Below are 56503 nucleotides of genomic sequence, written 5' to 3'. Positions count from 1 at the left end.
ACCTCAGCCACGAGCGTCGCCGTAGACCGCCGCCAGAATCTCGCCGGCACCCTGGGAGAGCAGGTCTTCGGCAACGGCGACGCCCAGCGCCTCCGGAGCGTCGGACGGGCCACGCGCTTCGGCGCGCAGGATGACCGTCCCGTCGGGGTTGCCGACCAGCGCACGCAGCCACAGCTGGCTGCCGCCTTCGCCGAGCGCGCCCTGGCCACAGGCTGGCAGGCAGGTCTCGGCGTCCATCTCGGCGGTGATGCGCGCATCCAGCTCGAGGCGCTGCAGACCGGAGGTGGCCAGGATGATGGCGTCGAACTCGCCGGCATCCAGCTTTCCGAGACGCGTCTGGACATTGCCGCGCAGGCTCAGCACTTCCAGGTCCGGGCGTGCCGCCTTGGCCTGCAGACCACGGCGCAGGCTGGAGGTGCCCAGGCGCGCGCCCTGCGGCAGGGCATCGAAGTTGGCACAGGTGTTGGACACGAAGGCGTCGGTCGGGGCGTGACGCTCGAGAATCACCGCCAGTCCCAGCGACTCCGGGAAGTGCATCGGCACGTCCTTCATGGAGTGCACGGCGATATCGGCGCGACCATCGAGCATCGCCTCTTCCAGCTCCTTCACGAACAGCCCCTTGCCGCCGATCTTGGCCAGCGGGGTATCGAGAATCTTGTCACCACGCGTCGACATCGGCACCAGCTCGACGCTCAAGCCAGGATGCAGGGCCTCGAGTCGCGCCTTGACGTGTTCGGCCTGCCACAGGGCGAGCAGGCTCTTGCGGGTCGCGATACGCAGAATCTCACGGCGGGGCACGGCATTCTCCTTGCTGGCGCGCAACGCACGCCATCTGATTCGAAGTTGTTGAGCAAACCTGACTGACGAACAGTGCTGCCCTCTGATGACACTTATCATAAAGCCAGTCACCTCAGGGGGAAAATCCGTGGCACGCTTTCCTGCGATCCGCCGGACTGGCCGCGGCCCCTCGCCCACGCGCAGGAGTCTGGTACACTCCAAGGTCAACGATACCGGCTGCGCGACCGTGCACCGGACGCCGAACTCTGGACACGTCACCACAATTCGAGATCCCGATGAGCGAATCTACCAATCAGTCCTGGGGCGGCCGCTTCAGCGAGCCGACCGATGCCTTCGTGGCACGTTTCACCGCCTCCGTCGATTTTGATCAGCGCATGGCGCAGCACGACATCCAGGGCTCCATCGCCCACGCCACCATGCTGGCCGGTGTCGGCGTGCTGAGCGAAGAAGAACGCGACGTCATCATCGCGGGACTGAAGGAAATCAGTGAAGAGATCGCGCGGGGCGAGTTCGAGTGGTCCGTGGCACTGGAAGACGTGCACATGAACATCGAGGCACGCCTGACCGCCAAGATCGGCATCACCGGCAAGAAGCTGCACACCGGCCGTTCACGCAACGACCAGGTCGCCACCGACATCCGCCTCTATCTGCGTGACGAGATCGACGCCATCGACGCCGAACTGACGCGTCTGCGCGAAGGCATGCTGGGCCTGGCCGAGCAGGAAGCCGACACCATCATGCCGGGCTTCACTCACCTGCAGAGCGCTCAGCCGGTCACCTTCGGCCACCACCTGCTGGCCTGGCAGGAAATGGTCGCCCGCGACCAGGACCGCCTGCGTGACTGCCGCGTGCGCATGAACGTGCTGCCGCTGGGCGCCGCGGCGCTGGCCGGCACCACCTTCCCCATCGACCGTCACGTCACCAGCGAGCTGCTCGGCTTCGACCGTCCGACCGAGAACAGCCTCGATTCGGTCAGTGACCGTGACTTCGCCATCGAATTCACCAGCTTCGCCAGCCTGCTGATGATGCACCTGTCACGCATGAGCGAAGAGCTGGTGCTGTGGACCAGCGCCCAGTTCGACTTCATCGACCTGCCGGACCGCTTCTGCACCGGCTCCTCCATCATGCCGCAGAAGAAGAACCCGGACGTACCGGAGCTGGTGCGCGGCAAGACCGGTCGTGTCTATGGCCACCTGATGAGCCTGCTGACCCTGATGAAGTCCCAGCCGCTGGCGTACAACAAGGACAATCAGGAAGACAAGGAGCCGCTGTTCGATACCATCGATACCGTGCGCGGCAGCCTGCGTGCCTTCGCCGACATGATTCCGGCGATCCGCGCCAAGTCCGACAACATGTACGCCTCGGCCAGCAAGGGCTTCGCCACCGCGACCGACTTGGCGGACTACCTGGTGCGCAAGGGCGTCGCCTTCCGTGATGCCCACGAGATCGTCGGCAAGTCCGTCGCCTTCGGCATCGAGCAGCAGCGCGACCTGTCCGAGATGACCCTGGCAGAGCTCCAGCAGTTCTCCGACACCATCGAACAGGACGTCTTCGACGTGCTGACGCTGGAAGGCTCCGTCGCGGCGCGCAATCACATCGGTGGCACCGCGCCGAACCAGGTCCGCGCTGCCGTGCAGCGTGCGCGTGACGCCCTGGCCTCGCGCGCCTGATCATCCTCTTTCGGGCCTGGTCGCCACCCATGGCAACCGGGCCCGCATCGCTCTATCGCTTGCTGCCAGGAGGCCGCCCGATGCGTCATCTGATGAGCCCGTCCGCCCGTCATACCCTTCGCACCCTCGCGGCGCTGCTGCTGGGTGCTGGCCTGCTGGCCGGCTGCGGCCAGAAAGGCCCGCTCTATCTGCCGGCGGACGCCGATGCCGGTGGTCAGCGTGCCGAAGCTCCCGCGCCGGCAGCTGACGCCTCCGAGACAGAGAGCACCGCCGCTGCCGAGACTTCCGGCAGCGACGCCTGAGCCCCCTTATTCATCTCCGGCGGGTGATGCCCGCCGGCGCGACATCTTGCAGGCCGGATCATGGATCACTTCGTTTATCAGGATGGCGTGCTGCACGCCGAAGACGTCTCGCTCGCCACGCTGGCCGAGCAGTTCGGCACGCCGTGCTACGTCTACAGCCGTGCCACGCTCGAGCGCCACTTCAAGGCTTATCAGGATGCGCTGGGCGACCACCCGCACCTCATCTGCTATGCCGTGAAGGCCAATTCCAACCTGGCGGTGCTCAATGTGCTGGCACGTCTGGGCGCCGGCTTCGACATCGTCTCCGCCGGTGAGCTGGAGCGCGTCATCAAGGCCGGCGGCGACCCCGCCAAGGTGGTGTTCTCCGGCGTCGCCAAGCAGGCAGGCGAGATGGAGCGTGCACTGGAGCTGGGCATCAAGTGCTTCAACGTCGAGTCGCTGCCGGAGCTTGAGCGCCTCAACGCCGTCGCCGGCCGTCTCGGACGCGTCGCACCGGTGTCGCTGCGCATCAATCCCGACGTCGATGCCGGCACTCACCCGTACATCTCCACTGGCCTCAAGGCCAACAAGTTCGGCATTCCGGTCGAACAGGCGCTGGAGGTCTACGAGATCGCCAACGCCATGGAGCACGTGCAGGTGGTCGGTGCCGACTGCCATATCGGCTCCCAGCTAACCGAGCTGGCACCCTTCCTCGATTCCCTCGAACGCCTGCTGGTGCTGCTGGATCGCCTGCGTGAACGCGGCATCGTCATCGAGCACCTCGATCTCGGCGGCGGCCTCGGCGTGCCCTACCAGAACGAGACCCCACCGGAGCCCTTCGCCTACGCCAGCGCCCTGCTGGAGCGTCTGGCCCGCTATGAGCACGGCAGCGAGATGACGCTGCTGTTCGAACCGGGCCGCTCCATCGCTGCCAACGCCGGCGTGCTGCTGACCCGTGTCGAGTACCTCAAGCCCGGTGAAGAGAAGAACTTCGCCATCATCGATGCCGGCATGAATGACCTGATCCGTCCGTCGCTGTACCAGGCGTGGCAGAACATCGTCACCGTCGACACGCGCGAGACGCGCAAGTCCGCCAGCTACGATGTGGTCGGTCCGGTCTGCGAGACCGGTGACTTCCTCGGCAAGGACCGCGAACTGGCCATCGCGCCGGGCGACCTGCTCGCCGTGCGCTCTTCCGGTGCCTACGGCTTCGTCATGGCCTCGAGCTACAACAGCCGCTGCCGTCCTGCCGAAGTGATGGTCGATGGCCCCGAGATGCACCTGGTGCGTCGTCGCGAGCGCCTCGAAGAACTGTGGACCGGTGAGCAACTGCTGCCGGAAGGTGATGCCTGATGCTGGTGAACTTCACCAAGATGCACGGACTGGGCAATGACTTCATGGTCATTGACCTGATCTCGCAGCGCAGTCGCCTGCGCGATGCCGATATCCGCCGTCTGGCGGACCGCAACTTCGGCATCGGCTTCGACCAGCTGCTGGTGGTCGAGCCGCCCCGCGACCCGGACATGGACTTCCGCTATCGCATCTACAATGCCGATGGCAGTGAAGTCGAGAACTGCGGCAACGGGGCGCGCTGCTTCGCGCGCTTCGTGCGTGAACAGCGCCTGACCACCAAGCGCGAGATTCGCGTCGAGACGGCCGGCGGCCCGCTGACCCTGGTCGTCGCCGAAGATGGCCGTGTGCGCGTCGACATGGGCGCGCCGCGCTTCGCCCCGGCCGCGCTGCCCTTCGAGGCCGAGGCCGACCTGCCGGTGCACACCCTGGATGTCGACGGCGAGACGCTGGAAATCGGCGTCGTCTCGATGGGCAACCCCCACGCAGTGCTGCTGGTCGACAGTGTCGCACAGGCCCCGGTGCTGACGCTGGGCCCGCGGATCGAGGCACATCCGCGCTTCGCCAAGCGCGTCAATGCCGGCTTCCTCGAGGTCGTCTCGCCGCATGAAGCGCGCCTGCGTGTCTTCGAGCGCGGTGTCGGCGAGACGCTGGCCTGTGGCACCGGCGCCTGTGCGGCGGTCGCGTCCGGCATTCGCCGTGGCCTGCTGGCAAGCCCGGTCAACGTCACGCTGCCCGGCGGCACCCTGAGCATCGAATGGGCTGGCGACGGCCAGCCGGTATTCATGACCGGTCCCGCCGAGACCGTCTTCGAAGGCCGCATCATCCTGTAGATCGCCAGCCCCAGCCGAGGGACGCTGCCGGAAACATGGCCGACGGCGTCCCGCTGCCAACCGTCCGCAAGGAGTCCCACATGGCCGAGTCACCCGTGTCACGTCGCCCGCGCACGCTGGACCCGGATCGGGTCGCCGAATGGCTGGCCACGCATCCCGATTTCTTCGAGGGGCGTGAAGGGTTGCTGCAACGCATGCGGGTGCCACACCCGGAAGCGCGCGGCGGCAGCATCTCGTTGCTGGAGCGGCTGGTACATGACCTGCGCGGGCGGACCGATCAGGCAGAAGAGCGCCTCGAGGAGTTGTTGACCGCCGCGCGCGACAACGAGAGTCGCTATCAGCGTCTGCGTCAGCTGGTGCTGGATCTGCTCGATGCCGAGTCCGATGATGCGCTGGCCGAAACGCTGGCCACGCGTCTCAGCGAGCTGTTCGACATCGCGGCCGTCTGTCTGTGGCAGCGCGACGCCGGTGCCTCGGCACAGCCACCGCGCCTGGCGCTCGACGATGCGCGCGGCGAGCAGTTCGAGCGTCTGCTCGAGGGTCGCGCCAGCCGCTGCCTGGCCATGCCGCGCACGCGCTGGGAAGCCCTGCTGCCCGACCATCAATGGCCACTCGGCGCCGACTGCGCAGACCTCGTCGATGCCAGCCAGGCCGATGCCACGCGCGGCTCCGCCGTCATCGTGCGCCTGACCCGCGGCGAGTGCCTGGGCTATCTGGTGGTGGCGAGTGCCGATGCCGAGCAGTTCCGGGCCGGTCTCGACACCCTGTTTCCCGAATACCTCGGTGACGTGCTGGCCCGCTGCCTGGGCCGCGATGCCCCGGGCCAGCCGCCACTGCGCTCCTCGAGCCGTGACGACCAGGCCAGCCGATGAGCAGCCTCGAGCCGGCCCACGGCGCCTCGGTCGTCGACACATCCGCCGATGGCACCTCAGCGAGCAGCGCCGAGCGCCTTGCCGCCGAGCAGGCGCTGTCCGCGACCTGTCGGGAATTTCTGGCCGAGCTTGCTCTCGACAGCAGCCACGCGACCGTCAGCGCCTACGCGCGCGATCTGCAGGCGTTGACCGCCTTCATGCTGCGTCCCGCAGCGGACAGCATCGCCGCTCATGCAAAGGATGCGCCGCCCCTGCCGCAGGATTGGCAGGCGCTGGACGTACCGACGCTCAGGCGATTTCTGGGCGCCGAGCGCAGTCGTGGCCTCGCGCCGCGCTCATTGGCACGGCGGCGCGCGGCGATCAGCCGTTTCTGTGGCTGGTTGGTCGAGCAGGATGTGCTGCCACACAACCCGGCGGGGCTGGTGCAGACACCACGCCTGCCGGACCACCTGCCACGCCCGGTGGATATCGACAGCCTGGCGCGCTTTCTCGACTGCCCACATGACGGCTCCCCGCTGGCGATCCGCGATCAGGCAATGCTGGAACTGCTCTACGGCGCGGGCTTGCGTCTCTCGGAGCTGGTCAGCCTCGACCTCGACATGCTGGAAACCCGCCGCCTGCGCGTACGCGGCAAGGGCGACAAGCCCCGCCAGCTGCCGATCGGCTCACGCGCCCGCCAGGCGCTGGATGCCTGGCTGGTGGTGCGTGGTCAGCTCGCCGCCCGGGACGAGCCGGCATTGTTCGTCGGCCAGCAGGGGCGTCGCCTCGGTCAGCGTGGGGTTCAGCTCAGGCTGGTGACGCAGGCGAAAGAACGTGGCCTGCCCGAGCATCTGCACCCGCACCGCCTGCGCCACTCCTTCGCCAGTCATCTGCTCGAATCCAGCGGCGACCTGCGCGCCGTGCAGGAACTGCTGGGACACGCTCACCTCTCGACCACCCAGGTCTATACGCGCCTCGACTGGCAGCAACTGGCCAGCGCCTATGATCAGGCCCACCCTCGCGCCCGCCGCCAGCGCGGGTCAGCGACGGCAACGTCAGACACCGACGCCACCTCCCCTATTGATGCTCCACTCAAGGATGACACCCTGTGACGCCTGCCAATGCGCCTCGCCTGACGGCCTTGACCTTCGATCTCGATGACACCCTGTGGGCCAATCGCGCGGTGATGGAGCGCGCCGAGGCCGAGCATTACGCCTGGCTGGATGGCGAGATCGGGCATGCCAACGACTTCCCCCTCGAGGAATACACGCGTCGCCGCATGGCGCTGGGGCTGGAGCACCCGCTGCGCCGCGGTGATTTCACTTGGCTGCGGCGCGAGGCCATGCACGCCATGCTGCGCGATGCCGGGCATGATGATGAGCAGGCGGGCCATTGGTCACGCGCCGCCATCGAGCGCTTCCTGGCGCTGCGCCACGAATTGACACCCTTCCCGGAAGCCAGCGAGCTGCTCGACTCCCTCGCCCGCGATTACCGCCTTGGTGCCATCACCAATGGCAATGTCGACCTGGCTCGCCTCGCGCTGGATCATCATTTCGAGTTCAGCATCGCCGCCGGCGAATGGCTGGCGCCCAAGCCGGATGCGCGCCCCTTCCTCGCCGCCATGGCTCGCCTGGGCAGCCGCCCCTCCACCACCCTGCATGTCGGTGACTCATGGAAGGAAGATGCCTTGCCTGCCGCGCGCCTGGGCATGCAGGCCGCCTGGATCGACGTCAAGGGCCAGGGCGCCCCGGCCCCCGTCCCGGCAGGCGTACATGTCATCTCGCATGTCCGCGAACTGCCGGCGCTGATTGCACGTTTGAATGACTGAGTGTCGGAATGACTGAGCGGCCCACGGCTGAGGCTCAAGGTGCGGCGCGCCTGATGCGCCTGGTGTGCCCGATGGCTGAGTGAATTAAAACTTGTACAAAAATGACGCCTCAACCATATTTCATGTACAAGTTTCTCAGCGTCGTCGATATTGAACCCTGTCCGGGGTTCCTGAGTCTGCGCTGGGAGATGCCTGCCACCTCGACCTCAAAAGGAGAGGCCAGCATGAGCACCCACTCACTCCCGCGCTACCGTGTGTCATCTTCCTCTGCCCAGAGGCCGCCCCTGCATGGTGAAGGCGAGCAGCGCGCGCAGATCATGACGCCCTCGCGTCAGACCAGCCGCGCCCTGCTGAAAGGCATCGCCATCGTGCTGGCATCCGCGTTGCTGGTCATCATGGCGGTCTACAGTGGGCGTGCCAGCCTCGCGACGCTGCAATCCGGCGTGCAGGAAGCGCCGGCAGCCTCACCACAGGAGGCCATGCGCAGCCTGCTCATCCCCAGCGAGGCCGTGACGATGCCGGAAGTCGTCGAGCCCGCGGCAAAGGTGCCGCATATCCTCTCGGCGCCCAGGGAGACGAGCTCTTTGACCCGCCTTGACCCCATCAGCAGCGCGCCGCGCAGCCTGTTCATGTGAGTGGCCCTTGGGGAAGGGCAACAATACAGATGTGAGTGACAACGCGCCTGTCGTAACGCAAACGGCCACCCCGAGGGGTGGCCGTTTCGTCATGCAAGGTGGCGTGGTTCGAGGCTTCGCCCCAAATCGCCTACACCTTCAGTCAGTCGTCGAAGGGATCCTGCGGTGCCTCATCGCCCGCCATCTCTTCCACGCCATCCATCACCGACGGGTCCGCCAGCCACTCATCGAGCTTGGCATGCACCTGCTCCACACCGGAATACTTCAGCGACGAGAACAGCTGCACGGTGACCAGGTCTTCCCACTCCTTGAGCGCGTGACGCACCTTCTGCAGGCTTGCCGCAGCAGGCCCGCGCTTCAGCTTGTCCGCCTTAGTCAGCAGGATATGCACCGGCATCTTGGCCTCATCGGCCCAGCCCAGCATCATCTGGTCGAATTCGGACAGCGGATGGCGCACATCCATCAGCAGCACCAGGCCCCGCAGCGACTGGCGGTTGCGCAGGTAGTTGGACAGATGGGACTGCCACTCGCGCTTCACCTTGTCCGGCACCTTGGCATAGCCATAGCCGGGCAGGTCGACCAGATGGCGGCCCGTTTCACCGATGGTGAAATAGTTGATCAGCTGGGTGCGGCCGGGGGTCTTGGAGGTACGGGCCAACGCCTTCTGCGAAGTCAGCGCATTGATGGCGCTGGACTTGCCGGCATTGGAGCGACCCGCGAAGGCCACTTCGGCACCCACGTCCGTCGGGCACTGGGCCAGAGTCGCGGCACTGATCAGGAAGCGCGCCTGACGATAATGGAGCTTGGGGGTCGAAGGAGCTGATTCGGCCATGGGAGTTCTGAATACCTGTTGAAGGCGGACGTCTCGCCCGCGCGACAGCACGAGAGAGCAGAAGAAACGACCGGTGTAACGAAAAGAGTGCCGCATGCCCTGCCATCGGCGCTGCAACTTGCCGACGACAGCGGGAAGATGCAATGGATTACTGCGATGACACGACTGGCGACAGGCACGCTCACGCGCCCTGAGGGGATTCGCTATACTGCCTGCAAGGTCAGCATGGCGATCATGAGGCCTAGTGTACCACCCCGCTCTCACGGGCTGCGAGAGTGGGGTGCACTTCTCACCGCACGCAGCACGGCGCGGGCACCGGGGAAATGACAGAGGCCACCATCCACGCCGGATGATACAAGCCCGAACGGGCCTCTTCGTGAAACAGGGACCAGTGAAATGGATGAGCTGATGAGACCAAGGCAGACCCCCGAGCGCCCCTTGCGCCTGCTGCTGGCACTTGCTGCCACGACGCTGGCCGCCACCTTGCCGACGGGGGCCGCCGCCGAGTCGCTGGTCGGCGATGCCGCGGCAGGCAAGGCCAAGGCTGCCGTCTGTGCTGCCTGTCATGGCGCCCAGGGCATCTCGCCGACGCCGGCCTTCCCCCATCTTGCTGGCCAGCAGGCCCACTACCTGCGCAAGCAGACGGCCGACATCCAGGATGGTCGCCGCTCGGTGCCGCAGATGGCCGGTATCGCCGACAACCTGAGCGATCAGGACATCGCCGATATCGCGGCCCATTACGCCGCGCAGCCCGCCAATCGTGGTCAGGCCGAGCCAGAGGCGGCCCGTGCAGGCGAGGTGCTGTATCGGGCCGGCTCGCTCGAACGCGGCATCGCGGCCTGCACAGCCTGTCATGGCCCGCGTGGTGAAGGCATCGACTCGGCAGGTTATCCGGCGCTGGCCGGGCAATTCCCCGCCTATACCGTGACGGCACTCAAGGCCTTCCGCGACGGCAGCCGCGACAACGACCCGAACGCCATCATGAGCAGCATCGCCGCGCGCATGAGTGACAGCGACATGCAGCAGGTGGCCGAATATCTCCACGGCCTGCGCTGAGGCATCCGTTCAGCCGGGTATCGCGTATGACTGACTTGATGACGACCGCCACCAGCACGCCGTTCACGGGGCGTGTTCGAGCGACGCCTTGTATGGCGCGTGATCGAACGGCGTTCATCCAACGGTCAACCTTGTCACGCTAGGCTGGCCCGACAGTGATCCGCCGTGTCCCGCCCGGCAGTCTCGACAGCAGTGGTGGCTGACACGCATACTCGATGCATCACTAATGTTGCCGGGTATCATGCCCGGGCATGCCTCAATCCGATGGAGATGTTCCATGAAGTGGAAACCCCTACTGACTCTGGTGGCGGGCCTTGGCCTGTCAGCAAGCGTGTTCGCCGCTGAAGCTGGCAAGGACTATCAGGTACTCGACGAGCCGGTGAAGACCGACGCGCCGGCGGGCAATGTCGAAGTGGTCGAAGCGTTCTGGTATGGCTGCCCGCACTGCTACAAGCTGGAATCCAGCCTCGAGCCGTGGGTCGATGAGCTGCCGAGTGACGTGACCTTCAACCGTCTGCCGGCCACCATGGGGCAGGACTGGGTCAAGCACGCCTATGCCTTCTATGCCGCCAAGGACCTGGGCATCCTCGACGAGACCCACAAGGCCTTCTTCGATGCCATCCATCAGGACCACCAGCGCCTGACCGATCCGGATGATATCGCCAAGTTCTACAGCGACTACGGCGTCAGCGAAGAAGACGCCAAGAAGTCGCTGACCTCCTTCGGCGTGAAGAGCCAGGTCAATCAGGCCCACGCCCAGATGCGTGCCTACAAGATCATGGGCGTACCGGCACTGATCGTCGATGGCCGCTATGTCATCTCGCCGAGCACGGCTGGCTCACTGCAGAACATGCTCAAGATCACCGACGAGCTGGTCGAGCAGGTGCGTGAAGAGAAAGCCGGCAGCAAGGACGCCGCTTGATGGCAGCGGCTGCTGACCCAGTGGCCGCCAGCGCCGCGGGAGGTGCCGGACTCGACGAGACGGCACCTCCCCTGCGTCTGCTGACCTTCAACATGCAGGTCGGTATCCATACCGCAGCGTGGCATCACTACGTCACCCGCGGTTGGCAGCATGTGCTGCCACACCCGATGCGCCGCAAGCGTCTGGAGCTGATCGCCGCCGCCATCACGCCCTACGATATCGTCGGGCTGCAGGAAGTCGACGGTGGCAGTTTCCGCTCCGGCAACGTCAATCAGGTCGACTCACTGGCCGAGACGGCCGAATTCCCGCATCGCTATCAGCAGCTCAATCGCAATCTGGGCCGCCTGGCTCAGCACAGCAACGGCCTGCTGTCGCGCCTGCCGATCAGCCATCTCGAAGAGCACAGCCTGCCCGGTACCCTACCGGGACGCGGGGCCATCCATGCCCGCTTCGGCGAGGGCGAACACGCCCTGCATGTCTTCGTGACCCACCTGGCACTCGGTGCCCGTATCCAGCATCGTCAGCTGCAGTACCTCGGCGAGCTGATCGCGCCCCTCAAGCATGTCATCGTGATGGGCGACCTCAATTGCACGTTGTCCCAGCTTCGTCAGCACAAGGCGTTCAGCGAGGCACTCGACTCCCGCCCCAGCAAGGCCATCAACAGCTACCCGGCCTGGCAGCCACGCCGTGGGCTCGACCATATCCTGGTCTCCTCGACGCTGCGCTTGAGCCACCCGACCACGCTGTCACACCTGTTCTCCGACCATCTGCCGCTTGCGGTAGAAGTCCATCTGCCAGCCGCATGCCGCAAGGCGATCGGGCTCGCCTGACGCCTGTCTCTCTTGCATAGGCATCTCTGACGCCTGCCCCTCGGATATCGCCCCCTCTACTGCCTGGCTTTCCCGCCTGGCTTTCCCGACCCAGGCTTCCCTCAGCTACGGCTTGCCGGCAGCTGTCTGCGCCATGATGCTCACCCCTGCCATCGCGTCTGCGGCGCATCGCTTGCCGACTGTTGGATGCGCATAACGCGATCTGCCGCGCCCTTACTTGCCCGTTTCCTTGCCTGCCTGCCGGTATTTCTTCGCCTATCTCACTGTAAGCAAAGACAAAAACCGCCTGTCAGACCAATGATCCATTTGTTGTTGCGGCGCCGCTCGCTACTCTTTGTCTGCCAATGACGTGGATTAATCGTTGACTTAGCGATGACTGATGGCATGCCGCATCCGAGCGACGTCACTTACAGGGATGAAGCGTGGAATAGCGTTGTTCAAAGCGATGCCATCACGGCTTGCTGGACACCGCGACTGACCACAACATGAGCAACATCTGAATTGGCGACCTTGCCAGCAATCGCTTGCAACACAAGCGCTTGGCAAAGACACAGCAGACGCTGTCGGCAAAGCAACAACAACACCAACAATCATCACCTGCTACCCGCAGGCCAAGGGGACTCCATGTCTGCCAATGCCTCTACCCCCGGCTGGCTCACAGGGCTCGACCGCATGACCGAGGGGCTGGGACGCTGTGTGTCCTGGCTGGTCGTCATCATGATGCTGGTCGAATTCACCATCGTGATGCTGCGCTACGCCTTCAACATCAACAGCATCCCCATGCAGGAATCCGTGATGTACATGCACGCGGCCGTCTTCCTGCTCGCCGCCAGCTACACGCTCAAGCACGACGGCCATGTGCGGGTGGATATCTTCTATCAGCGCATGTCGCACCGCGGAAAGTCGTGGGTCGATCTCGGCGGCACCCTGTTCCTGCTGTTCCCGGTGATGACCTTCATCCTGCTCTCCAGCCTCGGTTACGTGGGCGATTCCTGGGGCATCAAGGAAGCCTCACCCGAATCCGGCGGCCTGCCGGGCGTCTACCTGCTCAAGACCCTGATTCCGGCCATCGCCATCCTGATGATGCTGCAAGGCGTGGCGGAAGCCGGCCGCCACCTGCTGTTCCTGATGGGCCGCCTGCCCTCTCCGCATGCGAGCGATGACACCCCTGACCACGATGAGGAGCTGGTGTAATGCTCGAGATCATGCCACTGCTGCTGTTCGTGTGTATCTGTATCGTCTTGATGCTGGGCTATCCGGTGGCGCTGTCACTGGCCGGTACCGCGCTTGCCTTCGCCGGACTCGGCATGGGGCTGGATGCGCTGGGCATTACCCAGGGCGTATTCGATGCCAGCTTCCTGTCCGCGATGCCCAACCGCCTCTACGGCACCATGACCAACCAGACCCTGCTGGCCGTGCCATTGTTCGTGTTGATGGGCGTGCTGCTGGAGAAGTCCAAGGTCGCCGAGACGCTGCTCGACGCCATGGCGTTGATGTTCGGCTCGCTGCGTGGTGGGCTGGGGATTTCCGTGACCATCGTCGGCATGCTGCTGGCTGCCTCCACCGGTATCGTCGGCGCGACCGTCGTCACCATGGGCCTGCTGTCACTGCCGACCATGCTCAAGCGCGGTTACGACCCGTCACTGGCCACCGGCGCCATCTGTGCCACCGGCACCCTGGGGCAGATCATCCCGCCATCCATCGCGCTGGTCCTGCTGGGCGACGTGCTGTCTTCCGCCTATCAGCAGGCGCAACTGTCGATGGGCATCTGGAGCCCGAAGACCGTCTCGGTGGGTGACCTGTTCATCGGCGCGCTGATTCCGGGCCTGATCCTGGTGCTCGCCTATATCGTCTACATCGCCATGGTCGCCTGGCTGAAGCCGGAGAAGGCGCCGGCCGTCGATCGTGATGCGCTGATGGAAGAGCTGGGACATACCGGCAGCATCTTCTGGCTGCTGATGAAGGGGCTGGTGCCGCCGATCGTGCTGATCGTCTGTGTGCTCGGCTCGATTCTCGGCGGTCTCGCGACCCCGACCGAAGCCTCTGCCGTGGGTGCCTTCGGCGCCCTGATGCTGGCCCTCGCCAATCGCAAGCTGAGCCTGAAGACCCTGACGGAAGTGGTGCGCTCCACCACCAATGTCACCTCGATGGTGTTCCTGATCCTGATCGGTGCCGCGCTGTTCTCGCTAGTGTTCCGCGGCTTCGGCGGCGAAGAGGTCGTCACCGAGATCTTCGAGAACATGCCCGGCGGCGTCATCGGTGCCACCCTGGTGGTGATGCTGGTGATCTTCCTGCTCGGCTTCATCCTCGACTTCATCGAGATCACCTTCGTGGTGGTGCCGATCGTCGGCCCGGTGCTGCTGGCCATGGGCCTCGACCCGATCTGGCTGGGCATCATGATCGCCATCAACCTGCAGACCTCCTTCCTGACGCCGCCCTTCGGGTTCGCGCTGTTCTATCTGCGCGGCGTGGCGCCCAAGGAAGTCAGCACCAGCCAGATCTACAAGGGTGTCGTGCCGTTCATCCTGATCCAGCTGTGCATGCTGGGCGCCCTGGCCGCCTTCCCGGGCCTGGCGACCTGGCTGCCGGCCCAGTTCTAGGCCACGACTGACGAGACAGCACAAGGACAGAACACGGACAGAACAAAGACAGAGCAGCAACTGAATTGGCGGGGTCTGCCCCGCCAGCTGATGGGAGAGCCGCCAGTCGGCTCATGCAGATGCATCATATCCGGGGGTCGTACGCGGCCCACCTCTTGCCCAGCGCCAGTTCATGACCGGTGCACAACAACAATCGGGCACTTCAAGGAGCATGCCATGCAACTCAACAAACTCGCCTTCGGCATCGCCGTCGGCACCATGACCGCCATGGGCACCCTGCCGGCCGTTGCCAATGCCGCCGATACCTTCACCTGGAAGATGGTCACCTCGTGGCCGAAGAACTTCCCGGGGGTGGGCCAGGGGCCGGAACGCCTCGCACGTCTGGTCGATGAGATGTCCGACGGCCGTCTCAAGATCAAGGTCTATGGCGCAGGCCAGCTGGTCCCGGGCTTCGAGGTCCTCGACTCCGTATCTTCCGGTACCGCGCAGATCGGTCACTCGGCTTCCTACTACTGGAAAGGCAAGGCGCCGGAAGCCCAGTTCTTCGCCGCCGTGCCCTTCGGCATGACCGCGCAGGAAATGAACGCCTGGCTGCATTACGGCGGCGGTCTGGAGCTGTGGAACGAGGTCTACGACAAGTTCGGCGTCGAAGTCATGGCGGGCGGCGCCTCGGGCGTGCAGATGGGCGGCTGGTTCAACAAGGAGATCAACTCGGTCGCCGACCTCGATGGTCTGAAGATGCGTATGCCGGGTCTGGGTGGCGATGTCATGCAGCAGATGGGCGTGGCGACGGTCAGCATGCCGGGCGGCGAGATCTTCACCTCGCTGCAGTCCGGTGCCATCGATGCCACCGAGTGGATCGGTCCGTACAACGACCTGGCCTTCGGTCTCTATCAGGCCGCCAAGTACTACTACTATCCGGGCTGGCACGAGCCGACCGTCACCTTCGAGGCCATCGTCAATGACGACGCCATGGCCGAGCTGCCCAAGGACCTGCAGGCCATCCTGCGTTCCGCGGTACGTGACGTGAACCAGGACATGCTCGACGAGTACACCGCGCGCAACAACGACGCCCTCGAGACACTGCTCAACGAGCACAAGGTCGAGCTGCGCCGCTACCCGCAGGACGTGCTCGACAAGGCACGTGAGCTGTCCGGCGAAGTGGTCAAGAAACTCGGCGACTCCAACGATCTGGCCGGTCGCATCTACGAGTCCTACACCACCTTCGAAGGCAAGGTCGAGAAGTGGCATGAGGTCTCTGAGCAGGCCTACCTGAACGCACGCAATCCGGAAGGCGTGCAGTAAGACTGCGTTACCTGCGCCGCGCTCCCGTGAGACGGCGCAGTCCCGTCATCCAATGCTTGCAGCCGCCCTCTCGGGGGCGGCTTTTTTGGGTCTGCGCGATCAGCTCTCGAGCAGGAAGGTCACCGGCCCGTCATTGAGTAGCGAGGCCTGCATGTTGGCGCCGAAACGTCCGGTCTCGATTCCCACCCCGAGTTCTCGCCCGCGCTCACGTGCCTTGTCGACCAGATAGGTGAACAGCCGCTCGCCCTCCGCCGGTGGCGCCGCCGAGGAGAAGCTGGGGCGCATGCCGCTGCCGGTGTCCGCCGCCAGCGTGAACTGCGAGACCAGCAGCAGACTGCCGCCCGCCTGCTGGACGTTGAGGTTCATCTTGTCGTTCTCGTCACCGAAGACCCGGTAATGCAGCAGCTTGTGCAGCAGCTTGTCGGCACGCGCCTCATCATCGCCCTTCTCGACGCCCACCAGCACCAGCAGACCGCCCTCGATGGCGCCGACGCTCTCGTCCTCGACCACGACTTCTGCCCGTGTGACGCGCTGGATCAATGCTCGCATGCCGCTTGCTCCTTCAAGAGATGGATGATGATTCATGACATTTCGTGTTCGGGAGCATACCAGACGCGAACGCCCCGCAGACTGGGTCTGCGGGGCGCGACAGGTGCTACTCGATTGGGCGAGCTGCCAGTTGGCGAGCTGCTAGTTGGCGAGGCTCGGCAGGAACAGCGCGATCTGCGGGAACAGCATCAGCAGCACCGTCGCCAGCAACAGTAGGGCAATGAAGGGCGGCGTCCCCCGGATGACCTCCATGTACGGTTTTCGGAATACCGCCACCGCCGTGAAGATGTCGCAGCCGAAGGGCGGGGTCGCCGAACCTATCGCCGCCTGCAGGGTGACCAGGGTGCCGACCAGCACCGGGTCCAGCCCGGCGGCATCGACTGCCGGCGCAAACACCGGTGCCAGAATCAGGATCACCACGATGGGGTCCACGAACATGCAACCGACGAAGTAGGCCGCCGCGATCACTGCCAAGAGCGCCAGCGCGTGCTCCGACAGGTAGGGGATGTAGCCGCCGAGGATGGCATCCGGAATCTTGGCGAAGGAGATCATCCACGAGAATCCCGCGCCCGCCGCCACCAGGATGAACACCACCGCGGTGATCAGCCCCGTGGAGAAGGCCACACTGGGCAGGTCCTTCAGGGTCACGCCGCGATAGATCAGCATCTCGAGAATCAGCGCGTAGATCACCGAGACCGTGGCGGCCTCCGTCGGCGAGAACATGCCCGAGTAGATGCCGCCGATGATGATCACCGGGAAGCCCGCCGGCAGGCTGGCGCGCTTCAAGGCCTTGAGGCGTGCGGGCCAGTCCGCCTTGGGCTGCGGGGCGATGCCCAGCTTCCACGACTTCCACATGCAGTAGAGCGAGAACAGCACCAGGATCATCAGCCCCGGGCCGATACCGGCGATGAACAGGTCACCCACCGAGGTACCGGTCGCGACGCCATAGATGATCATGCCGATGGAGGGCGGAATCAGCAGCGCGATATCGGAGGCATTGATGATCAATGCGATGGTGAACTTGTCACTGTAACCGGCTTCCAGCAGCCGCGGGCGCAACGGGCGCCCCATCGCCACCACCGTGGCTTGGGTGGAGCCGGACACCGCGCCGAACAGGGTGCAGCCCAGCGCGGTGGTCACCGGCAGGCCACCGCGCCAGTGGCCGACGAAGCGCTCGACCAGATCCAGCAGGCGCTGGGCAGTGGAGCCCTTGAGCATGATATCGGCCGCCAGAATGAACATCGGCACCGCCGTCAGCACCACCGGCTGCAGGCCACCGATCATCTGCTGGATCACCAGCTCCGGCTTGAGGAAGGGAAAATCGCTGAACAACAAGAAAAAGGTGCCGACGCTCAATGGCACCATCATGGGTACCCCAAGCAACAGCAGCCCCACCATCACGAGCAGAATCCACATCGCAGCTTCCGTCCCTGGGTCAATGAAGTGTGATCAATCGTCTATCGAGACATCGAGAAGACATTCCCGGTGCAGTGGCTAGAGCGCGCCACTGCCGTCGACTTCCTCGTTCTCGTCCATTTCCGCCGTACGCCATGACAACCAGGCGCCCTGCGCCAGCAGGTTGCGCAGAATCGCCATCAGGTACTGGAGAGCCCCGAGCGCCAGTCCCAGCGGGACCACGGCATAGAGCGCCGCCAGCGACCAGCGCAGCGACGGCGTGACACGCCCGGACTTGGCCAGGCTCTGCAGATAATCCACCGCCAGCCAGGCGAGGTAGGCCAGCAAGGCACAGGTGATGACCTGTCCGGCGATCAGCAGCACCTTGCGCAACCACGGCGGCATGAAGTCCAGCAGCGCCGTCACGCGGATATGACGCCCGGCGCGCGCCCCGTAACTGATGCCGAGGAAGGTCAGCCACAGCTGCAGGATCTGCATCAGCTCTTCGGTGAACGGCAGGCTGTAGTTGAAGACGTTGCGCCCGATGACGTTGGCGATGCTGGCCGTCGCCATGCCCAGCACGCACAGGGCGATCAACCAGCGCTCGACATGCGCCAGGCCCTGGTCACCACGTTCGAACCAGGCGGCCAGACGGCGCAGCGGCGCGGGCAGATGTGCGAGGGGGTCCTGACCGCCATTCGTCTCGGCCGGGGCGGGGCGGGTCTCGTCAGCGGAGGGAGACTTGGAGGGGGGCGAGTTCATGAAGCAGCTTCCTATTGATGTGGCATCCTGCCAGATAGGCTTTCTACCAGACGTCATGAGCGCAGTGGTTTGCGCCAGACGGCCTGCATTTGCCAGTACGATCCATTGAAATTTTCCGCGGCGCCGCCGTGATTTTCACTTTGGCTACTCTTGTTCTAGCTTTATTAGCGGCGCTTGAAATCAGTATGCGGCCGACGCGCGGCATGTCGGTCTGGCGCCGGGGGCCGGTCGTGAAGACCGAGCGCGAAGCTCTGGCGAGCGACGGGCGACCCTCGAGTACCCGAACTCAAGCACCAGAGCTCGAGTACCAGAGCCTCATGCGCACAGGCTCAGCTTATTCATAATAAATTCTAATCATACTATCCAATTTGGTAATTTTTTTATTATATTAAGAATGGCAATATTATCTAAATGATGCAAGTTGCACGCCGGGTATGCGCAGAGCCGCCCGACGCTGATGGAAATCACACAAGGAGAACAAGATGACGATGCAATGGAACCCGTCACCCGAGCAGAATCGCGAGACGTCCAGGACTCCTGTTCCCCTTTCTCGTCTCGCCGCGTTCATCAAGGGAGGCGCCCTCGCGTCCGGCCTGGGCATGGCGGCGCTGGCCTCCGCGGGCGTGCAGGCGGACACCTGGCGTTTCGCGCTGGAGGAAGTCTCCGGCAGTGTGCAGGATGCCTACGCCCAGGAATTCAAGAAGCGCATCGAAGAGGCTTCCGGCGGTGACATCGATGTCGAGATCTACCCCTACGGTGCACTGGGCACCTCCTCGCAGCTCACCGAACTGGTGCAGAGCGATGCCATCCAGCTGACCTTTGCCTCACCGGGTCACCTGGCCTCGGTGATTCCGGAGTCGGGCGTCTTCACGCTGCACTTCCTGTTCTCCGACGACAACGCCGTCAATGAAGAGGTGCTCGGCAACTCCAAGGCCATCGACATGCTGTCCGAGGCCTACACCGAGCAGAACCTCCAGCTGCTGGGCGTGATTCCGGAAGGCTGGATGGTGTGGACCGGCAACCGTGACATCAAGACCCCCGAGGACATGGAAGGCTTCAAGATCCGCACCATGACCTCGCCGATTCTGGTCGAGAGCTATCGCGGCTACGGTGCCAACCCGACGCCGATGCCCTATTCCGAGGTCTACTCCGGCCTGCAGCTAGGCCAGATCGACGGCCAGGTGAACCCGGTGTTCGCCATTCAGGAAATGAGCTTCTACGAAGTTCAGGACTACATGATCCAGGCCAAGCAGGCGCAGTTCATCACCACGCTGGTGGCCTCCAGTGACTTCTATTCCGGACTGGATGACGAGCAGCAGCAGATGCTCGACAAGGTCACCAACGAGATGCGTCCGTACATCTTCGAGAAGCAGGAGGAGTACAACGCCGACCGTCTGGAGAAGATCAAGGAAGATAGCGACATCGAGATCATCACGCTGACCGATGAGCAGCGCGAAGCCTTCCGCCCGGTCGGCGAGAAGGGCTGGGAAGTCTATCGTGAGCAATCCGGTGAGCGCGGCAGCAAGATCCTCGACACCCTGCAGGCCGACATCAAGGCTGCCGAAGGCAAGTAAGCCCCAGGCAAGCGCGTCAGCCCCGCCAGGTAGATAGCAAGGATCGAAAGAGTGATGGAAAGATAGAATGTTAGAAAGGTAGAAAGACGAGCATGAAAAAACGCCCCTGCCGGAACTCTCGGCAGGGGCGTTTTTCGTGGTGTCTCGATAGGGGCGCGATAGAGGCGCAAGACGATAGCGATGCCGCGACAGATGGGCCAGATAAGCTAGATGGGCCAGATAGGCTAGAGAGGGGCCAGAGAGGGGCTAGAGGAGCCAGATGGAGAACGCGCGCTACTGCCCAAGCAGCTGGGTACGGAAATCCTGCTGGGCCGGTTCATCGCCAAGCCAGATCGCGAACAGGCCGTTGGCCAGCGCCAGTGAATCGCTTTCGAAGTTGACCTGCCCGTTCAGCACCAGCGACAGCGTGCCGCTGCCCCCACCGGCGGACAGCCATTGCAGCGCATAGCGATCCCCCGGCACGACGTCCTGATAGGCACGATTGAAGCGCGCCAATTCAGGCTCGATCGCCGCGAAATCCGCCGCTGACAGGTTCTTGCGCACGCCCTTGGTGGTCGCCTTGGCGAAGTCCTCGGCATCGATGGCATGGAAGTACTCCAGCACCAGGCGGCGCGAGACATCCTTGAGCGGCGCCGGGCGCGGGCGACGCGCATCCTGATAATAGGCACCGACATAGGCGTCCCACAGCAGGTAGGTGAAGAGCCCACTGCCGATCAGCATCAGCGGCTGGCCGGACTGCGTGGTCACCTGATCCGCGAAGGTTACCCCCTTGATCTCGACGGCGAGCGCCGCCGGGCTGGTGGTGGCAAGCAGCGCCCCCATCACGCCCGCAGCCAGCCAGCGCGGCGCACTCGCCACCGGCAGGCTGACGGCATGACAGGCGGCGTTCAGGCTGCAAGCGGCGCCACGGACAGCTGACACGGACAAGCGATACAGCGGCGATATAGGCATGGCATCTACTCGTTGGCTGGCAGTGATCAAGGGGAGCTTGCGGGGTTCATCACTCCTGCAGACTTGCTCTCACGGGCCTGGCTCTCGCTGGCTTACCACAGGGCGTGGAAATGATGCACCGGACCACGGCCCTTGCCGACGTTGAGCTGGTCGGAGGCGCGCAGCGCGCCCAGCAGCCATTCGCGTGCCTCGACCACCGCCTGCGGCAACGGCAGGCCGTTCGCCAGGCGCGCCGTGATGGCGGAAGACATCGAGCAGCCGGTGCCGTGCAGGTTGTCGGTCTCGATACGCGGTGCGCACAGCCATTGCTCGCCGGCATCGCTGACCAGCAGGTCATCACAGGCCTGCCCCTCAAGCGCCCCGCCCTTGATCAACACCGCCTTCGCGCCTCTGGCACGCAGCTCACGGGCGACCTCGGGCATGTCGGAGCGCCCGATCAGGCGCCGCTCGCCCAGCAGCACCGCAGCTTCATGCAGGTTGGGCGTGATGATGTCGGCCAGCGGCACCAAGTGCTCGGCCACCGACTGGATGGCAGCATCATTGACCAGCGCATCGCCACTCTTGGCGACCAGCACCGGGTCGAGCACGACCCAGCGCGGGCGACGCTGCTGAAGGCGGTCGGCGAGCATTTCCACCACCAGCGGATCGGCCACCATGCCGATCTTGGCGGCGCGGATATCGAGATCATCCAGCACGGCGTCCAGCTGTGCGGCGATGAATTCCCGCGAGACCGCCTCCACGCTGCGCACGCCGCAGGTATTCTGCGCCGTCAGCGCCGTGATCACGCTGGCCCCGTAGGCGCCCAGCGCAGAGAATGTCTTGAGGTCCGCCTGAATGCCGGCTCCCCCGGAGGGGTCTGAGCCCGCTATCGTCAGGACGCACGGAATATGCATGCAGGAAGCTCCCGAAATATGGCTTTGACGTGCCAACAGCATACCCGAGCTGAGGAGGGAAGAAAGCCACCCCCAGCGCCCTGCCACCGTGAAAAACAGAAGAAAGTGATATGAATGAAGTGGCCGTACTGTCATTGCCGGCATTGACCTCGCTCGCCGTGATCTCGCTGGCCAGCGCCACCCTGCTGCCCGGCGGATCGGAGGCGGCCTTCGCGGGGCTGTGGTGCCAGGGGCACGCGCCCTGGGCGCTATGGATCGCGGCGACGCTGGGCAACACGCTCGGCAGCCTGATCAACGTCGCCCTGGGGCGTGGCGCCCGTCGTCTGCGCACACGGCGCTGGTTTCCGGTCTCGCGGCGCGCATTGGCGCGCGGCACCCTGTGGTATCGCCGTTTCGGCGCCTGGAGCCTGCTGCTGAGCTGGGCCCCGCTGATCGGCGACCCGCTGACGGTGCTGGCGGGCGTCTTCCGGCTGGCGTGGTGGAAAAGCATCGTCCTGATCGTGATCGCCAAGGGCGGACGCTATGCCCTGTTGCTGCTGGCAGCCGACCTGTGGCTGACGCCCTGGTGCCAATGACCGCCGCACGGCCGCTGCTCCTGTCCTCACCCTCACCTTTACCACTGCCCTTGCAGCCTCAGTCAGTCGCTTGAATGAGATCGCAGACACGCAAGGCGAGGATGCGTGCTATGCTGACAAGCGCCATGCTGCACTGCACAATAAAAGCACTTCGATTGCTTTTCACCAGTGCCTCATTGCCTTGATCAGGTGCTTTGCTGCCCTTGATATGCACCTCGTCACCCTTTCGCCGCCTCCACGAGCCCGCGCCTCCCCCATCACATGGCGTCATGCTCGCGACGGTCCCCCTGACCTCGGGCATTCCCCGGCGGAGTGCTGCACTGCTAGAGAGGAGAAGGTTTCATGCGTGATACATCCTGCGACTTCTGCGCCGATGCGCTCAATATTCTGGTGCTGCAAGGCGGTGGCGCGCTCGGCGCCTACCAGATCGGCATCTTCGAGGCGCTGGCCGAAGCCGGCATCCAGCCCGACTGGGTGGTCGGCACCTCGGTCGGCGCCATCAATGGCGCCCTGATCGCCGGCAATCCGGAGGGCGAGCGCCTCAAGGCCCTTGAGTCATTCTGGTATGGCATCGCCCAACCCGCTGCCAGCATGGGCCCCGCCTTCCATCCGTGGGAGCGCAGTGTCGCGCGTGCCTCCGCCATGCTGTGGGGCATTCCAGGCTTCTTCCGCCCGCGCCCGCTGTGGACGGTACCGATCTGGCAGAGCTTCTTCGGCGAGCCGCCCAGCCTCTACGACACCGAGCCGCTGGGCGACACGCTCAACCGGCTGGTGGACTTCGAGCGCCTCGATGCCCGCCACCCGGAGAACGTTCGCCTGTCGGTCGGGGCGGTGAATATCGGCAGTGGCGCGCTGCGCTACTTCGACTCCTCGCATGAAGCGCTGGATCACCGCCATATTCTGGCCAGCGGCGCCCTGCCACCGGCCTTCCCGCCGGTGTGGGTCGATGGCGAAGCCTATTGGGATGGTGGCCTGTACTCCAATACGCCCGTCAGCTGGGTGCTGTCGGAGCGTCCGCATGGCGAGACGGTGGTCAACTGCTACGTGATCGACCTGTGGAGTGCCGATGGCAAGGTGCCGGAGACCCTGCAGGAAGCGCAGCTGCGCGAGAAGGATATCCAGTATTCCAGCCGTGCCGGCGAGCACCTCAATCTGCTGGAAGAGAATCAGGCGCTGCGCATGGGAATCGAGAATCTCGCCGACCATCTGCCGGAGGAGCTGCGCCAGTCGCCGAAGATCCAGCGCATCCTCGCCATGACCCAGCAGCCCTCGATCAACGTGGTGCGCCTGCTGGCCTCGGCGCGCCCGGGCGAGACCTCACTGAAGGATATCGACTTCTCGCGCGCGACCATCGACTCGCGGCGCGACAGTGGCTATCAGGACATGCAGGAAGTGCTGAGCCGCTGCAGCCAGTTTGCGCCGCTGCCGGAGGATATCGGGGTCATCGTGCGCAACTTCACGCGCAACGCCGAGGGCGAGCTGGTCAGCCTGTCGACGCCGGAGGCAAGCTCCAGCGACGATGACCAGGCGAGCATCACGACAGAGGATTTGCCCAGCCAAGCGACCGGCAGCTGAGCAACGCTGACGACGATTCAGCATGATCTATCCACACCCCATCGCAGCCGTCACGCACTGGCGGCGCGCCAGGCGGGTGTGGATAACCCGGTGTCGGCAAGACGCCACCCGCCGGGTGGCCTCACCCGCGAGGCTGCGCGGCCCCCAGCCGTGAACACTCCTCGCAGGTAAGCTCGCGCCACTCCCCCGGCGCCAGCCCCTCGAGACTCAAGCCCGCCACCGACTCACGGTGCAGCCACACCACGCGATTGCCCAGGCTGCGCCACAGTCGCTTGACGTGATGATGGCGTCCCTCGTGCAGCGTCAGGCGTGCCTGATCCGCGGTGAGAAACGCAAGCTGGGCCGGCAGTGTCGGGCGCGGATCATGTTCGAGCAGCACCCCCTGGCGAACCTGTGCGATCGCGCTTTCCTGTTCGGCCTCCGTCAGGGGCCGCTCCAGCCCCATGCGATAGCGCTTGGCGGGCCCGTCGAGCCCGGCATCGCTGATGCGCGCCGAGACATCGCCGTCGTTGGTCAGCAGCAGGGCACCGGTCGTCGCACGGTCGAGACGCCCGACATGGTGGATCTCGGCCAGCCAGCCGCTGTCCTCGCCGCGTGCATTCAGCGTGTCACGCAGCACATCGATCACGGTGGGGTGTTCGGGGTCATGACAGGCCGTCACGACCCCGGCAGGCTTGTTGAGTAGGATATGACGCGGACGCCGCGCGATCTGCAGGCAGGTGGTCGCGTCAGGCGCTGACAGGTGGATGTCATCGAAGGGGCCGACCTCATGCAGCGGGTCGCTGATCGTCGCGCCGTTGACCCGCACGCGCCCCGCCGCCAGCGCCGAGAGCGCATGACGACGGTTGAGCTGTGGCTGACGTGTCAGCCAGCGGTCCAGCCGCATGACCTAGTCCGCCGCCTTGAGCTGGGCTTCCATCTCTTCCAGCGCTTCCTGAGCCTCGAACCATTCGGCTTCGGCCTCATCGAGGCGACTCTTGATCTCGCCCTGGCTGGCCAGCAATTTGGTCAGCTCCGCCTTACGGTCCGCCTCGTAGAGCGTGGCATCGCCCAGCGCTTCCTCGATCTTGTCCAGCTCGCCCTGCGCCTTGCTCATCTTCTGCTCGGCCTTGTCGCTGACCTTCTTGAGCGGACGCAGCTTCTCGCGCAGTTCAGCCGCCTGACGGCGCGCTTCCTTGCGGTCCGGCGTGCGCGTGCTGTCTGTCCCCGCATCGGCATCCTTCTGGGCGCGCGCTTCCCGCCGCTCGCCCTCGACGCGCGCCTTGAGCCAGGCACGGTAGTCATCCAGGTCACCATCGAAGGGCGTCACGCGGCCATCGGCGATGCACCAGAATTCATCGACGCAGGCACGCAGCAGGTGGCGGTCGTGGGAGACCAGAATCACGGTGCCCTCGAAGGTCGCCAGTGCATCGGTGAGCGCCTCGCGCATATCGAGGTCCAGGTGGTTGGTCGGCTCATCCAGCAGCAGCAGATTGGGCTTCTGCCACGCGATCAGCGACAGCGCCAGACGCGCCTTCTCGCCACCGGAGAACGACTCCACCGTGGCGTAGACCTCATCGCCGTGGAAGCCGAAGCTGCCGAGGAAGGTGCGGATCTCCAGCTCACCCGCCGACGGTGACAGGCGCAGCACATGATTGAAGGGCGTCGAGGACAGGTCGAGCCCGTCCACCTGGTGCTGGGCGAAGTAGCCGATGGCCAGATGCTCGCCGGCGGTCCGCTGGCCCTCGACCAGCGCAAGCTCGCCGGTGAGCGCCTTGATCAGCGTCGACTTGCCCGCGCCGTTGGGGCCGAGCAGACCGATGCGCTGCCCCGGCAGCAGCGAGAAGCGCACCCCGGAGAGCTGCGGCGGCTGACCGGGATAGCCGATCACCGCGCGGTCCAGCCCCAGCAGCGGATGCGAGATCTTGTCGGAGCACGGGATGGTGAAGTGGAACGGGGAATCGGCCTTGACCGCCGCCGTCTCCTCCATGCGCTCCAGCATCTTCATGCGACTCTGGGCCTGACGCGCCTTGGTGGCCTTGGCCTTGAAGCGACGCACGAAATCCTCGATCTCGGCGCGCCGCGCCATGGTCTTCTCGTGCTCAACCTGCTCGCGCACCAGACGCTCGGAACGTGTGCGTTCGAAGCGGCTGTAGTTGCCCTTGTAGACCACCAGCTTGCGGCGGTCGAAGTGGATAATGTGATCACACACCGCATCGAGGAAGTCGCGATCATGGGAGATCAGCAGCAGCGCACCGGGATAACGCGCCAGCCATTGCTCCAGCCACAGCAACGCATCGAGATCCAGGTGGTTGGTCGGCTCATCCAGCAGCAGCAGGTCGGACGGCGTAAACAGAGTGCGCGCCAGATTGGCACGCATGCGCCAGCCACCCGAGAAGGCCGCCAGCGGCTGACTGAGCTGCGCCTGGCTGAAGCCGAGGCCGACTACCAGCTGCTCGGCACGTGCCCGTGCGGTGTAGCCATCGAGGGTGTCGAAATGGGCGTGCAGCTCGGCCTGACGCTGGTGCTCGCCGCTCTCTTCGGCGGCTGCCAGGGCGCGCTCGGTCTCGCGCAGCGCGTGGTCCCCGTCCATGACGTAGTCGACGATCGGACGCTCCAGCGCATCGATTTCCTGCGCCATGTGCGCGACACGCACGCCACCGGCCAGCGATACCGTGCCGCTGTCGGGCGTCAGCTCGCCGAGGATCAGGCCGAACAGGCTCGACTTGCCGGCGCCGTTGGGGCCGACGATACCGGCCTTGTGACCGGCATGCAGCGTCAGGTCCGCTTCGTCGATCAGCGGTGCTCCGCCGCGTTGCAGGGCGAGCTGGCGCAGTGCAATCATGACAACCTCGATCAGAAAGTACGGGGGACGTCGGGCTCCCGTTCACCGCCACCGACACGAGCGCTACGACTCAGCAAGCTGCTGGGCGCGACTCGTGAAGAGACATCATCGGTGACACATGAAGAGACATCATCCGTGACACACGAAGAGGCCGACTTGATGGGCGCATATTCTATCGGATTGTGGGACTACGCGCTGTCTCTGTATGCCCTGCCCGGCGAGGTCGGCTCTGCGGGCAACCCTCAGCCGACGCCGGACATGATGAGTACCTGCCTGCTGCTGCAGGACGAGGCAGGCCTCGATGTCTGCGAGCTGCTGTGGATTCACTGGCTGTCCGCCCACGGCATCGCCCTGGCCGCCTCGCCCACTCGCCTGCTGGAAGACGTGCGCGACTGGCAGGGCTGGATGACCGGCATGTTGCGCGAGCGCCGCCGCCAGCTGAAGCAGGAGCTGACGACGCTACCCGCGACCCAGGACCCGGCCGCGGTGCAACGCCTGGAACGCCTCTATCAGCAGCTCAAGGCCTGCGAGCTTTCCGCCGAGCAGGAAACCCTCGCCCAGCTGGAAGAGCTGAGCCCTGCGCTGTCGTCAGCCGAAGGCGCGACCGGCCTGCGGGCGCCCTTCGCGCATGTCGCGGACCCGCTGCAGGCCTTTCAGCAATCGCTGGCCCTGCTGAGTGGCAAGACGACGCTCGCCGTGGGGGACCACCCGTCGGCACGTGCCCTGCGGAGGCTGGCACTGGCCCGCGTGCCCGCCGGCGCCTGACAACGCCAGCGAGATGCGGAACTTGTACGCGGCTGGTAGAGTCGGAGTAACACTAGTGCCCGAGGCAGGCCATGCCGCCTCGGTGCCAATTGCGTGTTTCGGGCCCGTCTCAGGCCCATTCCATCCTGAAGGAGTTTTCATGAAACAGCTGGTCAGTGCCGTCGCGCTCGGCGCCCTCCTGGTCACCCCGTTCAGCTTTGCCGCCGATGACAGCCTCGCAGACGAGCAGGCACAGCTCAGCTATGGCATCGGTGCAACTCTGGGCAAGAGCCTTTCCCAGGACATCACCGATCTGGATCTCGACGCCTTCACTCAAGCCGTGCGTGATGTCTACGCCAAGGGCGACATGAAGATGAGCGACCAGGAAATCGCGGATTCGCTTTCCCGCTTCCAGCAGAAGAAGATGGAAGAGCAGAAGAAGATGGTCGAGCAGGAAGCGACCGACAACAAGGCAGAGGGTGACAAGTTCCTCGCCGACAACGCCAAGAAGGACGGCGTGAAGACACTGGATTCCGGCCTGCAGTACAAGGTGCTGGAATCCGGTGACGGCGCGACCCCGTCCGCTGAAGATACCGTCAAGGTGAACTACGAAGGCAAGCTGCTGGACGGCACCGTCTTCGACAGCTCCTACCAGCGTGGCGAGCCGGTCAGCTTCAAGGTCAACCAGGTCATCAAGGGCTGGCAGGAAGCACTGCAGGAAATGAGCGTCGGCGACACCTGGATGCTCTACGTCCCGGCCGAGCTTGCCTACGGCAAGGCTGGCACCGGCGGCCCGATCGGCCCGAACGAGACGCTGACCTTCAAGGTCGAGCTGCTCGACGTGACCAAGGCCGACGCCAAGCAGTAATGGCGGCGTGAGCCTCCCCTGCAGGTAACCGGCAAGCACTGCTGCCGGTAGCAACGAAAGAGCCGCCCATCGGGCGGCTCTTTGCGTTTCTGGCAAGGCTGGATGAGGGCCAGCGGCAAGCTCATCCAAGCGCATGCTGCGCACAGGACTACGGGGCATGCCATCACTACGGCAATGGCTGATGTCCGCTGATTCTCCCCTCCAGAAGGCCCTGTGCGGACGCCGCCAGCCTGTGGATAAATCTGTGGGGAAGCTATTGACCACAGGTTGACAACCGGCCTTTCCGGTGCCTGTCGCGGCAGTGATGCTGGTTGAACGCAAAGCAACCACTGACTTGATATTTTTAGTCGATATCGCGTAACAGTTTGTTTTTACTAGCCTTTATAAATCAGCACTTGACGGCACTGCGTTGCGTGTTCGAGGCGTCATGATTATCCACAAAATTTTCCTCGAGCGCTTGCCAACTTGTGGACAATGTGTATTTCACCTCTGAGAAAGGCCTCAAGACGCGGCGCATTCAGCAGGTGCCACGCAGCGCTCAATCAGCGGTCGCGCTCAGGACACGCGTCACGCCAGCGCGGACACCGGCCGGCCCCGGCGTGAATGGAATGCGATCGTAGATGCGCCCCTGGGCAGAGACGAGATAGAGCGCGGCACCATGATCGATGGTGTAACCCAACGCGGAGTCCTGCGCCTCGACACGCCGATAGCTGACGCCATAGCGCCGCGCCACATCGGCGAGTGCCGCCTGACTGCCGGTGATGCCCTGAAAGCGCGGCCCGAAGTGCCCGGTGTATTCGGCCAGCCGGGCAGGGGTGTCGCGCTCGGGGTCCAGCGAGACCATCACCGGTACCACGCGCGCCGCCGCCTGGGGTGGCAGTTCAGACATCACCTGACGCAGCGCCGCCAGCGTCATCGGGCAGACATCCGGGCACTGGGTATAGCCGAAGTAGAGCGCGACGACCGGCGTGGCCTGCGCGTCTGCGGCCTCGCCCATCGTGACCTCCGCGAGCGTGAAGTCACCCTGCTGTGATTCGAGCTGGATGGGGCCGCCCAGACTGGCCCAGGCCTGCATTCCCGCGACCGGCGCCAGATCCTGCTGCGCCTGCTGCCAGGCGACACCGGCACCGATCACGGCCGCCAGGCCGACGGCACCCAGCAGCCACCAGCGCCTGGCGACGCCCTTGTCCAGCTGATGGCTCTCTTGTCGGCGAGTGCCTGCCTGCCCGTCCTGTGACTTTCGCTCTGCGCCCATCCCTGCCTCCCGGTGCCTTCTGCCTGAAACGACGTCCCTGCCGGCCGGGCTCAGCGCCAGCGGCTAGCTGCCCTGATGCGTCGGGCGGGTATCACTGCGATACAATTGATCGACCGAGCTTTCGAGCTGCTCTGCCGTGGTGGCCTGCGGGTGGCTATCGAAATCGAACCAGCTGCCCAGTCGGCCACGCTCGGTAGTCACGATCACCTGCGCACGCCACGCCATGGTCGCGCTGCTGCAGAACCCCAGCTGCCCCTCCCCCTGCCAATGCTGGCGCTCGAGGCTCTGGGCATCGGTGGTGTTCAGCACGCTGCGCTTCACGCCCATGTCCATGTGGCGGCCGATGAAGTCCACCTCGACCCCCTCCGGTGAGACGCCTTCCGTCATCACGCGAATGCCCAGCGGCGTCAGCGGACTGATATCGCCCTCCAGCGCCAGGGTAATACGCCCGAAGCGGCCCAGCTCGGCAGTGCAAGGGGCATGATTGAGCTCGCAGGACTGATTGGGCGCAAACCAGGTCACCTTGCCGTTGCTGCCGTCGCGTACCAGGTAATAGTCGATCAGGTAGTACAGCGAGACCACGATGGTGATCAGCGTGACGATGATCAGCAGATTGAGCAGCCGCGGGCGGGCATTGTCTTCTTCTACGCGATACATGGCAGTTCCGGCAACGGTCCGGCAGCGCATCGACAGGCAAGGCGCCCCGAATGGGAAAGAAAGTGACGTGATGGGAATGGTCTGCGCTCAGCCACGACATGACGGCAACGCCTGACCGGCGAACAAGACCTGAGTCCAAGTGCAGCGCTGAGCGAGTCATGACAAGCTTACCAGCCCGCCTCACCGCGGCAGCAGGCGAGACATCATGTCACGCGCACGCCACATCGCTCTCAAGGCATTCGCACTCAGCCCCGACAAGGAGTCAGCATGGCAAGTGTACAGCAGGCGCTCGGCCCCCTCTTCCTGTTGATCCTCGCGGGGGCGCTACTCGGCTGGAAGCGCTTCCCCGGCGAAGGCTTCTGGAGCGAACTGGAACGCCTGATCTATTACGTGCTGTTCCCCGCCATGCTGGTGTCCACGCTGGCACGTGCCGACATGGCCAGCGTGCCGGTCGTGGCGCTGGCCAGCGTGATGCTGGGCGCGATGCTGCTGTTCGCCGCTGCGCTATGGCTGAGCTGGCGTCACGCGCCGGACTGGCTGAGCCGTCATATGGGCGACGCCGCCTCCTTTACCTCGCTCTTCCAGGGCAGCATCCGCTTCAACAGCTACGTCGGTGTGGCCGGGGCAGCAGCGCTGCATGGCAGTGCCGGGGCGACCGTCGCGGCCGTGGCGCTGGCGCTGATGGTGCCTGCCGCCAACCTGCTGTGCGTGATGGCCTTCATCGGGGCTGGCACCCTGGGCGAAGGCGGCCTGCTGCGCTCGCTCAAGGCGCTGACCCGCAATCCGCTGGTGCTGGCGTGTCTGGTCGGCACGGCGCTCAACCTGAGCGGCATCGGCTTGCCGGGCTGGAGTGGCGACGCCATCAGCCTGCTGGGACGCGCCGCCTTGCCGCTCGGCCTGGTCGCGGTGGGCGTGGCGCTGCGTCCGCGTGTACTGGTGAGCAGTGGCAGCGTGGCGTGGCTGGCGAGCCTGCTGAAGCTGCTGGCGATGCCGGCACTGGTGGTCGTGCTCTGCCGGTGGTTCGGCCTCGAGGGAGTGGCGCGTGATGTGGCGATTCTGTTCGCGGCGCTGCCCACCGCGACCTCCGCCTATATTCTGGCCCGCCAGCTAGGCGGCAATGCCGAGCTGATGGCGGCCTTGATCACCGCCCAGACGCTGCTGGCGATGCTGACCCTGCCTCTGTGGCTGGCGACCTGAGCTCTTGTCGACCTGAGCTCCTGTCGAGCTTCCGAGCTGCCGAGCTGACGACCGCATATCCGAACGCGACGTGAGAGCTCGCAGCGTGCGTAGCGCACAACAAAAAGGGCATCCCCAGATGAGGATGCCCAAGACCGTGACTAGCTTGATGAGGAGAAACACCGTAGCGGGGGCCTGACTCCGCCGCTACGGCTGGGCTTGCGCCCTGCGATGTCTGCCCGGACACCGCACAAACAAGATAATCATTCTCATTTGCTTTTGCAAGGCAAATGCGAAGAATTTCTATTTAAGCTTTATCTTGTGCATCCTCGAGCGAGAACACCCTCAGCTCCGCATGCAGCTCGACCTCCAACGCCGTCATGGCTTCCGCACACGCCAGGCCATCACGCTCGGCGCGATACAGATGCGGCGTCATGGTCAGCAGGTCCCGAATCTGCTCATTGCTGGTCAATGACAGCCCCGCATGCAGATGCTCGACCTCGCCACTGATGGCGAAGCCAGCGGACTCGGCAGCGCTCAGTCCAGCCTCACCACGCGCGGGTTTCAGCTCGCAGTAGAGAATCTTGCGCAACGCCAGCAGATGCTCGGCCCCCGCTTCCAGCAGCACGACGTGGCCACCGGGCTTGAGGACACGCGCGAACTCCTGCCAGACAGGGAAGCCGAAGGCGCAGATGACGACATCCACGCACGCATCCTCCAGCGGCAGAGCGGCGTTGGTGCCCACCAGCCAGGCGGCATCACGTGACTGCTTCGCCGCGGCCAGCACCGCGTGCTTGGAGATATCCAGCCCCGCCGCCGTCAGCGAGAGATTCTGCTCACCGGCAGCGCACGCCAGCTGACGCAGATAGAAGCCTTCGCCGCAGCCGGCATCCAGCACGGCCAGCGGCGCCTGAGTCGACTGGGCCGCTGCCAATGCCAGCACACGACTGGCCAAGGCTGATGCAAGAGGCTGATAGCCGCCCAACGCGAACAGACGCTGGCGGGCACTGACCATCGCCTTGCTGTCGCCGGGGTCCAGGCTGCGCTTGCGCTGCACCGGCAGCAGATTGACATGCCCCTGGCGTGCGATATCGAAGCGATGCCCGTCGGCACAGCACCAGCTCTGGCCGTCACGTACCAGCGGCTGGGCATCCAGCGGACAGGTCAGGGCCGTCAGCGGGGTCATGGTCGGGTGATAAGCCGAGTCGGCGGTAGGCGTCGTCATGGTCAGCAACTCTCGGGGCGAGGAAAGAAAGGGGCAGCAAACACGGCAAGCGGCACAGGCCGCCACGCAGGCAAATGGCCTTGGCACGCAGAACCGTGCCATGGCGATGGGCCTCACACGCAAGCGGCCACCCGAAGGCGGCCGCGATGCAGCGTCATGAAGACGCCGCCACTGCGCATGAGGCGCTGATCAGTCCTGCTTGACGAAGATCAGGTCCCACACGCCGTGGCCGAGACGCTCGCCGCGCTGTTCGAACTTGGTCAGCGGACGGAAGTCGGGACGCGGCACGTAGGGCGCGGTTTCCGCCGGAGCGGTGTTGGCAAAGCCCGGTGCTTCAGCCATCTCTTCCGCCATCGCTTCGGCGTAGTTGGCCCAGTCGGTGGCCATGTGGAAGTGGCCGCCCGGCTTGAGCACACGACGCACCAGCTCGACGAAGGCCGGCTGAACGATACGACGCTTGTGGTGCTTCTTCTTCGGCCACGGGTCCGGGAAGAACAGCTGGAAGGTGTCGGCGCAACCGGCCGGCACGCAATCCGCCAGCACTTCCAGCGCGTCGTGACGATAGACACGCAGGTTGGTCAGGCCCAGCTTGTCGACATCATCCAGCAGCTTGCCGACGCCCGGCGCGTGCACTTCGATGCCGATGAAGTCGGTGTCCGGATTGGCCTGGGCCTGTTCACACAGTGACTTGCCCATGCCGAAGCCGACTTCGATCACCAGCGGCGCCCGACGCCCGAACAGCGCTTCGAGATCCAGCTCGCCCTGCTCGTGACGCAGGCCAAGGCGCGGGAAGACCTCTTCGAGCCCACGGGTCTGGGCCTGGGTCATGCGGCCACCACGAATCACGTAGCTCTTGATGCCACGCTTGCGGGCGACGGCTTCATCGGCAACGGAAGGGGTCGCTGGCGCGCTTTCGGTCTGCACGCTCTCGGGCTGCGCGCTCTCGTTCTGCACACTCTCTTGCTGCGCGTCGTCAGCGGGAGCAGAAGTGGACGTGTCGTCCTGCGGCTTGGATGTCTCGTCAGTCATGGGGTCGTCTTGGTCTTTGCATGAACGATGCGCGAGCATCGGATTCGAATGTTTCAGGGCTCAGCCGGTGATCAGGCCAGCGCCCGGTGAAGAAGCACGTGCCGTCAGGCGAGTCGGCATGCGGCCGGCCAGGAAGGCACCACGGCCGGAAATCACGGCCTGACGCATGGCATCTGCCATCAACAGCGGCTGGCGCGCGTGGGCGATGGCGCTGTTCATCAGCACGCCATCACAACCCAGCTCCATGGCGAAGGCGGCTTCTGACGCCGTACCCAGACCGGCATCGACCAGCACCGGCACATTGGCGCGCTCGATGATCAGCGATAGGGTGTGCGGGTTGAGAATGCCGAGGCCGGAACCGATCAGCGAGCCCAGCGGCATGATGGCGCAGCAGCCGATTTCCTCGAGCTCGCGCGCGACGATGGGGTCGTCGGAGGTATACACCATCACGTCGAAGCCATCGGCGACCAGCTCTTCAGCGGCCTTGAGCGTCTCGACGATATTGGGATACAGCGTGTCCTGATCGCCCAGCACTTCCAGCTTGACCAGGTTGTGGCCATCCAGCAGTTCACGGGCCAGCTTGCAGGTACGCACCGCGTCACGCGCGTTGTAGCAGCCGGCGGTGTTGGGCAGGAAGGTATAGCGATCCGGTGACAGCACATCGAGCAGGTTCGGCTCGTCAGCGTTCTGACCCAGATTGGTACGGCGGACCGCAAAGGTGACCACTTCCGCGCCGGACGTCTCGATGGCGGAGCGTGTCTCGTCCATGTCCTTGTACTTGCCGGTACCGACCAGCAGGCGCGAGGAGAACTCGCGACCGGCGACGATCAACGGGCTGTCGCCGGCGACCTGGGTGACGGGGTTGTTCAATGTCGGGGCAGAACTGTCTGTCATGATGACCTCATCGAGCTGGACGTGAACGCGCTGAGCGCGAGCGAGTAGTGAAAAGTGTCAATCCTGGAAACAGGACGGATCAGCCACCACCAATGGCATGGACGATCTCGATGCGGTCACCGGCATGCAGACGGGTGTCGGCGTGCGCGCTACGTGGCACGATGTCTTCATTGCGTTCCACTGCCAGTCGGCGGCCCTGGAGACCGAGACTCTCGACCAGGGCGGCAATCGTCGTGTCGTCCGTCACCACGTGGTCTTCACCGTTGAGCTGTATCTGCATGCTGTCCTCCCGCGAAAAGAGGCCGCTATTGTAGCGGCTTTACGTGGACAGGCGTAGGCACATCGTGCCGCGCCACCTGCCCTCAAGGAATTATTGTCTATGCGTCACAACGACTCCCACTCCCGCCACTGGTGGCTGGCCATGGGACTGGCCGGCATGTCCACCGTCGCGCTGGGTGCCTTCGCCAGTCATGGCCTGCGCGGCACCCTGAGCGCGGACATGCTGCGCGTGTTCGAGACCGGCGTACGCTATCAGATGTGGCACGTGCTGGCGGCGGTCGGGGTACTCGCCTGGCGCTCGGTGCAGCCGCTGCGCGGCCAGATGCTGACGCTGGGGCTGTGGGCCGCCGGCATCCTGATGTTCTCGGGGTCGCTGTATGCCCTGGCGACCACGGCGCGCACCCAGCTGGGCATCATCACGCCCATCGGCGGCCTGCTGCTGATCGCCGGCTGGCTGAGCCTGGCCGTCACCGGCTGGCGTCAGCGCGGCAGCGAAGAGAAGGACATCAACAAGCTGTAGCGGACTGGCCCAAGGCGTGGCCCACGACCGCCCCGGGGTCAGTCATCGCTGTCCGGCAAGGTATAGGTCGCGGTCACGATGGCGACCGGGTCGGTGTCTCCGTGGCTGAAAAGCTCGATCTCGCCGACGGCCAGTCGCCGGCCCAGCTTGCGGATACGCGCGGTGGCCATCAGGTCGCGGTCGCCGCGCGCGCGACGCAGGAAGTGAATGCTGAGGTCACTGGTGACGGCCATCGGCTCCGGGCCGATCTCGCCGAGAATCGCGACATACAGGCAGACATCCGCCAGCGCCATCATCGTCGGCCCGGACACACAGCTGCCGGGACGCAGGTGCTCGTCCTCGATGGCCAACCCCATGGTCGCCCAGCGATCGCCGACGGCCTCGATGGTACCCAGACGCTGGGGGAAGACTTCATCGAGGAAATCCTCGATGGCGGCGGCGCTCATCACGGGCATGACATTCTCCTCGACACACTGGGTCCGATCGCGCGGTTACGCGGTTTCTGGGGCAAGGCTAGCGGCAAATGCGATCTCGGGAAACATGCGCCTGGCAAAATAGTGGCCGGGCAATTCCTGCTCGGCGACAGACGACAACGGCGACCCAGGGTCGCCGTTGTCGTGTTCAGTGTTTCCTCAAGCCAGCCGCCCTGCGATCAGCGCGCCTGCTGCTTTTTCTCGAGACGACGGCGATGCAGGACCGGCTCGGTGTAGCCACTCGGCTGCACACGCCCCTGGAAGACCAGCTCGCAGGCGGCCTGGAAGGCGATGGAGCCCTCGAGGTCATCCGTCATCGCCTGATAGCTGGGGTCCGCGGCATTCTGGCGGTCCACCACGCCGGCCATGCGCTCCAGCGTGTCCTGCACCTGGGCGCTGTCGACGATGCCATGATGCAGCCAGTTGGCGATGTGCTGGCTGGAGATGCGCAGCGTGGCGCGGTCTTCCATCAGGCCGACATCGTGGATGTCCGGCACCTTGGAGCAGCCGGTGCCGTGATCGATCCAGCGCACCACATAGCCGAGAATCCCCTGGGCATTGTTGTCCAGCTCGGCCTGGATTTCCTCGGCACTCCACTGAGGATCGAGCTCCAGCGGGATGGTCAGCAGGTCATCGAGGCTGGCACGCGGACGGCTGAGCAGATCATGCTGCACGTCCTTCACCGAGACCTGGTGATAGTGCAGCGCATGCAGCACGGCGGCGGTCGGTGACGGCACCCAGGCGGTGTTGGCACCGGCGCGCGGATGGCCGATCTTCTGCTCGAGCATCGCGGCCATCAGGTCGGGCATGGCCCACATGCCCTTGCCGATCTGGGCACGACCCCGCAGGCCACATTCCAGGCCGACATCCACGTTCCATTTCTCGTAGGCCTGAATCCAGGCGGCGCCCTTCATGTCGCCCTTGCGCAGCATCGGGCCGGCTTCCATCGAGGTGTGCATCTCGTCACCGGTGCGGTCCAGGAAGCCGGTGTTGATGAAGGCCACGCGGGAACTGGCGGCCGCGATGCAGGCCTTGAGGTTGACGGTGGTGCGGCGCTCCTCATCCATGATGCCCATCTTGAGCGTGGAGTCCGGCAGGCCGAGCAGCTGCTCGACCCGCGCGAACAGCTCATCGGCGAAGGCGACTTCCTCGGGGCCATGCATCTTGGGCTTGACGATGTAGACGGAGCCGGTGCGCGAGTTGCAGATGCCGCCGCGGCCCTGCTTGTCGGCCTTGAGGTCGTGCAGCGCGATCAGGCTGGTGAAGATGGCATCCATGATGCCTTCCGGCGCTTCGCTGCCATCCTCGAGCAGGATGGCCGGGTTGGTCATCAGATGACCGACGTTGCGAATCAGCATCAGTGAGCGACCATGCAGCACACGCGTGGTGCCATCGGCGCCGGTGTATTCGCGGTCCGCATTCAGCTTGCGCGTCATGCTGCGGCCATTCTTCTCCAGCGTCTCGGTCAGGTCGCCCTTCATCAGGCCCAGCCAGTTGCGATAGACCGTCACCTTGTCTTCGGCATCGACGGCGGCCACCGAGTCCTCGCAGTCCATGATGGTGGAGAGCGCGGCCTCCATGATCAGGTCACTGACATTGGCGGGATCGGTCTTGCCGATGGGGTGCTCGGCATCGATCACGAGCTCGGCGTGCAGGCCGTTGTGGGCGAAGATGATCGCGCTCGGCGCGCTTTCATCGCCGCGATAGCCGAGGAAGCGTTCCGGCGACTTGAGGCTGAGGTCACGCCCTCCGGCACGCACCAGCAGATGACCATCACGAATCGTGTAGCCTTCGCTGTCGTGGTGACTGCCGCCGGCCAGCGGCGCGATGGTATCCAGCACCTGGCGCGCATAGGCGACGACCTTGGCCCCGCGCGCCGGGTTGTAGTCCTTGCCACGCTCGGCGCCATCTTCCTCGCTGATCGCGTCGGTGCCGTAGAGTGCATCATAGAGGGAGCCCCAGCGCGCATTGGCGGCATTCAGGGCGTAGCGGGCATTCATCACCGGCACCACCAGCTGCGGGCCGGCCTGCTGGCAGATCTCGCTATCCACGAAGGCGGTGCTGGCTTCGACCGTATTCGGCTCCGGCAGCAGATAGCCGATCCTGTGCAGAAACGCCTTGTAGGCCTCGAGGTCTACCTTGCCCGGATGCTCGCGGTGCCAGGCATCGATCTCGCCCTGCAGCTGCTCGCGGGTCGCCAGCAGTTCGCGGTTGCGCGGCGCCAGTTCGTGAAGCAGTGAATCGACACCCGCCCAGAAGGTCTCCGGCGCGATCCCTGTGCCCGGCAGCGCTTCCTGCTCGATGAAGCGGTGCAGGCTGGCGTCGATGGCCAGGCGCTGAAGTTGAATACGGTCGGTCATGCGTTTGCTCTCCCTGAAAACGAATCGCTGGAAACCCTCAACGGCTGACACCACTGCAAGCAGTGGTGTTCAAAAGGATTTTCGCCAGATGGCACTCACTGGCGCGGCGCTTGACGCAACTGCTGACGCGCGACTGCCCGACCAGCGTGAGCCATCGAGGCGCCGGGCAGGAAGACGCTGTCACCTGCCGGGCGGGGACGAATCCCATCACCATACCCGATGGCGAGGCCGACGAAAGGACTGCTATGACCAATGAACAAGCTCATGGAGCCCGATTACCCGCCCAGCGTTGATTCCGCGTCGCTGTTGTTGCTCGGCGACAGGCGGGGAAAACAGTGAAGAAACACTGTTCTTTGTGTAGCTCGCAGCCGCGCCAGCCGCTAGCATGGCAGCATTATGGAGATGACCATGCCCGATTTCAGTGAACTGCTCGACCACGGCCCCTTTATCCGCCTGCCTGACATGCTGCCGGGCCAGACGTCCAGTCCACTGGAGCGTTACCTGGGCCATTATGGTCTCGATGCGCTGCGCAGCGAGGACATCGCCGTGCATGCCGGCCACCTGGAGGCCGGGGGCTTTCGCCTGTGGGCCCAGCTATGGACACCGCGCAAGCCGCGCGGCACCGTCTTCGTGGTCCACGGCTACTTCGATCACCTCGCCCTCTATCGCCATCTGCTGGCGCACCTGCTGCGCAACGGCTGGCAGGTCGCCTTGTGGGACCTGCCGGGCCATGGCCTGTCATCCGGCGAGCCCGCCTCCATCGAAGACTTCGGCGACTATGTCGGCTGCCTGCAGGCCTTCCAGGATTACCTGGAAGACCACAGCCTGGCGCCGCACCCGTGGTTCGGCATCGGCCAGAGCACCGGCGGCTCGGTGCTGGCCACCGACGCCCTGATGCGCGGCGATGAATCGCGCTGGCAGGGAATTGCCCTGCTCGCACCGCTGGTACGGCCCTGGGGCTGGTCGCAGTCACGCTGGCTGCACAGCATGGCGCGCCCCTTCATCGATTCCATTCCGCGCAAGTACCGCGCGAATACCAATGACGTGGCCTTCTACGAGTTTCTCAGCACCAATGATCCGCTGCAGGCCGATCGCCTCGCGGTGAAGTGGGTAACGGCGATGCGGGAGTGGATCCCCCGTCTGCGCGCCCTGCCTCCCTGCTCACTGCCGACCCTGATCCTGCAGGGCGAGCAGGACACCACCGTCGATTGGCAATGGAATCTCGGCGTGTTGGCCAGCAAGTTCCCCAATGCGCGCATCTACCGCCATCCCGAGGCCCAGCACCATCTGGTCAATGAAGCCGAGCCGATTCGCCAGGAGCTGTTTGCCGAGCTGGACGCCTTTCTCGATGCCCTGTCGCAGCGCCCGTCAGACCTGCCGCAGCAGGGGCGCACGGCATGATGGCCATGCATCGCCTGCGCATGCTGGCCGCGACCCTGCTACTCTCCACGCTGGCGGGCTGCATGAGCCTGGACCAGGTGCCGCGTGCCGAACGCGATCCCATCTATGGTCTCGGCCAGAGCGCGGCGCGCCTGATCGCCGAGCAGTCCTGGACACCCCCGCTCGAACAACAGGTATTGCTGCTCGCGCCGCCCGAGGTGGATGCCACGCTGCAGGCCAACCCGGGGGCGCTGAACGAGGCGCTGACCCGCGCACTGCTGGCGCTCAAGAACGGGCCTCAGGTGCTCAACTGGAGCACTGACCGCCCTGCCGTCGATAGCCGCCAGTGGCGTCTCGAGACCACTCTCGAGGCCAGTGGCGTCGCACTGACCCTGTCAGACCGCACGCTGCAGCCGTATCAGCTGCAGCTGACACTGATCCGCAGCGCCAGTGCCGAGCGCAATGAGACGCGCACCTTCACCCTGAGCGGTGCCTTCGACCAGGCGGCCCTCGAGTCACTGGCGCGCAATCACCCCGCGCCCTGAGCTCCGAGTCTTGAGCCCTGAGTCTTGCGCCCAGCTGCGCCGAGGTCCCCGCCACCTCTGATACACCCTTTACCGTTTTCTGCTTTTCCGGAGCCAACATGACCACCGCCAGTCCCCGTCGCTTTCTTGCCCACCTCTATCAGGATGGGCCGCATAACCCGTTCCCCGGCATCAAGGCGCTGGAACGCAGACTGGGACACGCGCTGCCGTATCAGTATGGCTCCAACGAAGGGCTCGACATGCCGCACCACACGCTGGGCGGCACGCTGGGTACTGCTCTGGCCGACCTGAGCCGCAGCTATGCCGACGCCGATGCCTGGCAACTGCGCCAGCAACTGGCTGAGCGTCTGGGAGTCGCGTACGAGAATCTGCTGGTCGATGCCGGTGCCGACAGCCTGCTGGCACTGGTGATGCGCGCCACCGTCTGTGCGGGCGAGCGCGTGATCACCAGCGCCGGCACCTATCCGACCCTGGCGTACTTCGCCCGCGGACTGGGTGCCGAGGTCATCGAGGTACCCTACAGCGAGAGCTTCGCCACGGCCGATGACGCCTCATCGTCGCGACTGGCACCGAACCTCGCGGCGCTGCTCGCCGCGGCAAGGCAGCACGATGCCCGCGTCGTCTATCTCGCCAACCCCGATAACCCCAGCGGCCACCTGCATTCTGACGCCGATGTGCGCGCTCTGCGCGACGCCCTGCCGGAGAACTGCAGCCTGCTGCTGGACGAGGCCTATCACGACTTCCGCCCGGACGCCGCCCACGCCGACCATGCGCCGATGGCACGCACCTTCCGCCTGCGTACCTTCTCCAAGGCCTATGGGCTGGCGGGTCTGCGTCTCGGCTTCATGATCGCCGAGCCTGACGATGTCGCCATGCTGACCAAGGTGCGGATTCACTTCGCGGTCAGCGCCCCGGCAATGGCGGCAGGTGAGCTGCTGCTGGCGCACCCTGAAGAGGCGGCAGCGCACGTCGCCGGCGTGATCGACTGTCGCGATCGTCTCGCCGAGCACCTGCGCTCGCTGGGCGCGGAAGTGCTGCCCAGCGCGACCAACTTCCTCTGCGTGCGCCTCAAGAGCGCCGAACTGGCAGCACAGGTGCAGCAGCAATTGATGGCCCAAGGCGTGCTGATCACTCGCTCCCCGCATCCTTCGCTTGGCCACATCCTGCGCATCTCGACACTCGAGGACAGCCTGGTGCCGGGCCGTCTCGCGCGTCTCGAGCAGGCCATCGCCGAAGAGCGCCGTTCATGAACGATTTATCGTGAGGGCCTCGCGATGACCCTGGTCAGCCTCGCGGCCCGTGCCTTGAGCAGCCTTGCCGTAGTGGGCGCGAGCCTCTGGCTGGCGCCCGCACTGTGGTTCCGCCTGCCGGGGCCGGAAGGGCTGCGCACCACCGTGGCTGCTCTCGCAGCGGTGCTGGGGCTCGTGTGCGTGATTGTCCTGTGGTGGCCGCAGGCCAGCGCGATCCGCTGGCGGCTGATGGGCAGCTACCTGATGCTGCTGGTCGCAAGCCTTGCCTGGTGGGCCAGCATCACGCCACGGGCGGACCGCGACTGGGCACCGGAGGTGGCACATCTGGTCGAGGGACAGGTGGTCTCGCCAGCACGGGCCGAGGCATTGCCGGCAAGCGCCAGGACCGAGGCTGCCACGCAGGGTGAAGTGCTGCATCTCGAGCAGGTACGCAACTTCGTGTGGCACAGCGCCGAGGATTACACGCCGCGCTGGGAAAGCCGTGACTATCCGCTGGAAGAGCTGACCTCGGTGGATCTGCTGACCAGTCACTGGATGGGGCCGCAGATCGCCCATACGCTGGTCAGCTTCGGCTTTGCCGATGGTCGCTATCTGGCCTTCTCGGTGGAGATCCGCAAGGAGCGCACCGAGCAGTTCTCGACCCTCGGCGGCATGTTCAAGCAGTACGAACTGGCGGTGATCGCCGCCGACGAACGCGACATCATCCGCGTGCGCAGCAACATGCGCGGCGAACAGGTACACCTCTATCGGGTGCAGATGCCGCGCGAGATGATCCACGAGCTGTTGCTGGCCTACGTCGACGAAGCCGAGACATTGCGCACTCAGCCACGCTTCTACAACACCGCCACCAGCAACTGCACCACCCTCGTCTACGCGATGATGACGCGCCTGACCGACGGCCTGCCACTGGACTACCGTCTGCTGCTCTCCGGCTATCTGCCGGAATATGTCGCGGACCAGGACGCCCTGAGTGACGCTGCGCCCTTCGCGGAACTCAAGGCCAGCAGCCTGATCAATCCCGCCGCCATCGTCGCTGATGAGCATCCGGACGGCGACTTCTCACGCCTGATTCGTGCAGGCATTCCCGGCGCGGACAGACCTTCCTACTGAGCCCGCGCAGGGCTGAGGTCCTGACCCGCCGACATCAGGCGCTGCGCTGCTGGGCGCCGGCACCCGGGCGAGCCGGGTCCCTGCCCATCATGCGGTCCAGCTGGCGATAGCCGATGGCCTCCATCAGCTGCGGCCGCTGTACACCGTCCTGGTCGATCAGATCACTCAGTGTCAGCGCGACACGCAGCACCCGGTGATAGGCGCGCGCCGAGAGATTGAGGCGTGACAGCACGCCGGCCAGCCACTGGCGCTCGCCGTCTTCCAGCTGACAGGCGGCTTCCAGCGCGTGGGTATCCAGATGGGCATTCAGGCCGCCGCGTGCCAATTGGCGCGCGCGAGCGGCCAGCACTCGTTCGCGCACGCCGGCCGACGCCTCACCGGGGGTGGCGGACGTCAGCTCCTCGGCGGGCAGGCCCGGCACCTCGACCTGCAGGTCGATGCGGTCCAGCAACGGGCCGGACAGACGCGCCTGATAGCGCTGGATCTGCGCCGGCGTGCAGCTGCAATTGCGACGACTGTCACCGAGGTAGCCGCAGGGGCATGGATTCATCGCCGCGACCAGCTGGAAGCGCGCCGGGAAACGGCGTTGATGGCTGGCGCGCGAGATCAGGATACGGCCACTCTCCAGCGGCTCGCGCATCACTTCCAGCACGCCACGGTCGAACTCCGCCAGCTCATCCAGAAACAGCACGCCATGATGCGCCAGCGACACCTCGCCCGGGCGCGGCTTGGAGCCACCGCCCACCAACGCGACCCCACTGGCCGTGTGGTGCGGAGCACGAAAAGGCCGCTGACCCCAGCGCTCCATGATCGGCAGACCACATACCGAGCGCACCGCCGCGACTTCCAGCGCTTCCCCTTCGCCCAGTGGCGGCAAGATGCCGGACAGGCGACTGGCCAGCATCGTCTTGCCGGTGCCCGGCGGACCAGCGAACAGCAGGTTGTGGCCTTGAAGACCTACAATGTAGGCTGCCGCCATCAACACACGCAGTAACAGAGCTGAGTCATGACCACCGAGCAGCCCAAAGCCCCAGCCATCAAGGCTTACAGCTACCTTCGCTTCTCCACACCAGAGCAGATGAAGGGTGACAGCTTCCGAAGACAGACCAAGCTAGCCAAGGACTACGCCCAGAAGCTCGGCCTCACACTGGACGATCACAGCTTCCACGATCTAGGTATCTCCGCTTACCAAGGCAAGAACAGACAGACAGGCTCACTAGGGATCTTCCTCCGTGCTGTAGAGGACGAGATCATCGCTGAAGGCTCCTACCTGCTAGTGGAGTCACTCGACAGGATCTCCCGACAGTCACCCCACAAGGCCGCCAGCGTCCTCAGCAGCATCTGTGAGATGGGCGTCAACGTCGTGACCTTGTTCGATGAGAGGGTCTACAGCAGAGAGACCTTATCGCAAGACCCGATGACTTTCTTACAGGCCGTAGTCACCTTCCAGCGAGCCAACGAGGAGTCAGCCACCAAGGCCAAACGGCTTCGCTCTGTGTGGGAGAGCAAGAGGAAGATGATCGCTGAGGGTAAGCCTGTACGCCTCACCTCTCGCGCTCCTCAGTGGCTCAAGCCATCCGATGACGGTGTGAGCTTCGACATCATCCCTGAGCGTGGCGAGGTGGTCAGGAACATCTTCAAGTGGACACTGGAAGGCACAGGCAAGCAGTCCATCGCTGCGAGGCTCAACAGGGAAGGCGCTCCGATCTTCGGTAGAGGGAAGCTGTGGCACACCAGCTACGTGAGCAAGATCCTCACCAACACTGCCACCTACGGAACACTCACTCCCTTCACCAGCCGTGCCGACAGGAAGGAGCACAGGGAAGCCTGTGAGCCAATCGAGGGCTACTACCCAGCGGTGATCGACAGGGAGACCTTCGAGGCTGTCCAGATGCTCAAGGCCAGTGCTTCCCCGAGGAGAGGACGACATTCATCGTCACCAGTACAGAACATCGTTGGTGGCATAGCTGTCTGCCCTCTGTGTGATAGCAGGATGATCAGGGTCACTAAGAACAAGGCCAAGGGATGGGTCTACCTCGTCTGCCATCGAGCCAAGCAAGGAGCTGGCTGCGTCTACAACGCTGTGAGAGTGGACATGGTCGAGCCTCTCATTCAAGAAAACATCTCCTACATCGCTGCTCATTGCCCTGTTGGTGATGACGATTTCGATGAGCGCTTCGATGACCTCACTGGGCAGCTCGAAGGTGTCGAGGGACTGATTCACAACATCGTAACCTCTATCGAGAATGGTCTTGATCCAAGCAAGCACCCTGCCATCGGTGAGCGTCTCACTGCTCTACAGGAGCAACAGGAAGCCCTCAAGGAAGAGATCGATCAGATGGGGCAACAAAGGATCAGCTTCAACAATGACGTGGCTCAGAGACGAGCACAGAAGCTAGTGGCAGCAGTACAGGAGAACTGGGAGGACAAGGCACAGATCAACACGCTCATGCGTGGGTGCTTCTCCAAGGTGGTCGTCGACTTCACTACAGGGCTACTGGAGTTTCACTGGCAGCAAGGCGGTGAGGAAACCCTGATCACTTACACCTTCCTCGATGAAGAATGGGTAGACCCTAGAGAAGCCTCACAGAAGCCACATGAGAGCCACCTAGCCTAAGACGAACATACACTCATCGACGTACGTACAGCCCCTCACAAAGCCTGTGTGATCCACTGAGGGGCATGTATATCTACAGGCGCTGTCTCTGGGATGGGTGATCACAAAAATACATCTACCCACTGCTGTTCCCTGATGCAAAAAGCCATCCCTGCGTGTCGTCACAAGGATGGCCAGGATGTTAAGCGGATAGCCCTACTACTGCCGTTCTACAGCTGCCCTACTGCTCAGCCCTTCGCTGTCCTACAGGCACGCTTCACTGATGCCGTTGAGATGTCGAAGTGCTCTGCTGTGGCCTTGATGCTTGCGCTGTTCTCGCTACGCCACTGAGCAACCTGAGCGTCATCGATGGTCTTCTCTCTGCCCAGCGCTCGACCCTCAGTCCTCGCCCGTTCGATCCCTGCCATCTGCCTCGCCTTGATGTTGCTCCTCTCCAGCTCAGCCATACCGGCGAGCATTGTCAGCATCATCTTCCCCATGGGCGTTGAGAGATCGAAGCCTTCACGAATCGAGATCACAGCGACTTCCTTCGCGGCCAGCGCTTCGACTGTCTCCAGCACATCGATGGTGTTACGGCCAAGGCGATCAATCGCATAGACCACGACGGTGTCACCCTTGCGCACGTACTGGAGGAGCTTGCTCAGCCCTTCACGTTGCTCTGCCTTGATCGCTCCCGAGGTTGCCTCATCGGTGAACCACGTATCGATCTTGTACTTCTCCTCGATGGAGGCTCGCTGTGTGGCTGTGGTCTGGTCGTCAGTGCTAACGCGCAGGTAGGCAATGGTTGCTGCCATGGTTGGTTACCTTCCTTGGTGGATCACAATCTATGGCTCAATACTATGGGTGGCTCAGTGGCACGTCAAACACTATTGATCCATGATAATGGTAACTCCCTAGCGTGGCTCTCAGGGTGTACCTTCTGATCTATGCTGGCGGCAGGGCTGGCGGACGTGACGGACAGAGGGAACACGGCGAGGAGCGCGAGGCTGGCTGGTAGGAAATGCGGGATATCCTGCATTTGGTAGCGAGAGCAGCAGCGAGGCTGGCTGGTAGGAAATGTGTGAAATCCCACATTAGGTAGCGGGAGGAGCAACGAGGCTGGCGATGATACGTAGATAATCCGTACCCATCGATAGGGCTGGCGGACAGAGGGAGCGCGGAGACGGCGACGATGATGAACAAGCACAGTGGGTGGCTAACGACGAACGAAGACGGGGCTAACGGGGTAGCTGTGCGCGTTCACCCCCATAGATATCGGCTCAGAGATGTGCGCCAAAAAAATAGGCCGGTGCCAACGGTGAGTGAGTCCGTAAGCATCCGACCTATAGGTGTTCGATGTGTTGTTCTGCTGGTGCTGGTGCTAGTGCTGGTGCTAGTGCTGGTGCTGCTGCGCTGTGATGCCCGCCAGCTGGGGCTGAGAGGCGTCGCTGTGTGAAATCCATGAGAGATCCTGGGCCTTCGCCTTGCCGATTGAGCGAGAGAGCGCGAGTGGTGAGCCTTCAAGGCCGTCTTGAGCCGAGGCTGTTGGCTGTCGCTGTGCTGTCGGTGCGTTGCCGGTGAGTGGTGGGATCATCCAATACCACCTTCCCTCGATGGAGCCTTTCTCTCTGGGCCGAGTGTCAGCCAAGCGAAGCGCTCACTGTTGGACTCACTGAGGGAGGCTCATGAGAGGTATATACATGGAGGGTGATACATCCCACAGAGGCACTAAGAGACAGCTAAGAGGTGAACTAACAGAGGGACTAGTAGAGGGACTCATAGCTGTACCTATAGATAGGCAAACAGGGGGGCTTTCTGTTTCCCCCATGAATGGGCACTAATCGCTAGCTCACGTCTCACGGGCGTCTCAGAGGTGGTCTCATAGGCGGTCTCAGCGTTGGCTCAGGAGTGGGTATGCATAGGGATGGTATCGTCCATAGCTAGCTCACAGAGGGGCACACAGAGGGGCACAGCGGGAGAGGCGAAGCGCTCTTCTCCATGAATGGGCACGAATCGACAGCCACTGTGTGGCGCTGTGTGGAGCCATGAGAGTTGATCATCCTTACCTGCCCAATCACACCAGCCATGGCATAGTGAAGCTCAGAGAGCCGCACAGAAGCTCTCTGTGGATAGAAACCTGAATATCTGATCAAGGTAGTGATAAGCCGAATGACTTCTACCGCATCCGGCTCATATTTTATCTTTCAACTAGCTAGACAGTGCATATTAATCAGACAAACTGAAGTGCGAATATATACTCAGCTATTCGCTGTGCTCGACCTTCAAGGAACGACTTCAGGTCATCTTTCTCCATACACTCAAATTCTTTAACTCCAATAAACCCATTGCCATACAAATCAACATTATCCTTGAAAGAAAGCTGGAATGTTTTAATAGCAGTAGCTGGACTTAATTGCGACCAATTGTTATTAGATAAGGCTTCAAGAGGTATTAAATTTGCAGCACAATTCTCCCCATAGTTATTTAAAGCTTCTAACACAGAACTATTTGGCGAACCTTTATTATTTTTACACCATGCTCTAGGAAAAACATGATGCAATTGAACTTTTTTATTACCAGAAGTAACTCTCCAATCTAAAGAGCTTCCAGTAACAACATCCGACTTTGCACGAGACTTAATCACAATCTGAATAGCCTGTTTTAGTGCACCACCTAGCTCACCATCTAAGACTCTTGCCTTAATATCATCCACACTAACATGAGAGCTTGCTTCATCAAACAATTGATCAAGCTTAGTATTGTAGTCATCTTCAGAGGCACTCTCGAGAATATTCTTTAACCCTATAAGATCTTTACCAAATTGAGTTAGAAATCCTTGATCATACCTAGTCAACAAAAGATTGCGCCAATAGAATGCCTTAAACAACTTGGCCGTATTTTGCGCTGTATATTTGTCCTCTTCATTTACTCTTAACGACAAGTAAAGGATTGTAGAGGCCGGATAAGGTAGCTCTTTCAGTGAAGCGCTATATCCAATAACCTCATCAAACATATTCTTTACATAGACTTCAACCTGCTGCAAGTTACTTGTAAAGTGCAGGTAGTACTCTAACGGAGTGCCAATTAAATCCTTGCCTTTAATGGTACTAATAGACTTATAGGTCTCACCATAGTCTTTCTTTGCAATACAGAACGAGCCAGTAACCAACTGGCAAAAGAATTCTTGACGATTTTCATCGCAAAGCAAACTTAGGTTTGGCAAATCGCTCGCCGACTTGAATACATCTTTAAGAACAAAAGCGCTACTGCTCTGACTGAATAGATTGTTATGAAGGAGGTCGAAAGTGGAAACCTTCGTTCCAGTTGTATTCAGAACATCAAATATCTCACAAACATCACCCAGAGTTATAGTGCTCGCTATTTCAGCGATCGGTATCTTAATATTATTGACAGACTCGGATATTTCATTTATTGCACCTTCAATTCTATCTCTTTCTTCGTCAGTAGGATACTCTTTTTCAGGATATGTTGCAGGGTTATGCACAGCTCCAATATACCTACTATACTTTTTATAATCCTGAAGAGGAATTTTTCTAGCAGCTACATGAGAGGCTATGGAAGATAGTCCTCTCTTCGCCAAGTCAGCCTCTTTATAATAAACCACACAAGTATCACGACCTTCAGAACCGCTCATATATTTATCAAGGTCTATATACCAATAGCCAGAAAAAGCATATCTTTTATCAGCAGCTTTAAGGCCACCAAAAACCATAGCCAGAGATGTCAATCTTTGCTTGCCATCTAGAACCATCTTAATAACGGACGGGGACTCTTCAAAAGATTTAAACTTAGTTTCGTCTTTCAGTTTAACAGGCTCGGAATCGGTGTGAGGATTATTCTGCGGTTGATCCCAAACAGTAACTAATCCGAGAGGATAACCCTTAAGAATTGACTGCACCAACTCCTTAACTTGGGAGCTTTTCCAAACAAAATCTCTTTGAAACTTAGGTATTTGCCAGAATCCATACTCAAGAAGATCTAGACACTCAGTTATTTTTTTTGTGTTGACTTCTAAAGTCATTTTGCATCTCCAAAATTTGAGCAATCGGTGTATAGATAAAATCTTAATTACCATATACCACGATTCAATGGAATTTCCATCTCCGCATGACTTATCCAAGTACAACAACTCACATCACGCGCTACCAACCAGCCACCGACATAGGTCTCCAGATACATAACGCTAGCAGGTTGTGGCCGCCGGCCGCGGCGATCTCCAATGCCCTGCGTGCCTGATGCTGGCCACGCACCTCGCTCAGGTCGGGCTCCGGCAGGCGCGCCTGGGGAATGATCGAGCACACATGCGGCGTGAGGCGCTCGCGCCCCAGCAGGTGAGCCACCAGCTCCAGCAGATGACCCACCGCCAGTACTTCCAACTCCTCGGCGAGTGCCGCCTCGTCGGCATTGCCGCGCGGCACCACCAGCGTCCGCCCCGCCTTGCGACAGCAGAGTGCGGCTGGCAGCACGCCGGTCACGGCGCGGATGCTGCCATCGAGCGCCAGTTCGCCAAGGCACTCCATCGCTGCCACGGCCTCTTCCGGTATCTGCCCGGAGGCGACCAGAATTCCCAGCGCAATGGGCAGATCGAAGCGTCCGCCTTCCTTGGGGAGGTCCGCTGGCGCCAGATTGAGGGTGATGCGCCGCGCCGGAAACTCGAACCCGGCATTGAGCAGCGCACTGCGCACCCGCTCGCGACTCTCCTTCACCGCCGCTTCCGGCAAGCCGACGATGGACAGCCCCGGCAAGCCGTTGGAAAGGTGTACCTCCACCTGAACTTCCGGTGCCTCGAGACCAAGTGACGCGCGCGTGCGCAACATTGCCAATGACATGAGCCTTCCCTGCGTGATGCCGCCTCTCAGTTGCACGGCGCAATCGGAGCAGGCACTGGCCTGCCATGAGCGCGAAGGCACACACCGCTGCCAACCCTCCCAGCATGGCAAACCTCATACTCCCCAGAAGGCGAGCGCCTCAACGCTCGGGCGCTCGACAATTGCCGCAAGGCTTCGCATACCCCCACGACACTGCCATGCGCCGCCTGGATATACGTGCTCAGGTGACGATTCTCGCGTCTATAACGTAAATTTCTTTACGCCTCAGACTCACGTAATTACTGGATACGTAACAAACAGACAGGATGTGGATAAAATTACATAATCATTGCGTGTGGACATTTTTTGAGCGCTCAAAACTTCATCATTCAAGGCACTGATACCATCGATGATCAAGCGAACCAACGTCGAACCAGGACGCCCACAGCCCGATCTCAACTCACAAGCACCAACCAACAGAAATTAAACTCAATAACTGCAGGCAGGGTGCTTGGACGATCGACTCAGTCGATTGATGAAAGCCATGTCAGAGATCAGATTGAGCCAGAGGAGCCCATGAGGCGCCTGTCAGGGAGAGATCAGCGACGGCGCATGCGCTGCGTTCGAGGAGTTTGCACGAGTATCGGGTCGTTGATGTCCGGGGATTGGCGCCTGAGGACCTGGTACTGAGTGACGGGTGACGGCTTACTGCTGCCTGGTGATTGAGAGCGTCTGGTGCCCTGCGGCTGCGGCTGCGGCTGCGGCTGCCATTCAGCTTCACCCACAGCGGCGCGCCCGGGGGCTGACGATGTGGGTCGCTTGCCGACATGACGCTTACGCTGCCAGCATTGCCGACAAACGCTCGCGGCGAGTTAAAAGTAGCGGCTTTGGCAGCAGTTTCCACGCAAAAGCGCCTTTTTTTGCGCATTTCAGCGCCACCAGTCGCCACATGGGCATGGTGTGAGGCCGACTCGAGACCTGCCTGCACCAAGAAAGTGCTCATACAGGGGCGATAGCGCCCTCGAGAGAGCCACAAGAGTGCCGCCGGACGGGGACTGCTGTATATTTGATCGGTTGTCCCGGCCTTGCCGGGATGACCGCCAAGCTGTCTCACGGAACGCCGCCGATGCGCGGCAGAGAATCGTCCAACCCACGGAAAGGGCCAGCCATTCAGGACGACTTCGGCTTGTTTCAGGAGCACTACCCATGCAAGACATGCTTGCCCCGCTGGCATCCCTGGCGGATGTGATCGGCATGCTAGGCACCACTCTGGTCGTCGGCGCCTTCTTCCTGCTGCAGATCGGCAGACTCGATGCCCGCAGCCTGACCTACAACCTGATGAATCTGAGCGGGGCGATCCTGCTGTTGATCAGCCTGTGCATCAATTTCAACCTCGCCAGCTTCGTGATCGAGATCTTCTGGATCATCGCCTCAGTGGTAGGTCTGGTGCGCTGGATGCTGGGCACTCGCCCCCAGACTGCCTGAGGCCGCCCCTCAGAATCAGCGGCGCCCATGACGCAAAAAACCGCCACGCCCCGAAAGGGCGTGGCGGTTTTGGTTCAGCCGTCACCTGACGGAATCAGGCGTCGCGCTGGCGCTCGATTTCCGCGGCGTGACTGGCGGCTTCACGCTTCGCTACCGCGGCTTCCCCCTCGTCATCCACTGGCGTGGCGGGCTCGGCAGCCGGTGCATTGGCCGCTACCAGCCCCTGCTTCTCCAGCAGTGCCTCGAGGGCGATGACCTGCTTTTCCAGCGACTCGACGCGGCTGCGCGTACGCGTCAGCACATCCATCATGATGTCGAAGTCTTCACGCGAGACCAGTTCCATGCGGTCGAAGGCACCGCGCATCACCCCTTGCACGGACTTCTGCAGCTCTTCCGGGCCATGCGAGGCATCCTGCAGGCGCTCACCGATCTGCTGGGCCATACGCCCGATGACGTCATTCTTGAACATGCTGCACCTCAGCCGTTGCGGGCCGGCAGACGCGTCGTGCGGACTGCCGGTCAGAAAATGATGACACCCCTGTACATGGGGCCGTCGTGTCCTGCTGCAAGGATACGCAACCCTGGAGTCGGGTGCATGCCCCGCATCGCCCTGCACCAGACAATCCTCATCGACAGGCACACACCTGCACCACATTAGCACTTGCCCCCACACCCAAAGGCGCAGAAACAGCACCATTACGGTGCATGCCAGGTGACCTTCGGATTCAGCCATCTTTGCACAGGCCGAAAGACTGTCAGCCATCCTGCGATAACCAGATGAGTTACAAGGATTTTCAGCCGCATGGCACATCTCGTGCGATGCACTTGTCAGGAACAGGCCGCCAGCTCATCTGACTGGCCATGCTTAACAAGAATGATCATTCCGGTAGCGAACGGGGGCAGCACATGAAACTGATCACCGCCATCATCAAACCCTTCAAGTTGGACGACGTGCGAGAAGCACTGGCCGACAACGGCGTGCAGGGGATTACCGTCACCGAAGTGAAGGGCTTCGGACGTCAGAAGGGGCACACCGAGCTATATCGCGGTGCCGAGTACGTCGTCGACTTCCTTCCCAAGGTCAAGATTGAAGTGGCTGTCGATGACAGCAGTGTGGAATCGGTACTGGACGCCATCACCCAGGCGGCCAACAGCGGCAAGATCGGCGACGGCAAGCTGTTCGTCACTCCGCTGGACGATGTCATCCGTATCCGCACCGGTGAACGCGGCGCCGACGCTGTCTGAGCCCCGCGCACAATAACAAGGAGAACCCCGCATGAACGAGATCATCGAGGTCAAGTACGCACTTGATACCTTCTACTTCCTGGTCTGTGGCGCCCTGGTGCTATGGATGGCAGCCGGCTTTGCCATGCTCGAGGCCGGTCTGGTCCGCGCCAAGAACACCACCGAGATCCTGACCAAGAACGTGGCGCTGTTCGCCATCGCCTGCACCATGTACATGGTCGTCGGTTACCACATCATGTACTCGAGCGCCGAAGGCGGCTTCCTGCCGAGCCTGGGCTTCCTGATCGGTGCCGAGAATACCGCTGAGGAAGCGCTCGCTTCCGGTGGCGACATCTACTACAGCGCACGTTCCGACTTCTTCTTCCAGGTCGTGTTCGTGGCTACCGCCATGTCCATCGTCTCCGGTGCGGTCGCCGAGCGCATGAAGCTGTGGGCCTTCCTGGCCTTCGCCGTGGTCATGACCGGCGTCATCTACCCGGTGCAGGGTTACTGGACCTGGGGTGGCGGCTTCCTGAGCGCAGCGGGCTTCAGCGACTTCGCCGGTTCCGGCATCGTGCACATGGCCGGCGCTTCCGCCGCACTGGCAGGCGTGCTGCTGCTGGGCGCTCGCAAGGGCAAGTACGGCAAGAATGGCGAGATCAATGCCATCCCGGGCGCCAACCTGCCGCTGGCCACGCTGGGTACCTTCATCCTGTGGCTGGGATGGTTGGGCTTCAACGGCGGCTCCGAGCTGGTGCTGTCCAACATCGATGAGGCCAACGCGGTCGCTCAGGTCTTCGTCAACACCAATGCCGCTGCCTGTGGTGGTGTCATCGCCGCGCTGATCCTCGCACGTCTGTGGTTCCGCAAGGCTGACCTGACCATGGCCCTCAACGGCGCACTGGCTGGCCTGGTCGCCATCACTGCGGGTCCGCTGGCACCGAGCGTCGGTGCTGCCACCCTGATCGGTGCCGTCGGCGGTCTGCTGGTCGTGTTCTCCATCGTCGGTCTCGACAAGCTGAAGATCGATGATCCGGTCGGCGCCATCTCCGTGCACGGTGTGGTCGGTCTCTGGGGTCTGCTGGCCGTGCCGCTGACCAATGACGATGCCACCTTCTCCGCACAGCTGCTGGGCGCCGCCTCCATCTTCGCCTGGGTGTTCATCGCAAGCTTCGTGGTGTGGCTGATCATCAAGGCCATCATGGGGATTCGCGTCAGCGAGGAAGAAGAGTACGAAGGTGTGGATCTGGCCGAATGTGGTATGGAGGCCTATCCGGAATTCACCTCCAGCCGCAAGTAAGCCTGGACGCGACAGCACCTGCAGCATCAAGACTCCCGCCACCTGGCGGGAGTCTTTTTTCCTGACTGGATAAGCGGTGTATGCTTGAGTCAGAGACCGGCGTGACGAGCAGGCCTCGTTACCCGCACCATCACCCAAGGAGAGACACGATGAAACTGGTCACTGCCATCATCAAGCCATTCAAGCTCGACGACGTGCGCGAATCCCTGTCGGAGATTGGCGTGCAGGGTATCACCGTGACCGAGGTCAAGGGATTCGGCCGCCAGAAGGGCCACACCGAGCTGTATCGGGGTGCCGAGTACGTGGTCGACTTCCTTCCCAAGGTGAAGCTGGAAGTCGCGGTGGATGACGCCATGATCGATTCCGTGATCGAGGCGATCACCAATGTCGCCAACACCGGCAAGATCGGCGACGGCAAGATCTTCGTCTCGCCGCTGGAGCAGGTCATTCGCATCCGTACCGGCGAGACCGGCAAGGACGCCGTCTGAGCCTCTGGCGCAAGCCCCTGGCACTGACGTGCTGCCCCGACGGGTGACATGAGCACACAAAAAAACCGCAGGCCATCGGCCTGCGGTTTTCTCGTTTCAGCACTTGCCGTTCATGCGTGATGCTCGCGGATCACTTCTCGACGAAGGCACGCTCGATCACGTAGTCACCCGGCACGCCCATCTTCGGCGAGATGGCGAAGCCGCGCGCATCCAGCATGGCGCTGATGTCGTCGAGCATCGCCGGGCTGCCGCAGATCATGGCGCGGTCACGCTTCGGGTCCAGCGGCGGCAGGCCGATGTCCTCGAACAGCTTGCCGTTCTCGACCAGATCCGTGATGCGGCCCTGGTTGCGGAACTCCTCGCGCGTCACGGTCGGGTAGTAGATCAGCTTCTCGGCGATCTCTTCGCCCAGATACTCGTGCTTGGGCAGCTCTTCCGCGATCATGTCGGCATAGGCCAGCTCGGAGACATGGCGCACGCCGTGCATCAGGATGATCTTGTCATAGCGCTCATAGGTTTCCGGGTCCTGGATGACGCTCAGGAACGGGGCCAGACCGGTGCCGGTGGAGAACAGGTAAAGGTTCTCGCCCGGCAGCAGATCGTCCAGTACCAGCGTGCCTGTCGGCTTGCGAGAGACCATGATCTGATCGCCCGGCTGCAGGTGCTGCAGGCGTGAGGTCAGCGGGCCGTCCTGCACCTTGATGGAGAAGAACTCGAGGTGCTCCTCGTAGTTCGGGCTGGCGATCGAGTAGGCGCGCATCAGCGGCTTGCCTTCGACTTCCAGGCCGATCATCACGAACTGGCCGTTCTTGAAACGCAGGCTGTCTTCACGCTGAGTGCGGAAGCTGAACAGCGAATCGTTCCAGTGATGGACGTCGATGACTTCGGTTGTGGTCAGACTGCTCACCTGATGGCCTCCCGGGGCGTGGCCCCTCGAATTCGATATTCTCTATTGGCATAAACAAATAACAGCTTATGACCCAATGAACTATGCAGCAATTGTAGTCACTGCAGGGTTATGCGTTAAATGGTTTATCTGGATATAGGTTATCTAGTTTACCAATATTGGTTGCGAATGAATCGCATTTCAACCTTGATCGTGCAGGGTCCGCCCGCTCTGACGACGAATTCTGCGTTGCGTTAACTTTCGCCTCCTCATCTCTGCTCCTTCACTGCATGCCCCGGGAGGTCGAATGCGCTACAGCCTTCGCCAGCTGGCCGTCTTCGTGGCGGTCGCGCGGCATGACAATGTCTCGCTGGCCGCCGACAGTCTGGCCATGTCGCAATCAGCGGCCAGCACGGCACTGGCCGAGCTGGAGCGTCAGTTCGATTGCCGGCTGTTCGATCGCCATGGCAAGCGCCTGCGGCTCAATGGCCTGGGGCGTGAGCTGCTGCCCAAGGCGATCGCGCTGCTGGACCAGGCCGAGGAGCTGGAGCAGCTGCTCGGTCAGCAGGACGCCACCGGCTCGCTGGAGATCGGCGCGACGCTGACCATCGGCAACTATCTGGCGCCACAGATCATCGGTGACTTTCTGCATCATCACCCCGCCAGCCGCGTCGAGCTGCACGTGCACAACACCCATCAGCTGATCGACAAGCTGGTGCACTTCGAACTGGACATCGGGCTGGTGGAAGGCGAGGTGGAGCATCCGCTGCTGGAGGCGACCCACTGGGTCAGTGATCGGCTGAGCATCTTCTGTGCGCCGTCACACCCGCTGGCACAGGGCGAGGTCACGCTTGAGCGCCTGCTGGCGGCACGCTGGATCATGCGCGAGCGTGGCTCCGGCACACGCGGCACCTTCGAGCAGGCATTGCGCCCACATCTGGACGGGCTTTCGACCAGCGTTTCCCAGCGCCTCGACATCATGCTGGAGCTGGAACACACCGAAGCCATCAAGCGTGCCGTGGAAGCGGGGCTCGGCATCGG

At 63.0% G+C, this 56503-nt stretch carries 51 protein-coding genes and 3 pseudogenes (1 of these 54 cut by a window edge); 31 read left to right on the top strand and 23 right to left on the bottom strand.

What is annotated here, in order from left to right:
* Window positions 1–3: 3 nt before the first annotated feature.
* Window positions 4–798: a hydroxymethylbilane synthase gene (gene hemC / locus AOG28_RS11025; protein WP_054556436.1), complete on the bottom strand. Its 795-nt coding sequence runs from the start codon at window positions 796–798 to the stop codon at window positions 4–6.
* A gap of 275 nt (window positions 799–1073) precedes the next feature.
* On the opposite strand from hemC, the gene argH reads away from it, so the two are divergent.
* The 8 genes and pseudogenes from argH (at window position 1074) to AOG28_RS10985 (ending at window position 8246) form a co-directional block, all read left to right on the top strand.
* Window positions 1074–2468, top strand: a complete 1395-nt coding sequence (argH, locus tag AOG28_RS11020) for an argininosuccinate lyase (protein ID WP_043333338.1) — start codon at window positions 1074–1076, stop codon at window positions 2466–2468.
* Between the two features lie 92 nt (window positions 2469–2560).
* Window positions 2561–2695, top strand: a pseudogene (gene lptM / locus AOG28_RS18925) (LPS translocon maturation chaperone LptM); the annotation flags it as partial.
* A gap of 135 nt (window positions 2696–2830) precedes the next feature.
* Window positions 2831–4102, top strand: a complete 1272-nt coding sequence (gene lysA, locus AOG28_RS11010) for a diaminopimelate decarboxylase (protein ID WP_043333334.1) — start codon at window positions 2831–2833, stop codon at window positions 4100–4102.
* Window positions 4102–4932, top strand: coding sequence for a diaminopimelate epimerase (gene dapF, locus AOG28_RS11005; RefSeq protein WP_054556434.1), 831 nt, complete (start codon window positions 4102–4104; stop codon window positions 4930–4932). The genes lysA and dapF overlap by 1 nt, the downstream gene beginning before the upstream one ends.
* A gap of 80 nt (window positions 4933–5012) precedes the next feature.
* On the top strand, window positions 5013–5804 hold the full coding sequence (locus AOG28_RS11000; protein WP_054556433.1) for a DUF484 family protein: 792 nt from the start codon (window positions 5013–5015) through the stop codon (window positions 5802–5804).
* The gene (locus AOG28_RS10995; RefSeq protein WP_082388705.1) at window positions 5801–6895 is read left to right on the top strand and encodes a tyrosine recombinase XerC; all 1095 of its coding nucleotides are present in this window, start codon (window positions 5801–5803) and stop codon (window positions 6893–6895) included. Before AOG28_RS11000 ends, AOG28_RS10995 begins: the two co-directional genes overlap by 4 nt.
* The gene (locus tag AOG28_RS10990; protein WP_054556432.1) at window positions 6892–7611 is read left to right on the top strand and encodes an HAD family hydrolase; all 720 of its coding nucleotides are present in this window, start codon (window positions 6892–6894) and stop codon (window positions 7609–7611) included. The genes AOG28_RS10995 and AOG28_RS10990 overlap by 4 nt, the downstream gene beginning before the upstream one ends.
* 224 nt (window positions 7612–7835) lie before the next feature.
* The gene (locus AOG28_RS10985) at window positions 7836–8246 is read left to right on the top strand and encodes a hypothetical protein (RefSeq protein WP_054556431.1); all 411 of its coding nucleotides are present in this window, start codon (window positions 7836–7838) and stop codon (window positions 8244–8246) included.
* Between the two features lie 142 nt (window positions 8247–8388).
* On the opposite strand, the gene yihA is transcribed toward AOG28_RS10985, so the two are convergent.
* Window positions 8389–9078, bottom strand: a complete 690-nt coding sequence (gene yihA / locus AOG28_RS10980; protein ID WP_054556430.1) for a ribosome biogenesis GTP-binding protein YihA/YsxC — start codon at window positions 9076–9078, stop codon at window positions 8389–8391.
* Window positions 9079–9516: 438 nt separating this feature from the next.
* Between yihA and AOG28_RS10975 the strand changes: the two genes are divergently transcribed.
* The 6 genes from AOG28_RS10975 (at window position 9517) to AOG28_RS10950 (ending at window position 15791) form a co-directional block, all read left to right on the top strand.
* Window positions 9517–10134: a c-type cytochrome gene (locus AOG28_RS10975; RefSeq protein WP_054556481.1), complete on the top strand. Its 618-nt coding sequence runs from the start codon at window positions 9517–9519 to the stop codon at window positions 10132–10134.
* 277 nt (window positions 10135–10411) lie between these two features.
* Entirely contained in the window at window positions 10412–11056 is a 645-nt protein-coding gene (locus AOG28_RS10970; protein WP_043333328.1) for a thiol:disulfide interchange protein DsbA/DsbL, read from the top strand.
* Entirely contained in the window at window positions 11056–11886 is an 831-nt protein-coding gene (locus AOG28_RS10965; RefSeq protein ID WP_082388704.1) for an endonuclease/exonuclease/phosphatase family protein, read from the top strand. Before AOG28_RS10970 ends, AOG28_RS10965 begins: the two co-directional genes overlap by 1 nt.
* A 624-nt stretch (window positions 11887–12510) precedes the next feature.
* On the top strand, window positions 12511–13080 hold the full coding sequence (locus AOG28_RS10960) for a TRAP transporter small permease subunit (protein WP_043333327.1): 570 nt from the start codon (window positions 12511–12513) through the stop codon (window positions 13078–13080).
* Window positions 13080–14486: a TRAP transporter large permease gene (locus AOG28_RS10955; protein WP_054556429.1), complete on the top strand. Its 1407-nt coding sequence runs from the start codon at window positions 13080–13082 to the stop codon at window positions 14484–14486. Before AOG28_RS10960 ends, AOG28_RS10955 begins: the two co-directional genes overlap by 1 nt.
* Before the next feature lie 258 nt (window positions 14487–14744).
* Entirely contained in the window at window positions 14745–15791 is a 1047-nt protein-coding gene (locus tag AOG28_RS10950; RefSeq protein WP_225348088.1) for a TRAP transporter substrate-binding protein, read from the top strand.
* A gap of 99 nt (window positions 15792–15890) precedes the next feature.
* Here AOG28_RS10950 and dtd read toward each other — a convergent pair whose 3' ends face one another.
* The 3 genes from dtd to AOG28_RS10935 all read right to left on the bottom strand — a co-directional run bounded on the left by dtd (window position 15891) and on the right by AOG28_RS10935 (window position 18497).
* Window positions 15891–16340: a D-aminoacyl-tRNA deacylase gene (gene dtd, locus AOG28_RS10945; RefSeq protein WP_054556428.1), complete on the bottom strand. Its 450-nt coding sequence runs from the start codon at window positions 16338–16340 to the stop codon at window positions 15891–15893.
* Window positions 16341–16481: 141 nt separating this feature from the next.
* Window positions 16482–17756 (bottom strand): TRAP transporter large permease, encoded by a 1275-nt coding sequence (locus AOG28_RS10940; RefSeq protein ID WP_054556427.1) that lies wholly within the window; start codon window positions 17754–17756, stop codon window positions 16482–16484.
* 78 nt (window positions 17757–17834) lie between these two features.
* Window positions 17835–18497 (bottom strand): TRAP transporter small permease, encoded by a 663-nt coding sequence (locus AOG28_RS10935; protein ID WP_052384515.1) that lies wholly within the window; start codon window positions 18495–18497, stop codon window positions 17835–17837.
* A 482-nt stretch (window positions 18498–18979) separates the two neighbouring features.
* Here AOG28_RS10935 and AOG28_RS10930 point away from each other — a divergent pair, with 482 nt between their 5' ends.
* Window positions 18980–20071 carry a TRAP transporter substrate-binding protein gene (locus AOG28_RS10930; protein ID WP_234368071.1) on the top strand — a complete coding sequence of 364 codons (1092 nt, stop codon included), beginning with the start codon at window positions 18980–18982 and terminating at the stop codon, window positions 20069–20071.
* A 273-nt stretch (window positions 20072–20344) separates the two neighbouring features.
* On the opposite strand, the gene AOG28_RS10925 is transcribed toward AOG28_RS10930, so the two are convergent.
* The gene (locus tag AOG28_RS10925) at window positions 20345–21022 is read right to left on the bottom strand and encodes a chalcone isomerase family protein (RefSeq protein WP_054556425.1); all 678 of its coding nucleotides are present in this window, start codon (window positions 21020–21022) and stop codon (window positions 20345–20347) included.
* 92 nt (window positions 21023–21114) lie between these two features.
* A complete protein-coding gene (thiD, locus tag AOG28_RS10920) occupies window positions 21115–21915 on the bottom strand; it encodes a bifunctional hydroxymethylpyrimidine kinase/phosphomethylpyrimidine kinase (protein WP_043333319.1) in 801 nt (266 codons plus the stop codon).
* A 110-nt stretch (window positions 21916–22025) separates the two neighbouring features.
* On the opposite strand from thiD, the gene AOG28_RS10915 reads away from it, so the two are divergent.
* Together AOG28_RS10915 and AOG28_RS10910 are read left to right on the top strand one after the other, a co-directional pair.
* Window positions 22026–22490 carry a YqaA family protein gene (locus AOG28_RS10915; protein WP_442854953.1) on the top strand — a complete coding sequence of 155 codons (465 nt, stop codon included), beginning with the start codon at window positions 22026–22028 and terminating at the stop codon, window positions 22488–22490.
* Between the two features lie 342 nt (window positions 22491–22832).
* A complete protein-coding gene (locus AOG28_RS10910; protein ID WP_054556424.1) occupies window positions 22833–24065 on the top strand; it encodes a patatin-like phospholipase family protein in 1233 nt (410 codons plus the stop codon).
* A 121-nt stretch (window positions 24066–24186) separates the two neighbouring features.
* On the opposite strand, the gene AOG28_RS10905 is transcribed toward AOG28_RS10910, so the two are convergent.
* Together AOG28_RS10905 and AOG28_RS10900 are read right to left on the bottom strand one after the other, a co-directional pair.
* Window positions 24187–24951 carry a pseudouridine synthase gene (locus AOG28_RS10905; protein WP_054556423.1) on the bottom strand — a complete coding sequence of 255 codons (765 nt, stop codon included), beginning with the start codon at window positions 24949–24951 and terminating at the stop codon, window positions 24187–24189.
* Window positions 24952–24954: 3 nt separating this feature from the next.
* The gene (locus AOG28_RS10900; RefSeq protein WP_054556422.1) at window positions 24955–26889 is read right to left on the bottom strand and encodes an ATP-binding cassette domain-containing protein; all 1935 of its coding nucleotides are present in this window, start codon (window positions 26887–26889) and stop codon (window positions 24955–24957) included.
* Window positions 26890–27048: 159 nt separating this feature from the next.
* Between AOG28_RS10900 and AOG28_RS10895 the strand changes: the two genes are divergently transcribed.
* On the top strand, window positions 27049–27654 hold the full coding sequence (locus AOG28_RS10895; protein WP_160317873.1) for a TIGR02444 family protein: 606 nt from the start codon (window positions 27049–27051) through the stop codon (window positions 27652–27654).
* A 139-nt stretch (window positions 27655–27793) separates the two neighbouring features.
* Entirely contained in the window at window positions 27794–28501 is a 708-nt protein-coding gene (locus tag AOG28_RS10890) for an FKBP-type peptidyl-prolyl cis-trans isomerase (protein ID WP_043333314.1), read from the top strand.
* Between the two features lie 538 nt (window positions 28502–29039).
* Here AOG28_RS10890 and AOG28_RS10885 read toward each other — a convergent pair.
* Both AOG28_RS10885 and AOG28_RS10880 read right to left on the bottom strand, forming a co-directional pair.
* Window positions 29040–29756, bottom strand: coding sequence for an SCO family protein (locus AOG28_RS10885; RefSeq protein ID WP_054556420.1), 717 nt, complete (start codon window positions 29754–29756; stop codon window positions 29040–29042).
* 63 nt (window positions 29757–29819) lie between these two features.
* Window positions 29820–30413: a hypothetical protein gene (locus tag AOG28_RS10880; protein WP_054556419.1), complete on the bottom strand. Its 594-nt coding sequence runs from the start codon at window positions 30411–30413 to the stop codon at window positions 29820–29822.
* 267 nt (window positions 30414–30680) lie between these two features.
* Here AOG28_RS10880 and AOG28_RS10875 point away from each other — a divergent pair, with 267 nt between their 5' ends.
* A complete protein-coding gene (locus tag AOG28_RS10875) occupies window positions 30681–31610 on the top strand; it encodes an AEC family transporter (protein WP_054556418.1) in 930 nt (309 codons plus the stop codon).
* Window positions 31611–31896: 286 nt separating this feature from the next.
* Here the strand turns inward: AOG28_RS10875 and AOG28_RS10870 are convergent, their stop codons facing one another.
* The 4 genes from AOG28_RS10870 to thiS form a co-directional block, all read right to left on the bottom strand.
* A complete protein-coding gene (locus AOG28_RS10870) occupies window positions 31897–32814 on the bottom strand; it encodes a putative RNA methyltransferase (RefSeq protein WP_152965402.1) in 918 nt (305 codons plus the stop codon).
* Window positions 32815–33003: 189 nt separating this feature from the next.
* Complete coding sequence (trmB, locus tag AOG28_RS10865) at window positions 33004–33843, bottom strand: tRNA (guanosine(46)-N7)-methyltransferase TrmB (RefSeq protein WP_082388702.1); 840 nt, start codon at window positions 33841–33843, stop codon at window positions 33004–33006.
* 60 nt (window positions 33844–33903) lie between these two features.
* Window positions 33904–34737 carry a thiazole synthase gene (locus tag AOG28_RS10860; RefSeq protein WP_054556416.1) on the bottom strand — a complete coding sequence of 278 codons (834 nt, stop codon included), beginning with the start codon at window positions 34735–34737 and terminating at the stop codon, window positions 33904–33906.
* A 79-nt stretch (window positions 34738–34816) separates the two neighbouring features.
* Window positions 34817–35017: a sulfur carrier protein ThiS gene (gene thiS, locus AOG28_RS10855; RefSeq protein WP_043336981.1), complete on the bottom strand. Its 201-nt coding sequence runs from the start codon at window positions 35015–35017 to the stop codon at window positions 34817–34819.
* Between the two features lie 99 nt (window positions 35018–35116).
* On the opposite strand from thiS, the gene AOG28_RS10850 reads away from it, so the two are divergent.
* Window positions 35117–35536, top strand: a complete 420-nt coding sequence (locus tag AOG28_RS10850) for a DUF423 domain-containing protein (protein WP_043336980.1) — start codon at window positions 35117–35119, stop codon at window positions 35534–35536.
* A gap of 38 nt (window positions 35537–35574) precedes the next feature.
* Here AOG28_RS10850 and AOG28_RS10845 read toward each other — a convergent pair whose 3' ends face one another.
* Together AOG28_RS10845 and AOG28_RS10840 are read right to left on the bottom strand one after the other, a co-directional pair.
* Window positions 35575–35991 carry a PaaI family thioesterase gene (locus tag AOG28_RS10845; RefSeq protein WP_043336979.1) on the bottom strand — a complete coding sequence of 139 codons (417 nt, stop codon included), beginning with the start codon at window positions 35989–35991 and terminating at the stop codon, window positions 35575–35577.
* 197 nt (window positions 35992–36188) lie between these two features.
* The gene (locus AOG28_RS10840; protein WP_054556415.1) at window positions 36189–38369 is read right to left on the bottom strand and encodes a malate synthase G; all 2181 of its coding nucleotides are present in this window, start codon (window positions 38367–38369) and stop codon (window positions 36189–36191) included.
* 408 nt (window positions 38370–38777) lie between these two features.
* Here AOG28_RS10840 and AOG28_RS10835 point away from each other — a divergent pair, with 408 nt between their 5' ends.
* The 4 genes from AOG28_RS10835 (at window position 38778) to AOG28_RS10820 (ending at window position 42654) form a co-directional block, all read left to right on the top strand.
* Window positions 38778–39770, top strand: coding sequence for an alpha/beta hydrolase (locus tag AOG28_RS10835; protein ID WP_054556477.1), 993 nt, complete (start codon window positions 38778–38780; stop codon window positions 39768–39770).
* Entirely contained in the window at window positions 39767–40294 is a 528-nt protein-coding gene (locus AOG28_RS10830) for a hypothetical protein (RefSeq protein WP_054556414.1), read from the top strand. The genes AOG28_RS10835 and AOG28_RS10830 overlap by 4 nt, the downstream gene beginning before the upstream one ends.
* A gap of 98 nt (window positions 40295–40392) precedes the next feature.
* Window positions 40393–41544: a pyridoxal phosphate-dependent aminotransferase gene (locus AOG28_RS10825; RefSeq protein ID WP_054556413.1), complete on the top strand. Its 1152-nt coding sequence runs from the start codon at window positions 40393–40395 to the stop codon at window positions 41542–41544.
* Window positions 41545–41568: 24 nt separating this feature from the next.
* Window positions 41569–42654: an Lnb N-terminal periplasmic domain-containing protein gene (locus tag AOG28_RS10820; protein WP_054556412.1), complete on the top strand. Its 1086-nt coding sequence runs from the start codon at window positions 41569–41571 to the stop codon at window positions 42652–42654.
* 34 nt (window positions 42655–42688) lie between these two features.
* On the opposite strand, the pseudogene AOG28_RS10815 reads toward AOG28_RS10820, so the two are convergent.
* A pseudogene (locus AOG28_RS10815) lies at window positions 42689–43606 on the bottom strand (YifB family Mg chelatase-like AAA ATPase); the annotation flags it as partial.
* 54 nt (window positions 43607–43660) lie between these two features.
* Between AOG28_RS10815 and AOG28_RS10810 the strand changes: the two are divergent.
* Window positions 43661–45271 carry a recombinase family protein gene (locus AOG28_RS10810; RefSeq protein ID WP_054556411.1) on the top strand — a complete coding sequence of 537 codons (1611 nt, stop codon included), beginning with the start codon at window positions 43661–43663 and terminating at the stop codon, window positions 45269–45271.
* Between the two features lie 227 nt (window positions 45272–45498).
* Here AOG28_RS10810 and AOG28_RS10805 read toward each other — a convergent pair whose 3' ends face one another.
* From AOG28_RS10805 to AOG28_RS10800, 3 genes and pseudogenes are all read right to left on the bottom strand, one after another.
* Window positions 45499–46065, bottom strand: coding sequence for a recombinase family protein (locus AOG28_RS10805; RefSeq protein ID WP_054556410.1), 567 nt, complete (start codon window positions 46063–46065; stop codon window positions 45499–45501).
* 1415 nt (window positions 46066–47480) lie between these two features.
* On the bottom strand, window positions 47481–49292 hold the full coding sequence (locus AOG28_RS17795) for a DUF262 domain-containing protein (protein ID WP_160317872.1): 1812 nt from the start codon (window positions 49290–49292) through the stop codon (window positions 47481–47483).
* A gap of 163 nt (window positions 49293–49455) precedes the next feature.
* A pseudogene (locus AOG28_RS10800) lies at window positions 49456–50100 on the bottom strand (magnesium chelatase domain-containing protein); the annotation flags it as partial.
* 1185 nt (window positions 50101–51285) lie between these two features.
* Between AOG28_RS10800 and AOG28_RS10795 the strand changes: the two are divergent.
* Window positions 51286–51564, top strand: a complete 279-nt coding sequence (locus AOG28_RS10795; RefSeq protein WP_043331581.1) for a CBU_0592 family membrane protein — start codon at window positions 51286–51288, stop codon at window positions 51562–51564.
* A gap of 94 nt (window positions 51565–51658) precedes the next feature.
* Here the strand turns inward: AOG28_RS10795 and AOG28_RS10790 are convergent, their stop codons facing one another.
* Entirely contained in the window at window positions 51659–52033 is a 375-nt protein-coding gene (locus AOG28_RS10790; protein ID WP_052384297.1) for an accessory factor UbiK family protein, read from the bottom strand.
* 437 nt (window positions 52034–52470) lie between these two features.
* On the opposite strand from AOG28_RS10790, the gene AOG28_RS10785 reads away from it, so the two are divergent.
* The 3 genes from AOG28_RS10785 (at window position 52471) to glnK (ending at window position 54576) form a co-directional block, all read left to right on the top strand.
* Window positions 52471–52809 carry a P-II family nitrogen regulator gene (locus tag AOG28_RS10785; RefSeq protein ID WP_043331582.1) on the top strand — a complete coding sequence of 113 codons (339 nt, stop codon included), beginning with the start codon at window positions 52471–52473 and terminating at the stop codon, window positions 52807–52809.
* Window positions 52810–52840: 31 nt separating this feature from the next.
* The gene (locus AOG28_RS10780; RefSeq protein ID WP_043331583.1) at window positions 52841–54088 is read left to right on the top strand and encodes an ammonium transporter; all 1248 of its coding nucleotides are present in this window, start codon (window positions 52841–52843) and stop codon (window positions 54086–54088) included.
* 149 nt (window positions 54089–54237) lie between these two features.
* Window positions 54238–54576 carry a P-II family nitrogen regulator gene (gene glnK / locus AOG28_RS10775; RefSeq protein ID WP_024951507.1) on the top strand — a complete coding sequence of 113 codons (339 nt, stop codon included), beginning with the start codon at window positions 54238–54240 and terminating at the stop codon, window positions 54574–54576.
* Window positions 54577–54706: 130 nt separating this feature from the next.
* Here the strand turns inward: glnK and AOG28_RS10770 are convergent, their stop codons facing one another.
* A complete protein-coding gene (locus tag AOG28_RS10770) occupies window positions 54707–55483 on the bottom strand; it encodes a ferredoxin--NADP reductase (protein ID WP_043331585.1) in 777 nt (258 codons plus the stop codon).
* A 286-nt stretch (window positions 55484–55769) separates the two neighbouring features.
* On the opposite strand from AOG28_RS10770, the gene AOG28_RS10765 reads away from it, so the two are divergent.
* On the top strand, window positions 55770–56503 hold the 5' portion of the coding sequence (locus AOG28_RS10765) for a LysR family transcriptional regulator (RefSeq protein WP_054556409.1). 214 nt of this gene lie beyond the right edge of the window; 734 of the gene's 948 nt are visible here — the first part of the coding sequence; the start codon lies at window positions 55770–55772; its stop codon lies beyond the right edge, outside the window.

It is taken from the genome of Cobetia sp. UCD-24C (genome assembly GCF_001306765.1).
GTDB classification, from domain to species: domain Bacteria; phylum Pseudomonadota; class Gammaproteobacteria; order Pseudomonadales; family Halomonadaceae; genus Cobetia; species Cobetia amphilecti.
The sequence above is the reverse complement of the archived record's forward strand: the minus strand, read 5'-3'. Positions and strand labels throughout refer to the sequence as shown.

What these genes read in the sequence shown, in the direction of transcription:
- argH (WP_043333338.1), top strand. Translation starts at nt 1,074, where the DNA reads ATGAGCGAATCTACCAATCAGTCCTGGGGCGGCCGCTTCAGCGAGCCG.
- lysA (WP_043333334.1), top strand. Translation starts at nt 2,831, where the DNA reads ATGGATCACTTCGTTTATCAGGATGGCGTGCTGCACGCCGAAGACGTC.
- dapF (WP_054556434.1), top strand. Translation starts at nt 4,102, where the DNA reads ATGCTGGTGAACTTCACCAAGATGCACGGACTGGGCAATGACTTCATG.
- AOG28_RS11000 (WP_054556433.1), top strand. Translation starts at nt 5,013, where the DNA reads ATGGCCGAGTCACCCGTGTCACGTCGCCCGCGCACGCTGGACCCGGAT.
- AOG28_RS10995 (WP_082388705.1), top strand. Translation starts at nt 5,801, where the DNA reads ATGAGCAGCCTCGAGCCGGCCCACGGCGCCTCGGTCGTCGACACATCC.
- AOG28_RS10985 (WP_054556431.1), top strand. Translation starts at nt 7,836, where the DNA reads ATGAGCACCCACTCACTCCCGCGCTACCGTGTGTCATCTTCCTCTGCC.
- yihA (WP_054556430.1), bottom strand. Translation starts at nt 9,078, where the DNA reads ATGGCCGAATCAGCTCCTTCGACCCCCAAGCTCCATTATCGTCAGGCG.
- AOG28_RS10970 (WP_043333328.1), top strand. Translation starts at nt 10,412, where the DNA reads ATGAAGTGGAAACCCCTACTGACTCTGGTGGCGGGCCTTGGCCTGTCA.
- AOG28_RS10965 (WP_082388704.1), top strand. Translation starts at nt 11,056, where the DNA reads ATGGCAGCGGCTGCTGACCCAGTGGCCGCCAGCGCCGCGGGAGGTGCC.
- AOG28_RS10960 (WP_043333327.1), top strand. Translation starts at nt 12,511, where the DNA reads ATGTCTGCCAATGCCTCTACCCCCGGCTGGCTCACAGGGCTCGACCGC.
- AOG28_RS10955 (WP_054556429.1), top strand. Translation starts at nt 13,080, where the DNA reads ATGCTCGAGATCATGCCACTGCTGCTGTTCGTGTGTATCTGTATCGTC.
- AOG28_RS10950 (WP_225348088.1), top strand. Translation starts at nt 14,745, where the DNA reads ATGACCGCCATGGGCACCCTGCCGGCCGTTGCCAATGCCGCCGATACC.
- dtd (WP_054556428.1), bottom strand. Translation starts at nt 16,340, where the DNA reads ATGCGAGCATTGATCCAGCGCGTCACACGGGCAGAAGTCGTGGTCGAG.
- AOG28_RS10940 (WP_054556427.1), bottom strand. Translation starts at nt 17,756, where the DNA reads ATGTGGATTCTGCTCGTGATGGTGGGGCTGCTGTTGCTTGGGGTACCC.
- AOG28_RS10935 (WP_052384515.1), bottom strand. Translation starts at nt 18,497, where the DNA reads ATGAACTCGCCCCCCTCCAAGTCTCCCTCCGCTGACGAGACCCGCCCC.
- AOG28_RS10930 (WP_234368071.1), top strand. Translation starts at nt 18,980, where the DNA reads ATGACGATGCAATGGAACCCGTCACCCGAGCAGAATCGCGAGACGTCC.
- AOG28_RS10925 (WP_054556425.1), bottom strand. Translation starts at nt 21,022, where the DNA reads ATGCCTATATCGCCGCTGTATCGCTTGTCCGTGTCAGCTGTCCGTGGC.
- thiD (WP_043333319.1), bottom strand. Translation starts at nt 21,915, where the DNA reads ATGCATATTCCGTGCGTCCTGACGATAGCGGGCTCAGACCCCTCCGGG.
- AOG28_RS10915 (WP_442854953.1), top strand. Translation starts at nt 22,026, where the DNA reads ATGAATGAAGTGGCCGTACTGTCATTGCCGGCATTGACCTCGCTCGCC.
- AOG28_RS10910 (WP_054556424.1), top strand. Translation starts at nt 22,833, where the DNA reads ATGCGTGATACATCCTGCGACTTCTGCGCCGATGCGCTCAATATTCTG.
- AOG28_RS10905 (WP_054556423.1), bottom strand. Translation starts at nt 24,951, where the DNA reads ATGCGGCTGGACCGCTGGCTGACACGTCAGCCACAGCTCAACCGTCGT.
- AOG28_RS10900 (WP_054556422.1), bottom strand. Translation starts at nt 26,889, where the DNA reads ATGATTGCACTGCGCCAGCTCGCCCTGCAACGCGGCGGAGCACCGCTG.
- AOG28_RS10895 (WP_160317873.1), top strand. Translation starts at nt 27,049, where the DNA reads ATGGGCGCATATTCTATCGGATTGTGGGACTACGCGCTGTCTCTGTAT.
- AOG28_RS10890 (WP_043333314.1), top strand. Translation starts at nt 27,794, where the DNA reads ATGAAACAGCTGGTCAGTGCCGTCGCGCTCGGCGCCCTCCTGGTCACC.
- AOG28_RS10885 (WP_054556420.1), bottom strand. Translation starts at nt 29,756, where the DNA reads ATGGGCGCAGAGCGAAAGTCACAGGACGGGCAGGCAGGCACTCGCCGA.
- AOG28_RS10880 (WP_054556419.1), bottom strand. Translation starts at nt 30,413, where the DNA reads ATGTATCGCGTAGAAGAAGACAATGCCCGCCCGCGGCTGCTCAATCTG.
- AOG28_RS10875 (WP_054556418.1), top strand. Translation starts at nt 30,681, where the DNA reads ATGGCAAGTGTACAGCAGGCGCTCGGCCCCCTCTTCCTGTTGATCCTC.
- AOG28_RS10870 (WP_152965402.1), bottom strand. Translation starts at nt 32,814, where the DNA reads ATGACGACGCCTACCGCCGACTCGGCTTATCACCCGACCATGACCCCG.
- trmB (WP_082388702.1), bottom strand. Translation starts at nt 33,843, where the DNA reads ATGACTGACGAGACATCCAAGCCGCAGGACGACACGTCCACTTCTGCT.
- AOG28_RS10860 (WP_054556416.1), bottom strand. Translation starts at nt 34,737, where the DNA reads ATGACAGACAGTTCTGCCCCGACATTGAACAACCCCGTCACCCAGGTC.
- thiS (WP_043336981.1), bottom strand. Translation starts at nt 35,017, where the DNA reads ATGCAGATACAGCTCAACGGTGAAGACCACGTGGTGACGGACGACACG.
- AOG28_RS10850 (WP_043336980.1), top strand. Translation starts at nt 35,117, where the DNA reads ATGCGTCACAACGACTCCCACTCCCGCCACTGGTGGCTGGCCATGGGA.
- AOG28_RS10845 (WP_043336979.1), bottom strand. Translation starts at nt 35,991, where the DNA reads ATGCCCGTGATGAGCGCCGCCGCCATCGAGGATTTCCTCGATGAAGTC.
- AOG28_RS10840 (WP_054556415.1), bottom strand. Translation starts at nt 38,369, where the DNA reads ATGACCGACCGTATTCAACTTCAGCGCCTGGCCATCGACGCCAGCCTG.
- AOG28_RS10835 (WP_054556477.1), top strand. Translation starts at nt 38,778, where the DNA reads ATGCCCGATTTCAGTGAACTGCTCGACCACGGCCCCTTTATCCGCCTG.
- AOG28_RS10830 (WP_054556414.1), top strand. Translation starts at nt 39,767, where the DNA reads ATGATGGCCATGCATCGCCTGCGCATGCTGGCCGCGACCCTGCTACTC.
- AOG28_RS10825 (WP_054556413.1), top strand. Translation starts at nt 40,393, where the DNA reads ATGACCACCGCCAGTCCCCGTCGCTTTCTTGCCCACCTCTATCAGGAT.
- AOG28_RS10820 (WP_054556412.1), top strand. Translation starts at nt 41,569, where the DNA reads ATGACCCTGGTCAGCCTCGCGGCCCGTGCCTTGAGCAGCCTTGCCGTA.
- AOG28_RS10810 (WP_054556411.1), top strand. Translation starts at nt 43,661, where the DNA reads ATGACCACCGAGCAGCCCAAAGCCCCAGCCATCAAGGCTTACAGCTAC.
- AOG28_RS10805 (WP_054556410.1), bottom strand. Translation starts at nt 46,065, where the DNA reads ATGGCAGCAACCATTGCCTACCTGCGCGTTAGCACTGACGACCAGACC.
- AOG28_RS17795 (WP_160317872.1), bottom strand. Translation starts at nt 49,292, where the DNA reads ATGACTTTAGAAGTCAACACAAAAAAAATAACTGAGTGTCTAGATCTT.
- AOG28_RS10795 (WP_043331581.1), top strand. Translation starts at nt 51,286, where the DNA reads ATGCAAGACATGCTTGCCCCGCTGGCATCCCTGGCGGATGTGATCGGC.
- AOG28_RS10790 (WP_052384297.1), bottom strand. Translation starts at nt 52,033, where the DNA reads ATGTTCAAGAATGACGTCATCGGGCGTATGGCCCAGCAGATCGGTGAG.
- AOG28_RS10785 (WP_043331582.1), top strand. Translation starts at nt 52,471, where the DNA reads ATGAAACTGATCACCGCCATCATCAAACCCTTCAAGTTGGACGACGTG.
- AOG28_RS10780 (WP_043331583.1), top strand. Translation starts at nt 52,841, where the DNA reads ATGAACGAGATCATCGAGGTCAAGTACGCACTTGATACCTTCTACTTC.
- glnK (WP_024951507.1), top strand. Translation starts at nt 54,238, where the DNA reads ATGAAACTGGTCACTGCCATCATCAAGCCATTCAAGCTCGACGACGTG.